The 56,469-nt window shown below is 69.7% G+C and carries 55 protein-coding genes, 1 other RNA gene and 1 pseudogene (1 of these 57 only partly in view); 13 read left to right on the top strand and 44 right to left on the bottom strand.

The window, feature by feature from the left end; translation table 11 throughout:
- The 6 genes from AD72_RS19370 to eno all read right to left on the bottom strand — a co-directional run.
- Positions 1 to 1,517: the 5' portion of a peptide ABC transporter substrate-binding protein gene (locus AD72_RS19370; protein ID WP_031467940.1), read on the bottom strand. 127 nt of this gene lie to the left of the window's left edge; 1,517 of the gene's 1,644 nt are visible here — the first part of the coding sequence; its start codon is at positions 1,515 to 1,517; its stop codon lies off the left edge, out of view.
- Positions 1,518 to 1,999: 482 nt separating this feature from the next.
- Entirely contained in the window at positions 2,000 to 2,941 is a 942-nt protein-coding gene (locus AD72_RS19365) for a Ppx/GppA phosphatase family protein (protein WP_031467939.1), read from the bottom strand.
- A gap of 90 nt (positions 2,942 to 3,031) precedes the next feature.
- Positions 3,032 to 4,321: a lytic transglycosylase domain-containing protein gene (locus AD72_RS19360; protein ID WP_197285017.1), complete on the bottom strand. Its 1,290-nt coding sequence runs from the start codon at positions 4,319 to 4,321 to the stop codon at positions 3,032 to 3,034.
- An 82-nt stretch (positions 4,322 to 4,403) separates the two neighbouring features.
- Complete coding sequence (locus AD72_RS19355) at positions 4,404 to 4,901, bottom strand: DUF501 domain-containing protein (protein WP_031467937.1); 498 nt, start codon at positions 4,899 to 4,901, stop codon at positions 4,404 to 4,406.
- Positions 4,898 to 5,326 carry an FtsB family cell division protein gene (locus AD72_RS19350; protein ID WP_031467936.1) on the bottom strand — a complete coding sequence of 143 codons (429 nt, stop codon included), beginning with the start codon at positions 5,324 to 5,326 and terminating at the stop codon, positions 4,898 to 4,900. Before AD72_RS19350 ends, AD72_RS19355 begins: the two co-directional genes overlap by 4 nt.
- Before the next feature lie 3 nt (positions 5,327 to 5,329).
- Positions 5,330 to 6,616 carry a phosphopyruvate hydratase gene (eno, locus tag AD72_RS19345; RefSeq protein ID WP_031467935.1) on the bottom strand — a complete coding sequence of 429 codons (1,287 nt, stop codon included), beginning with the start codon at positions 6,614 to 6,616 and terminating at the stop codon, positions 5,330 to 5,332.
- Positions 6,617 to 6,935: 319 nt separating this feature from the next.
- Between eno and AD72_RS19340 the strand changes: the two genes are divergently transcribed.
- Positions 6,936 to 7,334 (top strand): tetratricopeptide repeat protein, encoded by a 399-nt coding sequence (locus tag AD72_RS19340; RefSeq protein ID WP_031467934.1) that lies wholly within the window; start codon positions 6,936 to 6,938, stop codon positions 7,332 to 7,334.
- On the opposite strand, the gene AD72_RS19335 is transcribed toward AD72_RS19340, so the two are convergent.
- The 8 genes from AD72_RS19335 to AD72_RS19300 form a co-directional block, all read right to left on the bottom strand.
- On the bottom strand, positions 7,300 to 8,130 hold the full coding sequence (locus AD72_RS19335; RefSeq protein WP_031467933.1) for a lysozyme family protein: 831 nt from the start codon (positions 8,128 to 8,130) through the stop codon (positions 7,300 to 7,302). The two genes, AD72_RS19340 and AD72_RS19335, sit on opposite strands and share 35 nt — an antisense overlap.
- A 55-nt stretch (positions 8,131 to 8,185) precedes the next feature.
- Positions 8,186 to 9,100, bottom strand: coding sequence for a nucleoside triphosphate pyrophosphohydrolase (locus tag AD72_RS19330; protein WP_031467932.1), 915 nt, complete (start codon positions 9,098 to 9,100; stop codon positions 8,186 to 8,188).
- Positions 9,097 to 9,993, bottom strand: a complete 897-nt coding sequence (locus AD72_RS19325) for a hypothetical protein (RefSeq protein WP_031467931.1) — start codon at positions 9,991 to 9,993, stop codon at positions 9,097 to 9,099. Before AD72_RS19325 ends, AD72_RS19330 begins: the two co-directional genes overlap by 4 nt.
- A gap of 13 nt (positions 9,994 to 10,006) precedes the next feature.
- Positions 10,007 to 10,891, bottom strand: coding sequence for an ABC transporter ATP-binding protein (locus AD72_RS19320; protein WP_425480775.1), 885 nt, complete (start codon positions 10,889 to 10,891; stop codon positions 10,007 to 10,009).
- Positions 10,888 to 11,931, bottom strand: coding sequence for an iron chelate uptake ABC transporter family permease subunit (locus AD72_RS19315; protein ID WP_031467929.1), 1,044 nt, complete (start codon positions 11,929 to 11,931; stop codon positions 10,888 to 10,890). The genes AD72_RS19320 and AD72_RS19315 overlap by 4 nt, the downstream gene beginning before the upstream one ends.
- Positions 11,932 to 11,936: 5 nt before the next feature.
- Positions 11,937 to 13,001, bottom strand: coding sequence for a FecCD family ABC transporter permease (locus AD72_RS19310; RefSeq protein ID WP_051898780.1), 1,065 nt, complete (start codon positions 12,999 to 13,001; stop codon positions 11,937 to 11,939).
- A gap of 117 nt (positions 13,002 to 13,118) precedes the next feature.
- A complete protein-coding gene (mfd, locus tag AD72_RS19305; protein ID WP_425480776.1) occupies positions 13,119 to 16,709 on the bottom strand; it encodes a transcription-repair coupling factor in 3,591 nt (1,196 codons plus the stop codon).
- 158 nt (positions 16,710 to 16,867) lie between these two features.
- Positions 16,868 to 17,350: an Lrp/AsnC family transcriptional regulator gene (locus AD72_RS19300; protein WP_031467926.1), complete on the bottom strand. Its 483-nt coding sequence runs from the start codon at positions 17,348 to 17,350 to the stop codon at positions 16,868 to 16,870.
- A gap of 370 nt (positions 17,351 to 17,720) precedes the next feature.
- On the opposite strand from AD72_RS19300, the gene AD72_RS19295 reads away from it, so the two are divergent.
- On the top strand, positions 17,721 to 19,151 hold the full coding sequence (locus AD72_RS19295; protein ID WP_031467925.1) for an NAD(P)/FAD-dependent oxidoreductase: 1,431 nt from the start codon (positions 17,721 to 17,723) through the stop codon (positions 19,149 to 19,151).
- A gap of 25 nt (positions 19,152 to 19,176) precedes the next feature.
- Here the strand turns inward: AD72_RS19295 and AD72_RS19290 are convergent, their stop codons facing one another.
- Positions 19,177 to 19,881, bottom strand: a complete 705-nt coding sequence (locus AD72_RS19290) for a TetR/AcrR family transcriptional regulator (protein ID WP_031467924.1) — start codon at positions 19,879 to 19,881, stop codon at positions 19,177 to 19,179.
- A gap of 186 nt (positions 19,882 to 20,067) precedes the next feature.
- Between AD72_RS19290 and AD72_RS19285 the strand changes: the two genes are divergently transcribed.
- Both AD72_RS19285 and panB read left to right on the top strand, forming a co-directional pair.
- Positions 20,068 to 20,556: a nitroreductase family deazaflavin-dependent oxidoreductase gene (locus AD72_RS19285; protein ID WP_037346463.1), complete on the top strand. Its 489-nt coding sequence runs from the start codon at positions 20,068 to 20,070 to the stop codon at positions 20,554 to 20,556.
- A gap of 156 nt (positions 20,557 to 20,712) precedes the next feature.
- A complete protein-coding gene (panB, locus tag AD72_RS19280; protein WP_031467922.1) occupies positions 20,713 to 21,600 on the top strand; it encodes a 3-methyl-2-oxobutanoate hydroxymethyltransferase in 888 nt (295 codons plus the stop codon).
- Between the two features lie 63 nt (positions 21,601 to 21,663).
- On the opposite strand, the gene AD72_RS19275 is transcribed toward panB, so the two are convergent.
- The 13 genes from AD72_RS19275 to rnpB form a co-directional block, all read right to left on the bottom strand.
- Complete coding sequence (locus AD72_RS19275) at positions 21,664 to 22,179, bottom strand: SGNH/GDSL hydrolase family protein (protein ID WP_197285015.1); 516 nt, start codon at positions 22,177 to 22,179, stop codon at positions 21,664 to 21,666.
- Entirely contained in the window at positions 22,131 to 22,292 is a 162-nt protein-coding gene (locus AD72_RS37205; protein WP_197285014.1) for a hypothetical protein, read from the bottom strand. The genes AD72_RS19275 and AD72_RS37205 overlap by 49 nt, the downstream gene beginning before the upstream one ends.
- 45 nt (positions 22,293 to 22,337) lie before the next feature.
- Complete coding sequence (locus AD72_RS19270) at positions 22,338 to 23,273, bottom strand: glutathione S-transferase family protein (protein WP_031467921.1); 936 nt, start codon at positions 23,271 to 23,273, stop codon at positions 22,338 to 22,340.
- Positions 23,270 to 24,043, bottom strand: a complete 774-nt coding sequence (locus AD72_RS19265) for a helical backbone metal receptor (RefSeq protein WP_031467920.1) — start codon at positions 24,041 to 24,043, stop codon at positions 23,270 to 23,272. Before AD72_RS19265 ends, AD72_RS19270 begins: the two co-directional genes overlap by 4 nt.
- Positions 24,040 to 24,756 (bottom strand): nucleoside/nucleotide kinase family protein, encoded by a 717-nt coding sequence (locus AD72_RS19260; protein ID WP_037346484.1) that lies wholly within the window; start codon positions 24,754 to 24,756, stop codon positions 24,040 to 24,042. The genes AD72_RS19265 and AD72_RS19260 overlap by 4 nt, the downstream gene beginning before the upstream one ends.
- The gene (locus tag AD72_RS19255) at positions 24,753 to 25,250 is read right to left on the bottom strand and encodes a hypothetical protein (RefSeq protein WP_020496457.1); all 498 of its coding nucleotides are present in this window, start codon (positions 25,248 to 25,250) and stop codon (positions 24,753 to 24,755) included. Before AD72_RS19255 ends, AD72_RS19260 begins: the two co-directional genes overlap by 4 nt.
- A 25-nt stretch (positions 25,251 to 25,275) precedes the next feature.
- Positions 25,276 to 26,277, bottom strand: a complete 1,002-nt coding sequence (locus tag AD72_RS19250) for a C40 family peptidase (protein ID WP_031467917.1) — start codon at positions 26,275 to 26,277, stop codon at positions 25,276 to 25,278.
- 7 nt (positions 26,278 to 26,284) lie between these two features.
- The gene (locus tag AD72_RS19245) at positions 26,285 to 26,875 is read right to left on the bottom strand and encodes a hypothetical protein (RefSeq protein ID WP_031467916.1); all 591 of its coding nucleotides are present in this window, start codon (positions 26,873 to 26,875) and stop codon (positions 26,285 to 26,287) included.
- Between the two features lie 9 nt (positions 26,876 to 26,884).
- Positions 26,885 to 28,918 (bottom strand): hypothetical protein, encoded by a 2,034-nt coding sequence (locus AD72_RS19240; protein ID WP_031467915.1) that lies wholly within the window; start codon positions 28,916 to 28,918, stop codon positions 26,885 to 26,887.
- 70 nt (positions 28,919 to 28,988) lie between these two features.
- Complete coding sequence (locus AD72_RS19235; protein WP_031467914.1) at positions 28,989 to 31,802, bottom strand: ATP-binding protein; 2,814 nt, start codon at positions 31,800 to 31,802, stop codon at positions 28,989 to 28,991.
- A complete protein-coding gene (locus AD72_RS19230) occupies positions 31,795 to 32,199 on the bottom strand; it encodes a hypothetical protein (RefSeq protein WP_037346460.1) in 405 nt (134 codons plus the stop codon). Before AD72_RS19230 ends, AD72_RS19235 begins: the two co-directional genes overlap by 8 nt.
- Before the next feature lie 32 nt (positions 32,200 to 32,231).
- Positions 32,232 to 32,507: a hypothetical protein gene (locus AD72_RS19225; RefSeq protein WP_051898783.1), complete on the bottom strand. Its 276-nt coding sequence runs from the start codon at positions 32,505 to 32,507 to the stop codon at positions 32,232 to 32,234.
- A gap of 382 nt (positions 32,508 to 32,889) precedes the next feature.
- An RNA gene (gene rnpB / locus AD72_RS19425) (RNase P RNA component class A) lies at positions 32,890 to 33,263 on the bottom strand.
- 188 nt (positions 33,264 to 33,451) lie between these two features.
- On the opposite strand from rnpB, the gene sfnG reads away from it, so the two are divergent.
- Entirely contained in the window at positions 33,452 to 34,582 is a 1,131-nt protein-coding gene (sfnG, locus tag AD72_RS19220; RefSeq protein ID WP_031467911.1) for a dimethylsulfone monooxygenase SfnG, read from the top strand.
- A complete protein-coding gene (locus tag AD72_RS19215; RefSeq protein ID WP_051898778.1) occupies positions 34,579 to 35,127 on the top strand; it encodes an NAD(P)H-dependent oxidoreductase in 549 nt (182 codons plus the stop codon). The genes sfnG and AD72_RS19215 overlap by 4 nt, the downstream gene beginning before the upstream one ends.
- 9 nt (positions 35,128 to 35,136) lie before the next feature.
- Here AD72_RS19215 and AD72_RS19210 read toward each other — a convergent pair whose 3' ends face one another.
- The 4 genes from AD72_RS19210 to cobC are packed head-to-tail and all read right to left on the bottom strand — an operon-like array spanning position 35,137 to position 38,397.
- On the bottom strand, positions 35,137 to 35,808 hold the full coding sequence (locus AD72_RS19210; protein WP_037346458.1) for a histidine phosphatase family protein: 672 nt from the start codon (positions 35,806 to 35,808) through the stop codon (positions 35,137 to 35,139).
- Positions 35,805 to 36,539: a zinc ribbon domain-containing protein gene (locus AD72_RS19205; RefSeq protein WP_031467908.1), complete on the bottom strand. Its 735-nt coding sequence runs from the start codon at positions 36,537 to 36,539 to the stop codon at positions 35,805 to 35,807. Before AD72_RS19205 ends, AD72_RS19210 begins: the two co-directional genes overlap by 4 nt.
- Entirely contained in the window at positions 36,536 to 37,357 is an 822-nt protein-coding gene (locus tag AD72_RS19200) for a Nif3-like dinuclear metal center hexameric protein (protein ID WP_031467907.1), read from the bottom strand. The genes AD72_RS19205 and AD72_RS19200 overlap by 4 nt, the downstream gene beginning before the upstream one ends.
- Complete coding sequence (cobC, locus tag AD72_RS19195) at positions 37,336 to 38,397, bottom strand: Rv2231c family histidinol phosphate aminotransferase CobC (RefSeq protein WP_031467906.1); 1,062 nt, start codon at positions 38,395 to 38,397, stop codon at positions 37,336 to 37,338. Before cobC ends, AD72_RS19200 begins: the two co-directional genes overlap by 22 nt.
- 80 nt (positions 38,398 to 38,477) lie before the next feature.
- Here cobC and AD72_RS19190 point away from each other — a divergent pair, with 80 nt between their 5' ends.
- A complete protein-coding gene (locus AD72_RS19190) occupies positions 38,478 to 38,867 on the top strand; it encodes a PPOX class F420-dependent oxidoreductase (RefSeq protein ID WP_031467905.1) in 390 nt (129 codons plus the stop codon).
- A gap of 16 nt (positions 38,868 to 38,883) precedes the next feature.
- Here AD72_RS19190 and AD72_RS19185 read toward each other — a convergent pair whose 3' ends face one another.
- Positions 38,884 to 39,795, bottom strand: coding sequence for a LysR family transcriptional regulator (locus AD72_RS19185; RefSeq protein ID WP_031467904.1), 912 nt, complete (start codon positions 39,793 to 39,795; stop codon positions 38,884 to 38,886).
- Positions 39,796 to 39,868: 73 nt separating this feature from the next.
- Here AD72_RS19185 and AD72_RS19180 point away from each other — a divergent pair, with 73 nt between their 5' ends.
- Complete coding sequence (locus AD72_RS19180) at positions 39,869 to 40,057, top strand: hypothetical protein (protein ID WP_031467903.1); 189 nt, start codon at positions 39,869 to 39,871, stop codon at positions 40,055 to 40,057.
- 104 nt (positions 40,058 to 40,161) lie between these two features.
- Complete coding sequence (locus AD72_RS19175; protein WP_031467902.1) at positions 40,162 to 41,010, top strand: SDR family oxidoreductase; 849 nt, start codon at positions 40,162 to 40,164, stop codon at positions 41,008 to 41,010.
- A gap of 15 nt (positions 41,011 to 41,025) precedes the next feature.
- Here AD72_RS19175 and purH read toward each other — a convergent pair whose 3' ends face one another.
- Genes purH through AD72_RS19160 form a run of 3 tightly spaced genes read right to left on the bottom strand, consistent with a single transcriptional unit; the run spans position 41,026 to position 44,592 of the window.
- Complete coding sequence (gene purH, locus AD72_RS19170) at positions 41,026 to 42,549, bottom strand: bifunctional phosphoribosylaminoimidazolecarboxamide formyltransferase/IMP cyclohydrolase (protein WP_031467901.1); 1,524 nt, start codon at positions 42,547 to 42,549, stop codon at positions 41,026 to 41,028.
- Positions 42,546 to 43,181 carry a phosphoribosylglycinamide formyltransferase gene (gene purN, locus AD72_RS19165; RefSeq protein WP_031467900.1) on the bottom strand — a complete coding sequence of 212 codons (636 nt, stop codon included), beginning with the start codon at positions 43,179 to 43,181 and terminating at the stop codon, positions 42,546 to 42,548. The genes purH and purN overlap by 4 nt, the downstream gene beginning before the upstream one ends.
- Positions 43,182 to 43,191: 10 nt before the next feature.
- Entirely contained in the window at positions 43,192 to 44,592 is a 1,401-nt protein-coding gene (locus AD72_RS19160; RefSeq protein WP_031467899.1) for an FAD-dependent oxidoreductase, read from the bottom strand.
- An 89-nt stretch (positions 44,593 to 44,681) separates the two neighbouring features.
- On the opposite strand from AD72_RS19160, the gene AD72_RS19155 reads away from it, so the two are divergent.
- A complete protein-coding gene (locus AD72_RS19155; protein ID WP_031467898.1) occupies positions 44,682 to 45,356 on the top strand; it encodes a TetR/AcrR family transcriptional regulator C-terminal domain-containing protein in 675 nt (224 codons plus the stop codon).
- Positions 45,357 to 45,368: 12 nt separating this feature from the next.
- Positions 45,369 to 46,892 (top strand): tannase/feruloyl esterase family alpha/beta hydrolase, encoded by a 1,524-nt coding sequence (locus AD72_RS19150; protein ID WP_197285013.1) that lies wholly within the window; start codon positions 45,369 to 45,371, stop codon positions 46,890 to 46,892.
- Here the strand turns inward: AD72_RS19150 and AD72_RS19145 are convergent.
- The 7 genes from AD72_RS19145 to AD72_RS19115 form a co-directional block, all read right to left on the bottom strand.
- On the bottom strand, positions 46,883 to 47,794 hold the full coding sequence (locus AD72_RS19145; RefSeq protein WP_031467896.1) for an SDR family oxidoreductase: 912 nt from the start codon (positions 47,792 to 47,794) through the stop codon (positions 46,883 to 46,885). The genes AD72_RS19150 and AD72_RS19145 overlap by 10 nt on opposite strands.
- 3 nt (positions 47,795 to 47,797) lie before the next feature.
- Positions 47,798 to 49,126: a cell division protein PerM gene (locus AD72_RS19140; protein WP_051898777.1), complete on the bottom strand. Its 1,329-nt coding sequence runs from the start codon at positions 49,124 to 49,126 to the stop codon at positions 47,798 to 47,800.
- A gap of 88 nt (positions 49,127 to 49,214) precedes the next feature.
- Complete coding sequence (locus AD72_RS19135; RefSeq protein ID WP_031467894.1) at positions 49,215 to 50,042, bottom strand: DUF5336 domain-containing protein; 828 nt, start codon at positions 50,040 to 50,042, stop codon at positions 49,215 to 49,217.
- Positions 50,043 to 50,231: 189 nt separating this feature from the next.
- Positions 50,232 to 51,119, bottom strand: a complete 888-nt coding sequence (sucD, locus tag AD72_RS19130) for a succinate--CoA ligase subunit alpha (protein ID WP_031467893.1) — start codon at positions 51,117 to 51,119, stop codon at positions 50,232 to 50,234.
- A gap of 2 nt (positions 51,120 to 51,121) precedes the next feature.
- Positions 51,122 to 52,291 carry an ADP-forming succinate--CoA ligase subunit beta gene (sucC, locus tag AD72_RS19125; RefSeq protein ID WP_031467892.1) on the bottom strand — a complete coding sequence of 390 codons (1,170 nt, stop codon included), beginning with the start codon at positions 52,289 to 52,291 and terminating at the stop codon, positions 51,122 to 51,124.
- Positions 52,292 to 52,523: 232 nt separating this feature from the next.
- Positions 52,524 to 52,940, bottom strand: a complete 417-nt coding sequence (gene icmB, locus AD72_RS19120) for a coenzyme B12-dependent isobutyryl CoA mutase small subunit (RefSeq protein ID WP_020496429.1) — start codon at positions 52,938 to 52,940, stop codon at positions 52,524 to 52,526.
- Positions 52,937 to 54,667, bottom strand: coding sequence for a hypothetical protein (locus AD72_RS19115; RefSeq protein ID WP_156365267.1), 1,731 nt, complete (start codon positions 54,665 to 54,667; stop codon positions 52,937 to 52,939). Before AD72_RS19115 ends, icmB begins: the two co-directional genes overlap by 4 nt.
- Positions 54,668 to 55,057: 390 nt before the next feature.
- On the opposite strand from AD72_RS19115, the gene AD72_RS19110 reads away from it, so the two are divergent.
- Complete coding sequence (locus AD72_RS19110) at positions 55,058 to 55,732, top strand: M23 family metallopeptidase (RefSeq protein ID WP_031467890.1); 675 nt, start codon at positions 55,058 to 55,060, stop codon at positions 55,730 to 55,732.
- A gap of 24 nt (positions 55,733 to 55,756) precedes the next feature.
- On the opposite strand, the gene AD72_RS19105 is transcribed toward AD72_RS19110, so the two are convergent.
- Positions 55,757 to 56,281 carry a DinB family protein gene (locus AD72_RS19105; RefSeq protein WP_031467889.1) on the bottom strand — a complete coding sequence of 175 codons (525 nt, stop codon included), beginning with the start codon at positions 56,279 to 56,281 and terminating at the stop codon, positions 55,757 to 55,759.
- A 93-nt stretch (positions 56,282 to 56,374) separates the two neighbouring features.
- On the opposite strand from AD72_RS19105, the pseudogene AD72_RS36670 reads away from it, so the two are divergent.
- Positions 56,375 to 56,469: pseudogene (locus AD72_RS36670) on the top strand (transcriptional regulator); the annotation flags it as partial.

Here is a 56,469-nt window from a genome sequence, read left to right as displayed (position 1 = left end):
GGCATATCCGCGGCGAGCATCTTCTCGGCCTCGGCGTAGTCCTTGTTCGCCTCGTCATCGGTAGCCGCTTCACGCGCCTGCTCGAGCAACTGGTCGAACTTCGGGTTGGAGTAGTCGGTGATGTTCGTGCTACCACCGGTCTTGTACAGCGCGGCGAGCTGGCTGTCCGGGGACGGGAAGTCGAAGTTCCAGCCCGAACGGGTCCATCCGGCGAGCTGCTTGCCCGCTTCCTGCTGGCGCAGCACCTGGAAGGTCGGCACCGGCGAGAACTGGGCCTTGACCCCGGTTCCCTCGAGCGTCTTGTTGATCGAGTTCGCCACCGCCTCGATCCACTCCTTGTGCCCGGCATCGGCGTTGGACAGGATCGGGATCGTGCCCTTGAAGCCGACCTTCTGAATCAGTTCCTTGGCCTTCTGCGGGTTGTACTGGCAGAACTCCCCGCAGGCACCCTTCTGCACGCCGGGAACGCTCGTGGGCAGCCAGCCGTCGATGGGCTCACGCGAACCGTTGAAGATCTGCTTGCTGATCTCCGCACGGTTGATCGCCATCGAGATACCGTGCCGGAAGTCCGGGTTCTTGAACGCCGGCTCCTTCAGGTACTCGGGAATGGCGATGGCCTCGTCGGTCATCAGCGGGCCGTTGAGCACCCGGCCGTCGAGGTCGGTCTTGTACTTGTTCCCGGCCAGCGCGGACGGCGGCACGACCTCCATGAAGTCCAGGTTGCCCGCCTGCAGATCACGGTAGGCCGCGTCCTGGTTCTGGTAGACCTTGAAGTCGATTTCCTTGGGCTGCGGCTTGTCCGGACCACTGAACTGGTCGAACCGCTTCAGCTTGGTCTCCACCGAGGGCTTGTACTCGACGAAGCTGTAGGGCCCGTTGCCGATCGGCTTGTCCTTGGCCCACTTGTTCTTGTCCGGCGCCTTGAAGAAGGAGTCCGGCATCGGGTAGAAGGCCGTGTACCCGAGCTTCTGCTTGAAGGTGATGTTCGGCGAGCTCAGCGTCACCTTGAACTCGTAGTCGTTCACCTTCTGCAGACCCGACATCTTGTCCGCGGTCGGCTTCGCCTTCTCATCCTCCGGGTGAACGTCGCTGTATCCCTTGATGTCGGAGAAGAAGTCCGCGTTGTTCTGCCCGTTCGGGGCATAGGCGCCGTAGTTCCAGGCGTTGATGAAGTTGTCCGCCTTCACCTCGGTCCCGTCCTGGAACTTCCACCCCTTCTTGAACTTGATGTCGAAGACGGTGTTCTTCTCACTCGGCGTGATCGAAGTAGCCATCTCATTCTCGGCCTTACCCGTGTCCGGGTTGTACTTCAACAAACCCGACCACATGGCATCGACGATCTTGCCGCCCTCGGTCTCCTGGGTGTTCGTGGGGATCAGGGGGTTCTGCGGGTCGTTCCCCAGCAGCGAGATCACCCCGTCCCCCGAGGAGCTCCCCCCGCCACCACCGCACCCGGCAAGCACGAGCGCGGACACGACAGGCAGCACGAGGACCGAAACCTTCGACCTCAACCGCATCTCATCTTCCTCCAAAAGGGACTCGCTGGCGTCGGGTCGGCGCACGAGCCGCCTTGTGCCGAGCATGGTTGTACCGGAGAGACCGTAGCTCCAATTGTGACTTTGCGTAACGGTCTCCAGGTTACGAACACGTCACATCATTGCCCGTCCGAGTGCTTGAGCAGCGCATGGCCACAGATTGACTACCGAGCGTACAATTCACCCCGAGTAACGGACAAACCGGTAAGCACTCGGCCCGTTCCCCTGCAACCGGTCGGTATCGCCCGTTCGGCTGCCGCCGAGGGATTCGACCTCTCACTCGATCCAGCCTCCCGACCGATCGGGTCCATCATTACGTCAGCGGAGCGTAACCACCGCCAAGGCAATGTACCGCCCAACTACGGTCGACGCAGTGCCTTCTGCTTAACTCTTCACGGAAGACGGCTTGTTACTCGCCATTTGGTAACCGAATGTGTTGATTACGGTTCGTGCTGCAATAGCGGTCAGGCAATCGACGTGGCAATGCCGTCGAGAATGTCCTTCTCGCTGACGAGCAGCTGCCCGATCCCGGCGCGCTCGGCGAGCTGTTCAGCGAGCACCCGCACCACCACCGCGCCCCCGGTGATCACATCGGCCCGCCCTTCGTGGACCGGTCCGAGCGCGCGGCGCTGTTCGGTGCTCAGCGCGGCCAGGCGCGCCTCGGTGGCCCGGATCTGCTCGGTCGAGAGCACCGATCCGTGGGTGCGCTCCGAGTCGTAGGCGGGCAGCTCCTGGGCGACCGCGGACAGCGTGGTCACGGTGCCCGCCACCCCGATCCAGGTGCGGGCGCGGCCCACCGGGACCACCTCGAAGGCGGACTCCAGCACCTCGGCGGCGACCCGTTCGGCCTCGGCGAGCTCCGTCGCGCTCGGCGGATCGGAGTGCAGGCAGCGCTCGGTGAGCCGGACACAGCCGATGTCCACGCTGCGGGCGGCCTCGACCGCGACGTCTCCCCCGCTCAGGGTGCCGAGGACCAGCTCGGTCGAGCCCCCGCCGACGTCCACGACCAGGAACGGGCCCTCTTCCTCGGAGGCGGCGGCGACCGCTCCGGCGAAGGAGAGCCGGGCCTCCTCGTCCCCGCTGATCACCTCGGCCTCGGTGCCGAGCACCTCGCGGGTCATGGCGAAGAACTCCTCCCGGTTCGCCGCGTCCCGGGTGGCGGAGGTGGCGACCATGCGGATCCGCTCGACCCCGTTCTCGGTAAAGCGGGCCGCGTAGTCCACCAGCGCCGCCCTGGTGCGCTCGATGGCCTCCGCGGCGAGCAGCCCGGTCGCGTCGACGCCCTGCCCGAGCCGGACGATGCGCATCTCACGGTGCACATCCGTGGCCGAGCCGGACCCGTCGAAGTCCGCGATGAGCAGGCGGATGGAGTTCGTACCGCAGTCGATGGCCGCGACGCGCGACATGCAGCCCCCTTCGGTTGTGTTCCGGTACGGCACGCTGTGTGCCGTACCGGAACAGTACCGGAGTCCTGGTCCGGTACCGGGTGGTGCGCGCTAGGGCTGGATCGCGGGCGTGGCCGGGGCCGGTGCCTCCGAAAGCGAGCTACCGGACGGTGCCGAGGGTTGCGGAGTCGGGCTCGGCGTCGGCGTGGGGACCGGGCAACCGGGCGGGATGCTCGGCGGCGGTGTGGTCGTGGTCGGCGGGGTCGACGGCGGCTGTGTCGGCTGGCTCGGCTCCGGTGTCGGCAGCGGCGGGCAGCTCGGCGCAGGACTCGTCGGCGGGGTACTCGGCGGAGTACTCGGTTGGCTGCTGGGCGGCTGACTGCCCGGAGGCGGCGAGCTCGGCGGCTGCGTCGGCTGCGATGCCGGGGGCTGTGCCGCCGGAGGTTGTGGTGCGGGCGGTTGCGGTGCGGGCGGTTGCGGTGCGGGCGGTTGCGGGTTCGGCGCGGGTACCGGAGGCAGCCCGGCGACGCTCGGGGCGATCGCGGTCGGGCGCACCCCGGAGGCGTAGGCGGCCGACCAGATCAGCACGTTGCGCACGTAGTCGTCGGAGTGGTTGTAACCGAACACGGCCGCGGCGCGGGCCTGCGGATCACCGAGGTTGGCCCCGGAGGAGCACAGCAGCTTCCCGGTGGCCACGCTCGCGTCGTAGATATTGTTCGGATCCGCCTTGCCGTCCCCGTTGCCGTCGGCGGCGTACCGCTGCCAGGTGGAAGGGATGAACTGCATCGGGCCGACGGCGCGATCGTGCACCGGATCGCCGTCGAGGCGCCCGCCGTCGGTGTCCGCGATGTCGGCGGTGCCGTTCGTCCCGTCCAGCACCGGACCGAGGATCGGGGCGAGGCCGTTGCCGTGCGTGTCGACCTGGCCGCCCCTGGCGTGCCCGGATTCGATCCGCCCGATCGCCGCGACGAGCGACCAGGGCAGATTGCAGCCCTTCTCGAGCGAGGCGAGCTCGGTGGCGGCGTGTTTGTAGGCCTCGAGCGCGACCCCGGGAATGCCGAGCGGGCCGCTGGGCAGCTGGGCGAGCGGCCCGGCCGCCACGGCAAGCTTGGCCGGGTCACCGGCCTCCTCGAGGACCTTGTCGGAGAGCTTGGCGTTCATCCCGCGGGTGCCGCTGGCCCCTACCCCGCCGAGCCGCCACAGCCCGTCGTCGTTGCCCAGGCTCACCGGTTTCGCCTGCTGTGTCTCGGCGGCCGGTGCCACGTCGAGCTTGCCCGCGAACGCGGCGGCCGGGACCAGCCCCGCGCCGACGACGAGGGCGGCCGCAAGCACGGCCCTGCCGCCTTTCGTGGCCCCGCGCGCCTCCTGGGTTCTGTTGTCCGGCCCTCTCCGGTCAGTCACTGCCTTCTCCCCTCGGTGTAGCTCCCGACCCGGGTACCAGCTTGCTCGACAATGACCGGCGCTGTCAGCTTTTTTGCCGAAGTTATCCGCGTGAATGGTCCATTCGTGCGCATTCCCCCGCTGGCCAGGACTCTTCGATGAGCGCACGGGTCTCATCGCCGATCGGGTTCACCCCCGGCCCCTTGGCCAGGGCGTGCGCCAGATGGACATGCAGGCACTTCACCCGCCCGGGCATGCCGCCCGCGCTCACCTCGGTGCCCAGCGATTCGATGGCATCCCGTTCGGCGAGGTAGTCGCGGTGCGCGCGCTCGTAGCCCTCGGCGAGCCCGGGTTCCTCGGCCAGCCGTTCGGTCATCCGCTTCATCAGGCCGGAGGCCTCGAGCGTGCCGACAAGTGAGCACAGTTTGGGGCAGGTCAGGTAGTAGAGGGTGGGGAACGGGGTGCCGTCGGGCAGCCGCGGTGAGGTCTGCACGACGGCGGGATGCCCGCTCGGACAGCGGAAGGCGACCGCGCGCATTCCCCTCGGCTCACGGCCGAGCTGAGCGGTGACCAGCGCGCGGTCGTCCTCGTCGACGGTCATTTGTTGATCGAGTTCCACAGGTTCGCGTACCAGGATTTTTCGTTCTGCTTGCGCTGCTCGGGCTTGGGCGGGGCGGCCGGGGCCGCGCCGTCCTGGGGCAGCTGCACGAGATAAGGCGTTTCCCCTGGCAGCACATAGCGCAGCCGCTTCCGCGCCTCGGCCTTGGTCTGCTCGGGATCGGCGAGCTGCTGGTTGCGCCGTTCGAGCTTGGCGACCTGAACGCGCAACTGCTCCTGCTGCTCGGTCTGCTCGGCGATCTGGGACCGCTGCGAGAAGTAGGTGCGCAACGGAACCGCCACGCTGAGCGCGAGCGCGCACATCACGATCGCGAGCACCGCGGCCCGCCTGGTGTTGGACAGGCCGAGGCGCCCGAGCAGCCGGGTGCGGCGCAGCGCGGCGAGCCATCTGCGCCAGGGAACCGCCATGGCTCAGCCCTCCGGCTCGAATCGGGGGAAGGCCAGGTCACCGGCATAGCGTGCGGCGTCACCGAGTTCTTCCTCGATGCGCAGCAGCTGGTTGTACTTGGCGACCCGATCGGACCGGGCCGGCGCGCCGGACTTGATCTGGCCGCACCCGGTGGACACGGCGAGGTCCGCGATCGTGGTGTCCTCGGTCTCCCCGGAACGGTGCGACATCATGCACTTGTAGCCGCTGGTCTGGGCGAGGGTGACCGCGTCGAGGGTTTCCGAGAGGGTGCCGATCTGGTTCACCTTGACCAGCAGCGCGTTGGCCACCCCACGGCCGATGCCGTCGTCCAGCCGCTCGAGGTTGGTCACGAACAGGTCGTCCCCGACCAGCTGGACCCGGTCGCCGAGTCTGCTGGTCAGGTGGGCCCAGCCGGCCCAGTCGTCCTCGCCGAGCGGGTCCTCGATGGACACCAGCGGGTACTGCTCGACCAGTTCGGTGTAGTAGGAGCTGAGCTGTTCGGCGCTGCGCTTGGAACCCTCGAAGGTGTAGACGCCGTCGGCGTACAGCTCGGTCGCCGCCACGTCCAGGGCGAGCGCGATGTCCCGGCCGGGGGCGTATCCGGCGTTGCCGATCGCGGTGGTGATCAGGTCCAGCGCCTCGCGGTTGGACTTGAGGTTGGGCGCGAACCCGCCCTCGTCACCGAGACCGGTGGCCAGGCCCTGCTTGTTCAGCACCGATTTGAGCGCGTGATAGACCTCGGCGCCCCAGCGCAGCGCCTCGCGGAAGGAGTCGGCGCCGATCGGGGCGATCATGAACTCCTGGATGTCCACGTCGTTGTCCGCGTGCGCGCCGCCGTTGAGGATGTTCATCATCGGGACCGGGAGCACGTGCGAGTTCGGTCCGCCGAGGTAGCGGAACAGCTCGAGCCCACTGGACTCGGCCGCGGCCTTGGCGACCGCGAGCGAGACACCGAGCACCGCGTTCGCGCCGAGCCGGGACTTGTCCGGGGTGCCGTCCAGGTCCACCAGCTTCTGGTCCACCAGCCGCTGCTCCACGGCCTCGATACCGGTCAGTTCGGGGCCGATGTCGTCGAGCACCCCGGCGACGGCCTGCTCGACGCCCTTGCCGCCGTACCGCTTGGCGTCCTTGTCGCGCAGTTCGACGGCCTCGTGCTCGCCGGTCGAGGCGCCGGAGGGAACCGCGGCCCTGCCCAGGGTGCCGTCGTCGAGCGCGACCTCGACCTCGACGGTCGGATTCCCGCGCGAGTCGAGGATCTCCCGTGCACCTACCTGCTCGATGACAGCCACTGGCCGCTCCTTGCTCGTCCGCTTCGCTTCCTGCGGCTACGACAGTAGCGCCCATTCGGGGGTTCGCGCGTCAGGCACGCGCGGACTGTGACCGAGCTTGCGAGGTCACCGACAACACAGCGACCGGGGCACCGGACCGACGAGCGCCAGCGAGGAGGATCGGTGACCGAGCTTGCGAGGTCACCGAAAATACCGCGACCGGGGCACCGGACCGACGAGCGCCAGCGAGGAGGATCGGTGACCGAGCTTGCGAGCTCACCTGGCGCGCGTGTGGCGATACTCGCCGCGGCACCGGGTCGCGCGGTAGCGTGGGGGTCATATGTTGGCGCAGAATGGCGATGCGGACGAAACCGGAGACGGCGCGTTCGAGGCCTTCCGCCGCGCGGAGAAGCTGCTCGATGCGCGCCGTCCACGCGAGGCGCTCGCGGCACTCGAGCCCGCGCTGCGCAGCCAGCCCGACCTGCCGAGCGTGTTGTTGCTCGCCGGCCGGGCCTACTTCAAGTCCGCGCAGCTGCGGCGCGCGGAGGCGATGTTCAACCGCCTGCTCGAGCAGGATCCCGCGGATCACTACGCACGGTTCATCCTCGGCAGGACACTGCAGCGCCAGGGCAGGCTCATCGAGGCCCGGGCGCAGTTGCGGCTGGCCTATTCGATGCGTTCGCTGCCCGAGTACCAGGATGCGCTCAGCGCGGTCCTTGCCCGGTTGAAGCTGGCCTGACATGGACCTTGACCGCGGCCTTGGCGTAGGCGTCGGCCGCGCTGAACACGTTCTGCCCGTACTCCACCGAGCGGTTGTACTTGAACACCCCGCCCCACCACTGGCTCGGTGAGCCCATCCGCCGCCCGTTCAGGCACAGGTAGCGCCCGGTGGTCGCAGCGGCGTCGTCGATGTTCTGCGGATCGGGCGCCGCGCCGTCCCCGCTGGCGCGCACTCCCCAGCGGGCCCAGGTCTCCGGGAGGAACTGCATGGGCCCGATCGCGTGGTCCCATTGCGGGTCCCCGGTGTATTTGCCCCCGTCATAGGCCGGCTGGCGCTGCAGTCCCGGTGATCCGTCCAGCGCGGGCCCGATGATCGGCTGCGAGGGGGTGCCGTCCGCCTGCAGCACGCTCCCGTCGTGCTGGCCGTGTTTGGATTCCACTCGCCCGATCGCGGCGATCGTCGTCCAGTTGACCGCGCAGCGCGGGGTGCGCCGCTCGGTCAGCGCCGCGGCCTTGACGTAGGCCCGGACCGCGCGCGCCGGGATGTCGGTGGCCTCGGCGACCTGTTCGGACCAGGCGCCGAGGTGGGCGGTGTCCGGCTTCGCGGTCGCGGGGATCTTGCTACGCGGCTGCACATCCTGGAACGGCACGTAGAAGGCCGGTTTGACCGGTTCGCGCTCGCTGTTCATGCTGCCGAGCACCGAGGCGAGCACCACCGTCACCGCGAGCACCACGACGACCAGCAGCGACCAGAAGAGCCACTGCCGTCTGCGGCGCTGGGGTACCCGGGGCGGCGGGGGATAATAGGAGGTCATCGCAGCCAAGCGTACGGACGATGACCGGGCGGCCGTGTTTGGTCACGGTAAGGAGCTACTTCCAATACTGGCGCCAGGCGTCCGCGTCCAGGCTGACCCGGTCCTGTCCGGCGGCGGTCTCCGCGCGGCGCACCCGGTCGGCGAACCGTTTCGCGTACTCGCGCAGTTCCCCCTCGGGATCCCTGCCCTCGGCGGCGATCCGGGCCACCGCGGCGAACAGTTCGGCGACGTCCCCGCTGGCCTCGTCCTCGGCGCACAGTTCGGTGGGGAACCCGGCACGGGTGACCCTGCTGACCAGTTTCCCGGCCAGCGCGGTGGCCGGCTGGCCGAGGGCGACCCCGTCCACCGCGGACTCGCGCTGCTTCTCCGCCTGCTTGAGGACTTCCCAGCGCTTCTCCTGGGCATGGGCGTCGGCGACGTGTTCGAGATCCGAGCCGAACACGTGCGGATGCCTGCCGACCAGTTTGCGCACCAGCCCGTCGGCCACATCCTCGATGGTGAACGGATCGGTCCCGTGTTCCGCGGCGACCCGGGCGTGGAACAGTACCTGCAGCAGCACATCGCCGAGTTCCTCGCGCAGTTCCGCGCGGTCCTCGTTCTCGATGGCCTCGAGCAGTTCGTAGGTTTCCTCGACGAGGTAGCGGCGCAGGCTTTCGTGGGTCTGTTCGGCGTCCCAGGGGCAACCGCCGGGCGAGCGCAGCCGGTCCATCACCGCGACCGCGCGATGCAGCGCCTCGCCGGGGACGGGTCCGAACACCGGGGCGCCCGCCGCGCACATGGCCTGCGCCGCGGCACTGCTCCCGTCCGGGCACAACAGCACGACACCGCGTTCCCTGGCCCGCGCGAGCAGATCCGGCGGGGCCTGGTCCACGGTGTGCACCTCGGCCGCGGCACGCAGTACCGGGAGCGCCTCGACGGGCAGTCCGTGCTCACCGAGGACCACCGCGCTCGATTCGTGCAGTTCGGTCATGCGCCCGGTCCGGCACTGACCGGGAACGCGAGCACCCGTTTCTCCGCCCCGCTGGGCACCACGGAGAGCGTGTAGTCGTCCCAGGCGCCGTAGCGCGGGTTGATCCGCACCCCGATCCGTTGCGCATCGGGCACCAGCAGCGCCCTGCCGAGCCCGGCGAGCGCGTCCAGGCTGAGCCGGTCCTGTCCCTGGCTCGGCCGGCCCTGGTCCCGGGAGAGCACCCGCACCACGTACCAGCGCGCGTCCTGACCACCCGCGGGGAAGGCGAGCACGCTGCCGGGGGTTCCGCTGAACACGGTGGTCGGCACGCCTTCCGCGGGCCGCAGCGTCTGGTTCAGCTCGGCGTCCGGGCTCGCGGCGCGCATGAGGTCCCCGCCCTTGCCAGGCTGGCGCGCGATGTTCGCGGCGAGTTCGCGGGCCTGGGCGGGATCGAGCCCGCCGACGATATCCGCGCGCACGGTCAGCCGGTCTGCCTGTTTGCGGGCCAGGTCCATCATCAGCGAGAGGTCGGCCTGGTATCCGGCGAATCCGGCCCGGTCGAGCACCTGGGTCTCCAGGAACTTGTCCAGTCCGGGGACGCTCATCTGCCGGTTCACGAAACCCTGATCCACGGTCAGATGCTCGCGCGCGGCGACATCGCGCACGATCCGGTGCTGCACCCGGATGGTGAGCAGATTGCGCGCGGCCTGGTCCATGGTGCGCTGGCGCTGCACCTGTTTCGCCGCCGGTTTGGAGTCGATGAGCTGGGTGATCTCGTGCTGGAACCCGGCGAGCGGGACGGAGTCCTTGCCGATGATCGCCGCCGAATCGACCTCGGCGGGGCCGGTGCCGCATCCGGCGAGCAGCACACCGGCGAGAACGAGCGCTCCGGCCGACTTCATGATGCGCGTCACGCCGCTCAGTTTGTCACACGGTGCTCGCCTGACGCTGCCGAACCTTGGGGATGATCAGCGGCGTGTCCGACTCCGGATCGTCGATCACCCGGCACGGCAGATCGAACACCTGCTCCACGAGTTCCACCGTGATCACCTCGGACGGTTTGCCCTGCGCCACGATCGCGCCGTCCTTCATCGCGATCAGGTTCGTCGCGTACCGGCAGGCGTGGTTGATGTCGTGCAGCACCGCGACCAGGGTCCGGCCGTGCTCGTGCAGGTCCGCGCACAGGTCGAGCACCTCGACCGCGTGCGCGATGTCCAGGAAGGTGGTCGGTTCGTCGAGCAGCAGGATCGGGGTCTGCTGGGCGAGCGCCATCGCGATCCACACCCGCTGGCGCTGCCCGCCGGAGAGCTCGTCGATGCCCCGTTCGGCGAGGTCCTGGGCCCCGGTGGAGCGCAGTGCCTCGGTCACGACCTCCTCATCGGTCCTCGACCACTGGCGGAGCAGCTTCTGGTGCGGGTACCGCCCGCGGGCCACGAGATCGGCCACGGTGATCCCGTCCGGGGCGATCGGGCTCTGCGGCAACAGGCCGAGCTCCCGCGCCAGCTGCTTGGCGGGCAGCGAGGTGATCGCCTTCCCGTCCAGGAAGGCATTGCCGCGCGCGGGGCGCATCATCCGGGAGAGGCCGCGCAGCAGGGTCGACTTGCCGCACGCGTTCGGGCCGATGATCACGGTGAACTCACCGTCCGGGATCGCCACGTCGACCCCGTCCAGCACGGGGCGCTTGTCGTAGTGCAGCGCCAGATCACTCGCCTGCAAGCGTGCGGACTCCGTGGCTCGGCTCCTCACTCGCTCCGCTCCTCCCTCGCCGGTGGCTCGGTCGATGCTCACTCGATCGTCACCTTCGCGGGTCATGACCGACCAGCCTTCCATTCCCGGGCGAGCAGCCACGCCAGGTAGAGCCCACCGACGGCCGCGGTGAGCACGCCGACCGGCAGCTCGGTGTCGCCGAATACGCGCTGGGCGACGAAATCGCTCAGCAGAAGCAAGAACGCGCCCATGATCGCGCCCGCGGTGATCCCGGCCCCCGTGCTGCGGGTCAGCCGGCGCGCGATCTGCGGGGCGGTGAGCGCGATGAACATGATCGGACCGCAGGCCGCGGTGGACATCCCGGTGAGGAACACCCCGAGCACGATCAGGATGACCCGGGTGGTCTCCACCCGGACACCGAGCGCGCTCGCCGCCTCGTCCCCCATCTCGAGCACGTTCAGCCTGCGCCCGTACACCGCGAGGATGGGCAGCAGCACGACGAGCGCGATCCACAGTGGAGTCGCCTGCTCCCAGCCGCGGCCGTTGAGTGTCCCGGTCAGCCACACCTGCGCCTGGGTGGCCTCGGCGAGATTGGCCCGGGACAACAGATAGTGCACCACCGAGGTGAGCATCGCGCTGATCCCGATGCCGCACAGGATCAGCCGGTATCCCTGCACCCCGCGCTGGAAAGCGAGCAGGTACACCACGATCGCCGCGAGTGCCCCGCCGAGGATGGCGGCGAGCGAGGTGGCGAACGCGGAGGCGCCGAAGAAGGTGATCGCGGCGACCGCGGCGGCCGAGGCCCCCCAGTTGAACCCGATGATGTCGGGGCTGCCGAGCGGATTACGGGTCAGGCTCTGGAAAACCGCCCCGGAGGCACCGAGCGCGAGCCCGACCCCCATCGCGACGAGCAGCCGCGGCATCCGCAGATCGAGCACGATGAAATCGGTGGCCCGATCGCCCTGGCCCACCAGCGAGGCGAACAGCTCACCGAGCGAGACCGGATAGTCCCCTGTGGACAGTGAGAGCACCAGTACGACGATCGCGGCCAGCGCGGTGAGCGCGCAGACCAGTACCGCGCGCGGGGTGTAGCGCAACCGGATCCGGTCGCCGATGCCCAGTGTTCGCGGTCGTACCGAGGTCATGGTCGTCACAGCTTCGCCAACCTCTTCCTCCGCACCAACATGATGAACACCGGGGCGCCGAGGAACGCGGTCACCAGGCCGACCTCGAGCTCACCGGGGCTGACCACCACCCTGCCGAGAATGTCCGCGCCGAGCAGCAGCACCGGGGAGAGCACCATCGAATAGGGCAACAGCCAGCGCTGATCCGGCCCGGTGATGGCGCGCGCCACGTGCGGCATGGCGAGCCCGACGAAGGAGATCGGCCCGGCGGCCGCGGTCGCCGCACCGCAGAGCAGGGTGATCGCCACCGCGCCGAGCGCCCTGGTGCGGCCGAGATGGGCACCGAGGCTGCGCGCGGTGTCCTCGCCGAGCGCGATCGCGTTGAGCGGGCGGGCCAGCAGCAGCGCGAGCACGATGCCGACCAGCAGGAACGGGCCGACCTGGTAGAGCACCCCGGCGTCGCGCCCGGCGAGCGAACCGACCTGCCAGAACCGGAACTGGTCGAAGACCTGGGGATAGAGCAGCTGCATCGCCGAGATGTACGCGGTGAGCGCGGCGCTGATCGCGGTCCCGGCCAGGGCGAGCCGCACCGGGGTCGCCCCGCTGGGCCCGCGCGAACCGAGCAGGTACACCGCGACCGAGACGACCGCGGCGCCGAAGAAGGCGAACCACACATAGCCGGTGACCCCGCCGATGCCGAGGAATCCGATCGCGGTGACCACGGCGGCCGAGGCGCCCTGGTTCACGCCGAGAATGCCCGGTTCGGCGATCGGGTTACGGGTCAGCGCCTGCATCAGCGCACCAGCGAGCCCGAGCGCGGCACCGACCCCGATCCCGATCACGGTGCGCGGCAACCGGAGTTCGCGCACCACGATCTGGTCGTCGAGGCCGTGGAAATCGAACAGGGCCGACCACACCGTGGACAGCGGGATCCCTTTCGCCCCAACGGCTACCGAGGCCGCGGCGAGGAGCACGAGCGCGATGACCGCCAGCAGCAGCCCGATCGCCTTGATGCCCGCATGCCGCTGCTTCGGCTGTTCCGGGACGCCCCGTCCGCCGCTTTCGCGCACGCGAGGCAGCGTCGTGGTCATCTGCGTACAACCTCCGTCTCCGCGCGGCCGGATACGGCCGCCAACAACAGAGGTTAGCCTAACTTCAGGTCTGCGTTGAGTCCTCGTTCCCCTGCAACACCATACGTAACACGGCGACTACGCGCCAACACTGGCCGGTGCGGCCTCACCGGCGAGCGAGCTCAGGAACCCGGCGGCCCAGTCGAGCAGCGCCACATCGCGCAGTGCCGGGGCGCCCATCCGGCCGCCCGCCCCGCCCTCGGTCGGCCGCGGCACCGAGACGGTCCTGGTGACCGCCTTGTAGTTGGCCTTCGGGGCGATCCGCTTGAGCCGGACCTGTTGGGAGTCGGGAAGTTCCAGCGGGGCGAACCGGACCGAGCTGCCCTGCAGTGTCACCTCGGTCACCTTGTGCGCCCGGCACAGCTGCCGGAACCGGGCCACCGCGAACAGGTGCTCGACCGGGCGCGGGAGTTCCCCGTACCGGTCGGTGAGCTCGGCACGGATCTCGTCCAGGCCCGCCTTGTCCGGTGCCGCGGCGAGTTTGCGGTAGGCCTCGAGACGCAGCCGTTCGCCGGGCACGTAGTCGTGCGGGATGTGCGCGTCGACCGGGAGATCCACCCGTACCTCGGGCAGTTCCTCCTCACCTTCGGCCTCGCCCGCGCCCGCGTGTTTGCGGAACGCCTCGACCGCCTCGCCGACCAGGCGCACATAGAGATCGAAACCGACTCCCGCGATATGCCCGGACTGCTCCGCGCCGAGGATGTTGCCCGCACCCCGGATCTCCAGGTCCTTCATCGCGACCGCCATACCCGCGCCGAGTTCGGTGTTCTGCGCGATGGTCGCCAGCCGGTCGTGCGCGGTCTCGGTGAGCGGGGATTCGCCCGGATAAAGGAAATACGCGTACCCGCGCTCGCGCCCGCGCCCGACGCGGCCGCGCAACTGGTGCATCTGGGAGAGCCCGAGCATGTCCCCGCGTTCCACGATGAGCGTGTTCGCGTTCGAGATGTCCAGCCCGGATTCCACGATCGTGGTGCACACCAGCACATTGTGCTCGTTGCGCCAGAACCCGTCGATGATCTTCTCGAGCTTGTCCTCGTTCATCTGCCCGTGCGCGGTGACCACGTTCGCCTCGGGCACGAGCTCGCGGATGCGCCGCGCCGCCTTGTCGATCGAGGAGACCCGGTTGTGGATGTAGAAGACCTGGCCGTCGCGCAGGAGTTCCCTGCGGATGGCCGCGCCGACCTGTTTGTCGTCATAGGCTCCGACATAGGTCAGGATCGGGTGCCGTTCCTCGGGCGGGGTCAGGATCGTGGACATCTCCCGGATCCCGGCAAGGGACATCTCCAGGGTGCGCGGGATCGGGGTGGCGGACATGGTGAGCACATCCACGTGGGTGCGCAGCGCCTTGATGTGTTCCTTGTGCTCGACCCCGAAACGCTGTTCCTCGTCCACGATGATCAGGCCGAGGTCCTTGTACCGGATCCCGGACTGCAGCAGGCGGTGGGTGCCGATCACGATGTCCACCGAGCCGTCCGAGAGGCCCTCGAGAACCTCGTTCGCCTCCTGCGGATCGGTGAACCGGGAAAGCCCCTTCACGGTCACCGGGAAGGAATGCATCCGCTCCAGGTAGGTGTTCAGGTGCTGGTGCGCGAGCAGGGTGGTCGGCACCAGCACGGCGACCTGTTTGCCGTCCTGCACCGCCTTGAACGCGGCGCGCACCGAGATCTCCGTCTTGCCGTAGCCGACATCCCCGCACACCACGCGATCCATCGGGACCGCCTTGCGCATATCGCCTTTCACCTCGTCGATCGCGGCGAGCTGATCCGGGGTCTCGGTGAAGGCGAAGGCGTCCTCGAGTTCGTGCTGCCACGGGGAATCCGGGCCGAAGGCGTAGCCGGGTGCGGCCTGGCGCGCCGCGTAGAGCTGCACGAGCTCGGCGGCGATCTCCTTGACCGCCTTGCGCGCCTTGGCTTTCGTGTTCTTCCAGTCCGAACCGCCGAGCTTGTTCAGCGTGGGCAGTTCCCCGCCGACATAGCGGGAGATCTCGTCGAGCTGATCGGTCGGCACGAACAACCGGTCCCCGGGATGCCCGCGCTTGCTCGGGGCGTACTCCACGACGAGGTATTCCCGAGTCGCCCCGGCCACGGTCCGCTGGGACATCTCCACGAACTTGCCGATGCCGTGCTGATCGTGTACCACGTAGTCGCCCGGTTTGAGCGCCAGCGGGTCCACAGCGTTGCGGCGTTTGGTGGGTAGCCGCGCCGCCTGCTGTCCGGGAGCCGCGCCCCGTGTTCCGGTCAGATCGGATTCGGTGAGCACCACATAACCGGTGCGCGGCAAGGAGAATCCGTCCTGCGCGCTGGCCTTGACCACGGTGACGAGCCCGGCGGCCGGGGCCTCGGTGAGCCCGTCGACCGCGTTGGTGGCCGGGATCTCCTGCTCGGCGAGCTGTTCGGTGGCCCGTTCCGCGGTACCCGCACCCGGCACCACGAACACCGCGGCACCACCACTGGCCGCGTGCGCGCGCAGATCGGTGAACGCCGCCCGCAGATCCCCGCGGTATTCCGGGGCCGGCGTGATGTCCAGGCTGTGCACATCCTCGGCATCACTGGTCAGCTGGGAAAGCGTCCACCACGGGCGATCGGTGGCCACCGCGTGCCGCTCGATCACCCCGAGTTCGCGATAGGCCGAGGCACCGATGTCGATGGGCGCGCGGCCGCTGCCCGCCGCGGCCATCCAGGAGGCCTCGAGGAATTCGTTGCCGGTGCGGACCAGATCCGCCGCCCTCGTCCGGATCTTCTCCGGATCGCACAGCAGCACATGGGTACCCTCGGCGAGCACATCGGTGAGCAGTTCGAGTTCCCCGTCGCAGAGCACCGGGATCAGCGATTCCATGCCCTCGCACGGAATTCCGCCGGACAGTTTGGTGAGCATCTCGGCGAGTTCGGCGTCCGCGGCGTGCTCGGCGGCGAGTTCCCCGGCCCGTTCCCGGACGGCCTCGGTCAGCAGCAGTTCCCGGCAGGGCGGCGCGATGAGCCGTTCGAGGGTGACCTCGTCACCGGCCAGCGACCGCTGATCGGCCACGCTGAACTGACGGATCTCGGTGACCTCATCGCCGAAGAACTCGACCCGCAGCGGGTGCGCCATGGTCGGCGGGAACAGGTCGAGGATTCCCCCGCGCACCGCGAACTCGCCGCGCTTCTCCACCATGTCCACCCGCTCGTAGGCGAGATCGGCCAGCCGCGCGACGGTCTCCTCGAAATCGGACTCCTCGCCGACCACGAAGGACAGCGGCCGGAGCTCGCCGAGACCGGGCGCCATCGGCTGAATGAGGCTGCGCACCGTCGCGGTGACCACGGAGAGCGGGCCGTTGCCGTCCTCTTCCGGGTGGCGCAGCCTGCGGAACACCGCCAGCCGCCGCCCGACCGTGTCCGCACGCGGGGAAAGCTTCTCGTGCGGCAGGGTCTCCCAGGACGGGAGCGCGGCGACCCGTTCGGCGCCGAGCAGTTCACCGGCCAGGTTGGCCAGCTCCTCGGCCTCCCGGTCGGTCGCGGTGACCGCGAGCACCGGGCGGGCCGCCGCCCCGGTCCGTTCGTCGCCCGCGAGCGCTCCGGTGACCAGCGCGCGGGCCGCGGCCGGTCCCTGCAGTGCCACCGTGCTGGTTCCGGCGAGCGTGACCAGTTCGGCCAGGGCCGGGTCCGCGAGTGCCGCGGCCAGCAGTCCGTGCAGTGGCGGAAGTGTGCGTGCTTCGGACACGGGCGGTCCCTTCACTTGGCTGGAGACATCACGCGGACAGACCCGTCCCCTGGTCATCGGCGCGGGACGGGCCTGGGTTCCAGTCTAGAACCCGCGTCGAACGGATAGCCGCGCCCGCGCGGTGCCCCGCCTCAGCGCTTGCTTGGCTGGCCGCCCCAGGCGTAGGTCTGCTTGGTCAGGTCCAGGTACATGAACGTCTCGGTGCTGGTGACCCCGGGCATGGTGCGGATCTGGGTGTTCAGCACGGCGAGCAGGTGCTCGTCGTCCCGGCACACCAGCTCGCAGAGGATGTCGAAGGAACCGGCGGTCTGCACGACGTAGTGCGCGTCCTCGAGCTCGGCGATGCGCGCGGCGACCTCCCGCGCGTCCCCCTCGACCCGGATCGCGATCATGGCCTGGCGTTGCAGGTTCACCGTCTTCGGGTCGGTGACCGCGACGATCTGCATCGCGTCCTCGCGCAGCAGCCGCTGCACCCGCTGGCGCACCGCGCCCTCGGAGAGCTCCACCGCCTTCGCCAGCGCGGTGAACGACGCGCGGCCGTCGGTCTGCAGCATCGAGATCAGCGTCAGGTCGATCTCGTCGAGATTGCGCTGTACCTGCTGGTGCCCTGTCAACCGCCACCCTCCTCCACCGGTCACGAAAATCGTAGCGAACCACCCTGGAGAATACCGATTCCCTTGCCATGCTTCTCCAGAAGCGGGTAATGTCGGCCGCGAGCATATCCGCTCGGAGGTGGAACCATGGCAGGTGGTACCTGTCGACCGATCGCCGGAACCGGCTGCGGCGTGCGCTGGTACGCCCGCTGCGTCGGCGGACGCCAAGACGGCGGATAATCCGGATCTCCTCGAGAATTCTTCGTTCCGCGTTCAGCGCGGTCCCTTCCGTTGATCGCGGCGCGGTTTCGCGCGCCCGCGTTTCCTGACGGACCCCGTACTACTCGCCGGACTTTTCCGGACACCATCGATTCGAGGAAATCCTTCACTCATGGCTACTAAGCTGGCTGCGCGGCGATATCCCGCGCCTGCGCACGCCGTTGGCTCGCTCGCCGACGCGATTCCCCGGCCGTTCTGGCTCGAGGCGAACACCGAACCGGTACCCCGTCCGAGCCTCACCGAGACCACCGAGGCCGATCTGCTCGTGATCGGCGGCGGTTACACCGGACTCTGGACCGCCTTGCAGGCCAAGGAAACCGATCCCGGCCTGGATGTGGTCCTGCTCGAGGCGAACACCTGTGGCTGGGCGGCTTCCGGGCGCAACGGCGGATTCTGCTCCTCCAGCCTCACCCACGGAATCGGCAACGGCATCGAGCGCTGGGGCGAGGAAGCCGCGACGCTCGAGCGCCTCGGCAGGGAAAACCTGGACGGTATCGAGGAATCCGTGCGCCGCTACGGGATCGACTGCGACTTCGCGCGCACCGGTGAACTGACCTTCGCCACGAAACCCTGGCAGGTCGGGGAATTGCGCACCATGACAGCACAAGCCCGGAAACTGGGACACGACGCGGTGTATCTGGACGCCGCGCAGGCACGCGCCGAGGTGCACTCCCCCACCTATCTCGGCGGTTCCTGGCTGCGGAATTCCGTGGCGATGCTCGATCCGGCGCGCCTCGCACTCGGGTTGCGCACCGCCTGTCTGCGCGCCGGGGTCCGCATCCACGAGAACTCTCCCGTCGAGCGGCTCGACCCGGGAGCCCGGGATGTCGTGGCACACACCGGATACGGGCGGGTACGCGCGCGCAAGGTCATGCTGGCCTCGGGCGCGTTCACCCCGCTATTGCGCAGGCTGCGCAATTTCATCGTGCCGGTCTACGACTACGCGCTGGTCACCGAACCGCTCAGCGAGGCGGCACTCGATTCGATCGGCTGGCGCAACCGCCAGGGACTCGGTGATGCAGCGAACCAGTTCCACTACTACCGGCTCACCGCGGACAACCGCATCCTGTGGGGCGGCTACGACGTCGTGTACCACTATCGCAGCGCGGTCCGCCAGGAACTGCTCCGCAGGCCGGCCACCTTCGCCAAACTGGCCGGGCACTTCTTCGCGACGTTCCCGCAGCTGGAGGGAACCCGGTTCACCCACCAATGGGGCGGGGTGATCGACACCTGCAGCCGGTTCGCCCCGTTCGTCGGCACCTGCAGCCAGGGACGCATCGGATACGCGCTCGGGTTCACCGGGCTCGGGGTCGGGGCGAGCCGCTTCTTCGCGGCCGCGGCGCTGGATCTGTTGCACGGCAGGGAAACCGAACGGACCAGGCTGCGGATGATCCAGAGCAGGCCGGTGCCCTTCCCGCCGGAACCGTTGCGCTGGACGGGAATCGCGCTCACCATGTGGTCGCTCGACCGGGCCGACCGGTCCGGGAAACGCAACCTCTGGCTGCGCTGCCTCGACCGCCTCGGCCTCGGGTTCGCCTCCTGAGCCCCGGCACGGGAACGGACGCCGTTCAGACGACGAACCCGAGGAAATCCGCCATCCGTTCCACGGAGTAGTCGAAGAACTCGTCGGCCGGATCGGCGCTGCCCACGAGGGCGCCGAACAGTTCGAAGCTCACCATGCCGAACAACTGCGACCAGGCGACCATCGTGCGGGCCAGCACCGCCACCGGCACCTCCGGGGCATTGGCGGCCACGATCGGGGCGAGTTGCTCGTGCAACTCGCCCCGGGGCGCGGTCGCCTCCGGGGGTTCGACGATCCACCCCGCATACCGTGCGTCCCGCACCACTGCCAGCAGCGCGAGCGGGGTACGCGCGGCGGGTTCCACCGTGTCCTGCGGTGCCTGATACCCGGGCACCGGCGTGCCGTGGATCAGCGCGTACTCGTGCGGATGCCGCTTCGCCCAGGTGCGTACGGCCGCGCAGGCGGCCCGCCAGGCGATGCGCGGCTCCCGCACCGGGGGCGACTGCTTCGCGGCCTTCTCCACCGCCGCACCGAGCGCGTTGAACGCGTCCACGAGCAGCCCGGTCAGCAGGGCGTCCCGGTTCGGGAAATACCGGTAGATGGCCGAGGCCGCGATCCCCAGCTCGCGCGCGACCGAGCGGAGGGAGAGCCCGCCTGCCCCCGAGCTCGCCAGCTGACGCCGGGCCTCGTCCTTGATCTGGCCGGTCAATTCCGCCCGTGCCCGCGCGCGGGCCGTCTGTACCGCGGTCATAGCGAACCAGTCTGCCACAGCGGAACAGCTTACGCAGAACACTGCTCGCATCGGAGAACAGTGTTCACGGAACGGCATGGCGCCCGCACCCGTCCACCCGCCTCTCGCGGGACCGTTGACAACACCGTTCACCTTCGAGTTCACTGTTCCAAAACGAGAACACTGTTCACAGAACGGAACACTGATATGAAACAAGAACAGCGTTACCTTCCGCCTTCGCCGCTCGCCCGGGCCGGAACGAGCGCGCTCGCGGCGCTGGCACGCGGCGGGATCAACGTGCTCGGAGCCCGGGAGCTGACCGTGCCCGGACGTACCACCGGCGAGCCACGGCGCGCGGTCGTGAACGTGCTGCGCCACGAGGGCGCCGACTACCTCGTGGCCCCGCGCGGACAGGTGCAGTGGGTCCGCAATCTGCGTGCCGCGGGCGGCGGTCGGTTGCGGCTCGGCCGGACCGTCCGAGAGTTCACCGCGACCGAGCTCACCGACGAGCGGCTGACCGAGAACACCCTGCTCGCCGAGAACACCGAGAAGCCCGCCGTGCTGCGTGCTTATGTGCGCCGGTGGAAATTCGAGATCGGCGTGTTCTTCACCGACATCGGCCCCGAGGACTCCCTGGATCGCTGGGCCGGGGTCGCCGCGCGCTATCCGGTCTTCCGGCTCACCTTCGAAAGCTGATCCACCGCGCGAACGACCGGCGGGTGATCGACAGGTGATCCACGCTGTGAGGCTCATCGCAGCGCGGCGGCAGGGGGACGGCAGCGTGTCACGCTGAGAGAGTCCATGTCACCCGGGGACCGGCAATGCTGGCTTCGAGGAAAGGGGCCATCAGAAATGAATCAGGAAGAAACCGCGCCGTATGGCTCGGGTACCGGCCAGGGATCGAACACCGACCAGGGACCGGGTTCCGAACAGGGCAAGCGGCGCAAGAAGGTACGCGTACACCACCTCGCCCAGTGGAAGCAGCAGGGCGAGCCGTGGCCGATGCTCACGGCCTACGACGTCTACACGGCCGCGCTGTTCGACGAGGCGGGCATTCCGGTGTTGCTCGTCGGGGATTCCGCGGCGAACAATGTGTTCGGCTACGACACAACGCTTCCGGTCACCGTGGACGAGCTGCTCCCGCTCGTGCGCGCGGTCACCGGGGCGGTCAGCTCCTCGCTCGTCGTGGCGGATCTGCCGTTCGGTTCCTATGAGGTCTCCCCGGAACAGGCGCTGACGAGCGCGATCCGGCTGATGAAGGAGGGCAGGGCGCACGCGGTGAAGCTCGAGGGCGGGCGCCGCTTCGCCCCGCACATCGAGGCGATCACCGCGGCCGGTATCCCGGTCATGGCCCATCTCGGGTTCACCCCGCAGTCCGAGCACAACCTCGGCGGCTACCGGGTGCAGGCCCGCGGTGATGCGGCCGATGCACTGCTCGACGACGCGCGGGCGGTGCAGGAGGCCGGGGCCTTCGCCACGGTGCTCGAGATGGTCACCGCGGTGGCGGCCAAGCGGGTGACCGCAGATCTGGAAATCCCGACCGTCGGCATCGGCGCGGGCCCGGACTGCGACGCGCAGGTGCTGGTGTGGCAGGACATGATGGGCCTGCGCCGCGGCAAGGCGCCCCGGTTCGTGAAGCGCTACGCCGATCTCGCCGGGGTGTTCAGCGAAGCGGCGACGGCCTTCGCCGAGGACGTGCGCCAGCACCGGTTCCCTGCGCCGGAGCATTCCTTCCTCTGATCGGACTCCCCGCGTACCGGAGCGCCACGTGGCCTCCGGTACGCGGGGGCACCACCCCGGCGCTCACGGACGTTCGGTGAGCTCGCCGAGCCCGAGCGCCCGCAACGCCGTGTTGGCCATCTCGCGGTGCCCGACCGCGTTGGGGTGGGAATGGTCGTCCATCCACGGAATCGGCGCGGCACCCTCGAAGTGCTCCCTCCAGTACGCCTCGTGGTCGACCAGAAACGAGGACTGTTCCCCGGCCACGGCACGAACCTGCTCGGCATAGGCCGCAAGACTGGTGCGCCGGTTGACCGGGGCGTCCGAGGTCGTCAGCACCGGGGTGTGCAGCACGACCAGCGCACCCAGATCCGCCGAACGCCGGACGAGATCGGTGAGCCTGCGGCGGAAATCGGCAAGACCGTCCGCTCCGGCCAACGCATCGTTGGTGCCGAGGGAAATGCTCACGACACCCGGGGCGAACCGCCCGATCAGGTGCTCGAACGAAGCGGAGACATCGGATACCCGCCAGCCGGACACCCCGGAGTTGATCACGATGTCCCGCAGGCGATCCAGTTCCCACCGGATGCGTTCGTGCACAGCTCGACCCAGGATCGGGCGCCGTGGGTGTGGTAGACGCCCTGGGTGATGCTGTCCCCGGTGAACACCCAGGTCGTGTCCGCGGCAAGGGCGGTGTGCTCGAAACTCGGCATATCCCGGCCAACCGATCACGAAGGGGATCAATTCCCGCGCCCCGCTCAGCCGCGCCCGTGCGGAAAGTTCCAGCCCTGGGTGTCCGGGCCGAGCGGCACGATCCCGGTCGGGTTGATCTGCCCGTGCGTGCCGTAATAGTGGCGCTTGATGTGATCGAAGTTCACCGTCTCACCGAATCCGGGAGTCTGGAAGAGATCCCGGGCATAGGCCCAGAGGGTCGGCATCTCGGTGAGCTTGTGCCGGTTGCACTTGAAATGCCCGTGATAGGCGGCGTCGAACCGCACCAGCGTGGTGAACAGCCGGACGTCGGCCTCGGTGATCCGCTCCCCGAGCAGGAACCTGGTGTGGCACAACCGTTCCGAGACCTTGTCCAGTGCGGCGAACAGGTCGCCGAACGCGGCGGCGTACTGCTCCTGGGAGGTGGCGAAACCGCAGCGGTAGACGCCGTTGTTGATATCGCGGTAGATCGGCTCGGCGACCGCGTCGATCTCCGCGCGCAGCGGTTCGGGGTAGAGCTCCGGCGCGCCCGGGGCGTGGAATTCGGTCCACTCTGTTGAGAAGTCGAGGGTGATCTGCGGGAAGTCGTTGGTGACCACCCGCCCCGTCGTGGTGTCCACCAGGCACGGCACGGTGACCCGGCCGGTGTAGTCCGGATCGGTGGCCAGATAGGCCTCGGACAGGTACTCGATGCCCAGCACCGGATCGCGCCCGTCCTGGTCGAGGGTGAACCGCCAGCCGCGCTCGTCCCGGATCGGGTCGACGACGGCGAGCGGGATGGCTTCCTGCAGGCCGAGCAGTTCACGCACGATGACCGCCCGGTGCGCCCATGGACAGGCGAGGCTGACCACGAGGCGGTAACGGCCGGGCTCGGGGACGAATCCGTCCGTGCCCGCACGCGTGATCCGCTTGGTGAACCGGTTCGCCTGGCGCACGAACGCCCCGGTTCCCGAGGTTTCCTTGCCGAACTGCGCGGCGTTCATAGCGGTGAGGATAGCTGCTCGCGCAAGAGTTCGTGCGCTTCGAGCAGCGAGGGACCGCACCAGGTGAGATGGCGCCCGGACACCAGGACACAGGGCAGCCCGGGAAAGCACTCCGGCCCGTCCTCCGCGGTGAAGGCGTACGGCTCGTCCGGGAGCACCACCAGTTCGGCACCCGAGGCCCGCAGTTCCTCGAGCCCCGGCCGCGGATAGCGTTGTTCGGCACGGGCGTAGACATTCGCGATTCCCAGGCGCAGCAACACATCCCCGGCGAAGGTGGCACTGCCGAGCACCACCCAGGGGCGCCGCCACACCGGGATCACCGCCCTGGCCCGGACCGGGTCACCGTGTTCCCACACCTGCTCGGCGCGCTCCAGCCAGTCCGGCACGGGTGCCGCGAAGGCCTCGGTGAACATCCGGCGCAGCGAGGCGAGCGCGGCCGGGACGGTTCCGGCGGCCTCGGTCACCCAGACCGGGATCCCGTTGTCCCGCAGGGCGCGCACCTCCTGCGGGCGGTTCTCCTCGGCGTTCGCGAGCACCAGATCGGGTTCGAGTTCCAGTACCCGGTCCAGCACCGGGTACTTCGAACCGCCGACCCGGGGTACCGCCAGTCCCTCCGGGTGGGTGCAGTAATCGGTCGCCCCGGCGAGCAGGCCGGGCAGGCTCACCTCGACCGCCTCGGTGAGCGAGGGAACGAGTGAGACCACGCGGGCCGGGCTGCCCGGCAACAGCACCGCGGCGCCGAGGTCGTCGATCCGGGCTCGCCTGCTCATCGCCACCGCACCGGGTTCGCGAAATCGGTGTTGTCGATGACGAAATCGGCGCGTTCGGCGGGCCGGATCTCGGCGAGGTAGATCTCCTCGGCGGGCAGGTACCGGTCCCGGTGCAGCCGGGTTGCCTCCTCGAGGCCCTCAAGCCCGGTGTCCCTGGCGATACCGCGCTGGATCGCGATCTCCGCACCGACCTCGAGCCAGATGCGGTGATCCCAGAACTCGTCGTACTCGGGACGGAAAGCGAACACCCCGTCCACCACGAGCACGGCGTCCTCCGGCGCCCGCACCACGACCGAGCTGTGGTCCGTGCCGGTATGCGGATCGCGGGCACAGAGCACCACCGCACCGCTGCCGCCCGGACCGGCCGGAGTGAGCAGGAGTTCCCGGGCCGCGGTGAAATCCCACGCGTTGCGGTAGAAGCCCGGCCCGCTCGTGCGGTCGTAGCCCAGCCGGAACGCCTCCGGCCACGGGTTCTTGAAGTCGTCGAGGCTGGCCCGCAGGGTCGGCCTGCCGAGCAGGCGCACCGCGGAAGCGAGTTCGTGCCCGAAACTGGTCTTGCCCGCCGCGGTGCGCCCGTCGATCACCACCCGCAGCCTGCCGGGCGAACTCGCCACGATCCGCCCGGCCAGCTCGGCGACCAGCCGGGACCGCCGCACCGAGGCCGGTGCGGGCTCCGGCTGGCTCCAGGTGGAGACCGACTCGAACGAGCTCACTGCCGCGGGCCGCGCCATCCCCTGTTGTCCTGTCCGCGCGGCTGCGGCGGCATCGGCGGCTCGCTCGGCCGGGGAACCCGGTTCTGGTTCGGGATCGGATCGAGGCAGGACACGAGAACCGTGGTGTTCTCCGGGTCCTGGATCCGCCTGCCGCCGCGGTCGCGGTAGACGAGTTCCCCGTCCGGATCGAGTTCGACGATCATGCCGACCTCGGCGAGCTGTTCCTCGTCGAGGTCGACCAGCCGCTCGGTACGGGAGGGCACGACCTTGTACACGGGCCACTGCAGATGCCCGAACGCGGAGTGGAAATCGGCGAGCAGCGCGGTCATCTGCTGTTGCCAGGGCAACGGCATCGACTCGGCAAGCGTTCGGGGGATGACCGCGTAACCCGCCTTGTCCACACCGGGCAGGTCACGGGCGTCGAGGTAATCGGCGAACGGTTTGCTCGACGCGGGCGGCCCATCGTGGCGCGGGAGTTGGTTGGGACCGAACAATGCTGCTCCTTCCAGCGGGTGCTGCTCATGCTCCGGGACGGACGGCTTGGGGGACGAGTTCGGAGGAGTTCCAGTTGACGTCGCGGGTACGCACGGTCAACCCGACATCCGGGGCCTCGACGATCTTGTTGTTGCCGAGGTAGAGCGCAACGTGGTGGATCGTCGCGGGGTTGGTTTTATCGTATGCCCAGAACAGCAGGTCGCCCGGCTTCGCATCGCGTACCGGGAGCATGGCACCGGCCTTGTACTGCTCACGCGAGGTGCGCGGCAGCCGGACCCCCGCATCCTTGAACGCTTCCATCATCAGCGAGGAGCAGTCGAAGGAATCGGTTCCGGTGGCGCCCCACACGTACGGTTTGCCCTGCTGGCCGAGCGCGAACTGGATGGCCCGTCCGGCGAGCGCGGTCGGCGGCGGGAGCTTGTCCCCGAAGGACTGCCCGCAACCGGTCGGATCGGCGACCTGGCCGACGTTCTTGACCAGCGCGGCACCCATGGCCTCCCAGCGGTTGTACCGATCCGGGAAGGCGGAACGTTCCACGTCCTGAGCGGAGGCACCGGGACGCTGGTTCTTCCAGTTCGGCAACCCGGTGAGCACGTTGTAGAACTTGTTGATCGCGTAGGCGGGATCGGTGACCTGTTCCGGGGTGCCCCAGCCCATCGAGGGCCGCATCTGGAACAGTCCCTGCGAGTCCCGGTCCCCGTACCCGAGGCTGCGCAGCCCGGACTCGGTCATCCCCGCCTGGATCGCCACCTGCCAGGCCAGCGGCGGAAGCTTGCGCTGCTTGCCGATGCTGATCATCATCGCCACGTTGCCCCGCTGCTCGGGGTTGAGCTGGGCGGCCTGCGCGGACCCGTCGCCCTTGCCGTTGAACGGGCCGAGCGAGGCATCGCAGGCGGACATGCTGTATTCCGTCGAGGCCGCGCCCGCCCCGCTGGCCCCGGTGACGACCTGGCCCACGGTGCCGGTCGCGACCACGACCGCCGTGAGGGCGGCGACGAGCACGAACGCGATCAAGAGGATTCGCACCGGCCGCTCACCCCTTGTCGTAGTCGGCGACCAGCCAGCCCTGCGGGGCCTTGATCACGGTGATGCGCAGTTCCCCGCCATCGGTCGGCACGGTCACGTTCACCGAGGCCGCGTAGGACTGTGCGGCCTTACCGGGACCGGTGACCTTGCTCGCGGGCACGTTTGCCGGATCGATGGACTGCATCTGGGACAGGTACTCGGGCGTGGTGAACGGCTTGAGCCCGGCGAGCCACTGCTGGCTGGTGACCCCCTGCGGATGGTTCACCCAGGCCTTGGCCCACTGCTCGGCGACCGCGATCGCGTGCGGATCGGGCGGGGCCGATGCGGGCGGCGAGGTCTCGGTGATCCGGTCCGGCAGCGCGGACACATCCATGCTCGGCTGGCTGACCTGAACACTCGGCGCGGCGACCGGTCCCTGCTGCTGCTCCGGTTTCCGGCCCGTGTCGTTGCCGCCCGCGCGGGCGATGCTGATGCCGATCGCGACCGCGACGACGGCCACGATGAGCACGGCGCCGACAAGGTGGGCCGGGGAACGAAGCGGCCAGCCCCACACCTTGCGATAGACCGCGGCGCGCCCGCGGTTGGTCCTGATCGGCACCGCTACTCCTTACTGCCTTCCATTGCCGCGGGCCGAGTGCCCGTCGCCGGTCTCGAATCCGCGCGAGGGCCGGTAGAGCACGTAGACCTGCTTGCCACCGACGAGCTCGGGATCGGCCGCGCGCGGTTGGGTCGCCGGAGCCGTCACCGGCTGGCCGCTCGGGGTCACCACCGAGGAGGGCACGACGAGCGATTCGTCGTTGTCCCACGCGGAATCCACCGTGGGGAAGCTGTCGGTCACCCGGCTCGCGCCAGCCGGGAGCAGCGCCGTGCTCGGCCCGCGATAGGCCGGATAGGCCGCCGTGGCACCGGTTGCGCCGATCCCCCTGCGGGCCTGCGCACCGAGCGCGTCGGCGCGTTCGGCCGCCTTGTCGGTGTCCAGCCGGGTCGCGGTCGCGGTCATCATGCCCGCCGCGGCACCGGCGGCCGCACCGGTCGCGGTGCCCGTCGCCCCGCCGTGCACGCCCTCGGGACGTCCGCGCCTGCCCCGCATTCCCCTGCCGAGCAACGGAATGTCCGGGGTCCCCTCGCCGGCACCGGAGACGTTGTCCCAGAACGCCTCCTGCGGGCTCGCCGAATGCTCCCCGCCCCTTCTGCGGAACCGGTTGAACAGCCCGCGCCCGAACGGGGTCGCCAGGCCGTTCCCGCCGACCGCGAGCTCCACCATCTGGCGCATCCGGCGCACCGGTTTCCCGATGAGCAGGAAGATCCCGGTGATCAGGGTGGCCAGCAGCATCTGCGCGATCAGCGAGAGCTTGTTCGAGGCGTCGAAGATCTGCTGCAGCAGCAGCGCGTGCGCCCCGGCCATCGCGGAGAAGGCCAGCACCAGCAGCAGCACCGCACCGGCGGCACGGGCCACCTTGCGCAACAGGTCCGGCATCACCATCGCGACCAGTCCGATCAGCGGTGAGGCGAGGATGAGGATCCGGATCAGCACCTGGGCGAGCAGTACCGCCGCCTTCGCGAACAACTGGAACAGGGCGTAGGCGAAGCCCTGGAACATCGCCAGGAAGCCCGAACCGGTGCGGGACCCGTCGGTGCCCATGAAGAAGCCCTTGTCGGTGCCCAGCTTGTCCGGAAGCGCCTTGTAGTCATTGGCCTTCGCCTCGACCTTGGCCTGGTCGTTGGCCGAGCTCACATCGGTCTTGGTCCAGGCCTGGTCGTCGAGCAGCTGCGGGCCGTAGCGCTTCGCGTTGTCCGAGTTGGGATCGCCGAACTCGCCGCGCAGCCAGTTCGTGTACACCACGTTGTCGTAGAGCGAGTTCGGCAGCTGGTCGCGCTGGTCCTTCGAGGCCTCCCCGCTGATGAACCCGCCCTGGATCTGCGAGGTGGTCTTGATCAGCGTGGCATCGATCGTCTGGTACACCCCGGTCACGGTGAACACCGAGGCGGCGAGCCACATCCCGGCGAGCGCCCACATCCCGCGCCGCCCGATATTGGCCAGGTCGCCGTTCCAGATGTAGCGGAACAGCATCACCGCGAGGATCAGCGCGGCGACCCCGAACCACTGCACGTAGACGTTGTTGAAGAACGTCTTCGCCCCGTTCTCCACGGCGTTGTCCAGCGGGGCGAGCATCGAGTCCTGCGAGAGCATCGCGTAGTGCAGCGAGTTCGTCGCACCGACCACGTTCTTGCCGATGTCGAAGAGCTGGTTGCCCGCCCAGGTGTCGATGGTCGCGGTCGGGTCGGGAATGCACGGGGTCGCCGGGGCCTGGTACACGTTCCACCGGGTGCCCGCGTACCCGTACTTGCCGTAGTTGCCCTTGATCGGGTCACCGTGATCGAGCGCGGGCGGATCGATCGCGCCGACCATGCCCGCGCCGGGGCGCTCGGGGTTCGGGGCCTCGCCACACCCCGCCGCACTCGCGCTCGGGGTGAGCAGCACCAGCTGCACCGCCACGATCCCGACGACGGCGAGCAGATTGCGTTTTCTTCCGGTTCGGCGCCCGGGGCGCGGTGCCGGTCCGGCCTCGCGCCGGTGCCGGTAGAACCGCCATGCGCCGTATGCGCAGGCGACAAGCAGCACGATCAGCGCCGGACTCATCGCTTTCGCTCCCTGGGGGAGCTCGGTGCTTCGCCCAGGCGCTGGGTCGACGATTCGCTCGCGAGCTCGCTCATCGCTGCTCCCCACCGCCACTTCGCTGCCAGGGTGCCGAGGAACTCGCGGTTCTGTGCCCGTTGGCGGGATAGGCCTCGTCGTACTGGTACTCGTCCTCGAGCCCGACATCGAGTTCGGCGGCGAGCTCGGCGTCCAGATTGCGTGGCTCGGGACCGGGCAGCTGCTCGGTGACGCTGGCTTCCGGCGGCACCTCGACGACCTGCGCCGGTTCCTTGGTGCCCGGCGTGGTGTCCATGGTGCCGCGCAGGTGCTCCAGGTGTTCACCGGAGAAGTCGATCCGGATCCGCTCCACTCCGCCCGCACCGTCGGCGAAGATGAACTGGCGCGGCGCGTAGTCCCGCTCGACCTGGCGGTTCTGCCCGCCGGGGCGGCGCCCGAGCGAGGCGACGACCTGTTCGTAGCCCGCGCCGACCGGGACCTTCAGCAGCCGCAGCGCGTCGGACTGGGCGCTCTCGTCGTCGAGGCGCCCCACGAACACCGAGTCCAGCAGCGAGACGAAGCCCTGCATCTTCAGGAAGTCGTCGGGGACCTGACTGGACAGCAGCACACGCACGTTCCACTTACGGGAGTCACGGGCGAACCGGTTCATCAGCACTCGCCCGGTCGGGACCTCGGAGAGGAAGAACGCCTCGTCGATCCACACCCCCTTGCGCAGATCCTTGGGCTGGTCGTAGATGGAGCGCTGGGTGAGCCAGGCGGCGAGGTTGAGCAGCTCGACCGAGAGCGCCTCCGCGTCGGTCCAGTGCTCGCGGCCGGTGCCGTCCTTGGGCAGGGTCATCCCGGCCATGGTCAGCACGGTGAGCCGGTCGTCGCGGCTCTCCGAGTACGGATCGGCGTCCCGGTCCGGGATGAGCAGCGACATCCGCTCGCGCATCTCGTCGAGGAAGTCCGCGACCACGACCGCGTGCTCGTGGTGCTCGGACGCGTCCCGGCGCAGCGCGTCGAAGACCTCCTGCGGTGAGGCGTCCGCGCGGCCGCCGACCGTGCGCACCGCGCGCAGCAGCACGATCCTGGTCTGCGGCTGCCGGGCGAGCTCATAGGGCAGCAGTCCGGAGAGCACGTCCAGCACGAGCCGTCGCCTGGTCGCCGCGGTCAGCGCCTTCTCCCGCCGCCACGCGCGTTCCGGGTCCTCCTCGTCCATGAAGTGCTCGAGCTGTGGCTCGGCGACCACCCGGTACGGGTTGAGGATCCCAGGATCGGCGTTGAGCAGGTTGATCGGCCGTGCGTAGGGACGCAGCTCGGGCAGCTCGCACAATTTGGACAGCGGCCCCGAGGGATCCAGCAGCGTCCAGTGCGCCCCGGCGCGCAGCGTCTTGTACACGATCCCGCCGCCGAGGAAGGACTTCCCGCCACCGAGGCCGGCGACCATGGCGGTCAGCCCGGAACCGTCCCTGATCTCCTGGGCCATCCACGGGTCCCAGGCCACCGGGCGCCGGGTCGCGGTGCAGGTCTCGCCGAGCAGGATGCCCCGCCGGTCCCCCACCTCCGCGGTCGCGGTGGGCACCGAGGAGGCCAGCCATACCACCGAACCGCGGCGCAGGTAGGCGGAGTTCGCCAGCGGCTCGCCCGGGATGAACTCGCGGGCCAGCGCGTACTGCGCCTCGGGGTGCTCGATGGCCACCTTCGGCTTGTAGAGCTCGAGCAGCTGCTGGGCCAGCCGCAGCGATTCGCGCTCGTTCTGCCCGGAGACCGCGAGCCGCCACCAGGAGCGCACCCGGGTGGCCAGAGCGGTGAATCCGGAGGTCATCTCGTCGTCGATCTCGAGCACCCGGGAGGCCTGGCGGGCCAGCGACTGCGGCGGCTCGAGCTCGTGCTCGTCGGTGTAGTGCCGGACCTGGGAGCGCACCTTGTTCATCTGGCGCTGCAGTTCCCCGGAGACGTCCTCGGGTTTGCGCACGTAGATACGGGCGGACCACTCCACGGGCGCCGCGAGCCGGTCGGAGCGCTGCACCCAGGGATCGTCGATCTCCGGGATCTGCAGACCGTGCATGAGCCCGACGGTCAGCACGGTGACGTGCCTGCTCACCCCGGCGTTGGAACCGGTGCGCCCGCGCACGGTGACCGTCGGCGAGTAGGGCTCGGTGTGGAAATCGGCCACATCGGTGAAGCTGGCCAGATCCTCGGGTTCCCAGGAACCGGTGGGCACCGCGGGCAGGCTGCGCGGCGCGGGCAGGCCGAGCGAGCAGGAGCGGTGCATCAGCCAGGACATCTCGTCCGCGGTGACCGGGGAACCCTCCAGGCCCGCGGAGCCGATCACCTGGTCCAGGTGCTCGACCTCCGAGTCCAGTGCCATGAGCTCGGCGTCGATCGCCGTGGGGAACACCTTGCGCAGCACCGGGGCGGCGCGCTCCACCGCGCGGTCCATCATGTTGCGGGTCTGCACCTGGACACCCAGGTAGACCTCTTTCTCCGCCATGGAGCGGCCGAGCAGCTGGCGCTGTTCCCCGACAAGGTAGTCGTCGAAGCTGAGCGCCCCGCTGGTGTCCGGGAGCCGGTTGATCGCGTTGTGCACGTGCGCCTCGGCCCACATCCGGATCGGGTAGGGCCGGGTGGTGACCCGCAGGTGCATCCAGCGGCCCTGCAGCTCCGAGTACTGGCCCGCGATGGCCGCGATGAGGTCCTGGCGCTGCGAGTCCGAGCGGAACGACCAGCGCTGCGGGGCGAGCCGGTACCAGGCGTACACGTCCTGGCCGTTGCGCACCAGATGCCCGTCGATGGACCTGGTCGCGATGGATGGCGTGTACGAGGGAATAGCCCGCTCGCCGGGTAGCCGGGTTTCCCCGCGCTTGCGTCGCGACCGGTTAGCCACCGTGCACGCCTTCCTTTCGCTGGGTTCGTTTCGGGCGCGGCCGCGCCTCGCTGACCCGGATCCGGGCGGCGCTGGCCGCGCCACCGGTCGCGCGGGTGCGTTCACGGGGAGAGCTGAGCTCGCGGCCGGCCATCGCCAGCACCGCGGACAGCGGGCGTTCGTGGGTGATCCGGCCGCAGATCAGCCGGGTGAGCACCACGGTGACGATCATGCCCCAGGCGAGCGGGAAGAACCCGATGCCGATGCCGATCTCTTTCTCGACGACGAGCACGAGCAGAAACACCAGCAGCCCGACACCCCAGGCTACGTAGCGGGCACGCCACGGGAAGGTGACCTTGGGCGGGCCGAGCCAGACGGCATCGACCCGATAGACCTCGTCATCGGTACGAACTTGCACGTTGAGCGCTACCTATGTCCAGTGGATCGGGGTCAGGTGGTGAACAGGCCGGCAAGCCATTTGCTGACGTTGACCCCGGCTCCGGTGAGCGCGAGGCCGATGATGCCGAGCGCGACGAAGACCCCGGCGAGCCGCTTCATCACACCGGCGTTGTCACCTCGCCCGCCACCCATCCACAGCAGCAGCAGCGCGACCGCGAGCAGCAGCAGCGGGATCATGTTGTTCACGATCCAGTTCTGGATGCCCCCGGTGCCGAGCTCACCTGCCGCAAGAACCGAGCTCAGCTGGTCATGGACTCTGGCGATCATCGTGCGCTCCTGGTCATCGTTCGGCGGTTTGCCCGTGTACTGCGTCCCGTACTGCCACTGCCACACACGAGTACACCGTGTCGCAACCTTGCGTAGCAAGGGGGTCGCCCCGAGTCGGTGAACGACCTCCTGGCCCTGTCGCTTCGGTGCGCGCGCATGGTCAGCCTTCTCTATCATCGGCAGAAACCGGGTGAGAGTGAAATGCTCGTCACCCGATCATCGCAATCGAATCTTGACCACTGAGAGTCATGCGCCGATCCGCGCAGGCGAGCGCGGCGCCGCGGACTCCCGGTCGGCCCTGGTCCGTGCGGAGCGCACGATATCGCACGGAGATCCGGGACACACGGGGGCTCGGTCCGGCGGGACCGGGGATGGTCTTGGGCGAATGAGCCGGCCTGTAAGCCGGATCCTGTACCCGCTCGCGCGGGTGGCGGCCATCCATCTCGACCTGCCGTCACCGACAGGCTCCAGCGGCCTACCCGCAGGCATGGACGGGCCATCCGCCTGCGTCTGGCCTTGCTCCGGGTGGGGTTTACCGAGCCATCCCGGTCACCCGGGATGCTGGTGGTCTCTTACACCGCCGTTTCACCCTTACCTCCGCGGCCACCGGAACCGGCGGCGCGAAGGCGGTCTGTTTTCTGTGGCACTGTCCCGCGGGTCGCCCCGGGTTGCCGTTAGCAACCACCCTGCCCTGTGGAGTCCGGACTTTCCTCGACACCGGTGAACACCGCGCGCCGCGGCCGCCCGGCCGACTCATTCGCAGACCGAGTGTAGCGTCCCACCGGATGGACACGGATGACCGAGGTGCCTTCCGGCTGTTCTACTGCGCATCATGATTCCCCTTACCCGGCGTCGATACGTCGATTTCCTCCGTATTGCCGGTGGCGTCTGCCGCTGAACCGAATATCTCGGTGAGGGAATCAATTCGGGAACGGAGGAAAACAATGACAGCTGCGCCCAATCCACACCTCGACACCCCGCTCGAATTCGCCTACTGGGTGCCCAATGTGAGCGGCGGCCTCGTCACGAGCACCATCGAACAGCGCACCGACTGGGGCTTCGACTACAACACCGAACTCGCCAGGCTCGCCGAGCATTCCGGGTTCTCCTACGCGCTCTCCCAGGTCCGCTATGCCTCCTCCTACGGCGCGGCCCAGCAGCACGATCCGGCCGCGTTCAGCCTCGGACTGCTGCTCGCGACGGAGAAACTCAAGCTCATCGTGGCCGCGCACCCTGGACTGTGGCATCCGGGGATCCTGGCCAAGTTCGGTATCACCGCCGACCAGCTCTCCGGCGGCCGCTTCGCGGTGAACATCGTCTCCGGCTGGTTCGCCGGCGAATTTACCGGACTCGGCGAGCCGTGGCTCGAACACGACGAGCGCTACCGCAGGACCGAGGAATTCATCCGGATACTCCGCGGATTGTGGACCGGACCCAATTTCACCTTTCGTGGTGATTTCTACCGTATCAACGATTTCAGCCTGCGCCCGCAACCGGCCGAGGTTCCCGGAAGGGCGCATCCCGAGATATTCCAGGGTGGTAATTCAACGGCCGCGCGGAAACTCGCCGGACGGGTCTCCGACTGGTATTTGTCGAACGGAAAAGATTTCGAGGGCTTCACCGAACAGGTCGCCGAGGTCCGCGGGTACGCCGAGCAGAACGGGCACGCGGTGCGCTTCGGGCTCAACGGGTTCGCGATCGTGCGGGACACCGAACAGGAGGCTCGCGCGCTGCTGCGGGAGATCATCGACAAGGCCGATACCGGCGCGGTGGAAGGTTTCCGCGAATCGGTCCGCCAGGCAGGACAGGCGACCGGGGACGGCAAGGGGATGTGGGCCGACTCGGACTTCGAGGACCTGGTGCAGTACAACGACGGTTTCCGCACCCGGCTCATCGGCACCCCGGAACAGGTCGCCGACCGGATCATCGAGTACAAGCGGCGCGGGGCGAACCTGATCCTGCTCGGTTTCCTGCACTACCTCGAGGATCTGGAACATTTCGGGAGGACGGTGATCCCCATCGTGCGGGAGAAGGAGCGCGAACTGGCCGCCGAACCGATCGGAGCCCTGCGATGAGGCTGACCCTGCTCGCCGGCGCACCCGCGCCCGCGTCCGCGCCCGCCGTCCTGTTCGACCGGCTCGCCCTCGTGCTCGGCGAACTCGGCCACACGGTGACCGTGGTGTCCGCACGGGAGCTGCCCACCGTCGCCCTGCTCGGCGGGCAGACCGGGGCACCCGAACTCGCCGCCGCGATCCGAGCGGTGACCAGGGCCGACGCGCTCGTGGTCGCCGCGCACATCCACCGCGCGGGCTACAGCGGGCTGGTGCAGTCCGTCCTGGAACTGCTGCCGCGCAACGCACTCGCGGGCAAACCGGTGCTGCCGGTGGCCACCGGTGGCGTACAGGGCCGGGTGGTGGCGCTGGAGTACGCGCTGCGTCCGCTGCTCGCCGCGCGCGGGGCGGGGCGACTGCTCGAGGGCACCTTCGTCGAGGAGACCGGGGTGCTCACCGTGGACGGCAGGGTCCGCGAGAGCGCCGAGGCGGCGGTGCGCGGCGCGGCGGGCAGGCTGACCGCGGAGCTGGCCGCCCGGGCGAACCGGGGCCGCGATCTCAGCGCGTGAGCCACTCGGTCAACGCAGGTGCGTGGTGTCGTTGACCAGGGTGACCGAGGCATTGCCGTCCGGGTAGAAGTCCACCCGGGAGATGCCCGCGAGGTCGAGGTGGCAGCGGTAGAGCACCGATGGCCCGGCGTCGAGCCCGATGCGCAGCAGCGTCTTGATCGGGGTCACGTGGCTGACGAGTACCACGGTCTGGCCGCCGTGGCGCTCGACGAGGTTCCCGAGGCTGGCCAATACCCGCTCGTGCACCTGCTCGAAGCTCTCCCCGCCGGGCGTGGGCACGCTGGGATCGCGCAACCAGGCGCGGTGTTCGTCCGGGTACCGCCGGGCGGCCTCGCCGAAGGTCAACCCCTCCCATTCGCCGAAGTCGAGCTCCACCAGTCCCTGGTCGATCTCCAGCGGGGCCCCGGTGGCCGCGCTGACGGCGCGGGCGGTCTGGCTCGCGCGCCCGAGCGGGGAACTGACCACCGCGGCGATGCCCTCGAGTTCACCGAGCCTGCGCGCGGCGGCCTCGGCCTGGCGCAGCCCGGTCTCGGTGAGGTCCGGATCGCCGCGCCCGGAGTAGCAGCGGCGCACCGAGTGCTCGGTCTGCCCGTGCCGCAGCAGCACGAGCCGCAGGGGGTCCCCCATGGCCCCGGACCAGTGCGCCGCGGTCCCCGTACTCGCCGAGGCGGGGGTGCTCACAGCCCGGATTCCTTGGTCCGCACCAGGATCGCGCCGCATTCCTCGCAGCGGCACACCTGGTCGGCGGCGGCATCGCGCAGTTCGGCGAGCGCGCTCCGGTCCAGTTCGAGCCGGCAGGCACCGCAGCGTTTGGCGCGCAGCATGGCCGCCCCGGTCCCCCGCTGCGCGCGCACCTTCTCGTACAGCGTGACCAGTTCCGCGGGCAGTTCCCCGAGCAGCTGCTCGCGGTCCTCGGTGCGGCGCGCGTGTTTGGTGTCCAGTTCCTCGAGCGCGGTGTCCCTGCGCTCGTTCGCCTTGCTGATCTCGTCCTCGGTGACGGTCAGCTGGGCCTGGCTGTGCTTGACGTCGGCCTCGACGGCCTCACGGCGTTCCATGAGCTCGAGCAGATCGTCCTCGAGCGCGGACTGCCGGCGGTGCAGCGTCTCCAGCTCGTGTTCCAGATCCGTCTGCTGTTTGCCGGGAAGCCCGGAGTCGAGCAGTTTGCGGTCCCGTTCCTCGCGGGCGCGCACGCTGTCGATGTCCTTCTCCTGCCGGGCCGCGTCCGCGTCCAGATCGGAAAGCGCGGTCTCGGCCTTGATCACGGCATCCCGGCGCTCGCGCAGGGTCGTCTCCAGTTCGCTGAGCGCCTCGAGCTCGGGCAGGTTCCGCCGGCGGTGCTCGATACGGCCGAGTTCGGCATCGGTCTCGGCCAGATCAAGCAGCCGGGCCTGCACCGCTGGGTCAACCTTCACCGTGTCGCCTCCTGTATGCCGTGTGCCGTCCATGGGTCCGTCCGCAGTCCGGACACCAGGGTCTCGACCGTACCCGCCGCGGCCTCGCGGATGACGTCGGCCGCCTGTGCGCACCACGGCCACTCGCTGGCCCAGTGCGCCACGTCGACGAGTGCGGGCGCCCCGGGGACCGCGAGGTGTTCGGCGGCCGGGTGATGGCGCAGGTCCGCGGTCACATAGGCGTCCACCCCGAGTTTGCTCGCCAGCCCGAGATAGGAATCCCCCGCGCCACCGGAGACCGCGACCGTGCGGATGGGCCGTTCCGGGTCCCCCGCTCCGCGCACGCCCCAGGCGGTGGCGGGCAGCGCGGCGCCGACCCGCCGCACGAAGGTGGCGAACGGTTCCGGTTCGGCGAGCGTGCCGATCCGCCCGATTCCGGTGCGGCCGTTCTCGTGCGCGGCGAGCGGGCCGGTCACCCGCAGCCCGAGCGCGTCGGCGAGCGCGTCCGAGACACCGGGATCGGCCGCGTCGGCGTTGGTGTGCGCGCAGTAGAGCGCGACACCCGCGCGGATCAGCCGGTGCACCAGCGCGCCCTTGGGATCGTCCGCGGGCACCCCGTGCACACCGCGCAGCAGCAGCGGATGGTGCGCCACGAGCAGACCGGCCCCGCGTTCGATCGCCTCCTCCACGGTCTCGGTGACCGGATCCACGCAGACGAGGGCGCGCTCGATCTCGGCACCCGGATCACCGCACACCAGCCCGACCGCGTCCCAGGATTCGGCGAGTCCGGGCGGATAAGCCCGTTCGAGCGCGCTGATCACCTCGGCGAGTACCGGCACAGTTCCTCCTCCATGGCCTCGAGAAGCCGGGACGCGAGGGCCCGCTCGCGCACGGCGATACGCAGATGATCCGGGCCCAGCCCCGGGAAGGTGTCGCAGCGGCGCACCGCGATCCCCTTGTCCCGCAAGAAAAGCCGCATCCGTTCCCCGTCCGGGACGCGCAGCAGCAGGAAGGGCGCGACACCGGGCCCGCAGACGTGCACCCCGAGTTCGGTCAGCCGGGCGGTGAGCCATTCCCGTTCCGCGGCGATCTCCCGTGCCTCCAGCGCGGCCGCGCGGACCGCCCGTTCGCTCGCGCATTCGGCGATGGCGGCCAGGCCCAGCGTTCCGACCGGCCACTGTGGACGGTGCGCGTGCAGCCGGGCGAGCAGTTCCGGTTCGCCGAGCAGATATCCGGCCCGCAGCCCGGCAATGGCGAAGGTCTTGGTGAGGCTGCGCACTACGAGCACTCCGGGAATGCCTTGCGCGGCAAGCGATCCCGGTTCCCCCTCGACGGCATCCGCGAACGCCTCGTCCACCACGAGCAGCCGTCCGGGCCGGGCGAGCTCGGCCACCTCGTGGTGCAGCCGCCCGGTCGGATTGGTCGGGTTGCCCAGAATCACCAGGTCGGCCTCGTCCGGGATCAGTTCGGGGCGCAGCGCGAAACCCTCGGATTCCTCGAGCAGGACCCGGTGCACCGGAATGTCCGCGGCACGCAGGGCGGCCTCGGGTTCGGTGAACGAGGGGTGCACGACCACGGCGTGCCGCGGGCGCAGCCGGGGCAACAGCGCGAAGGCCTCCGCCGCCCCGGACAGCGGCAGCACCTCATCCGGTTCCCTGCCGTGCCGCGCGGCCACCGCGGCCCGGGCCGCTTCCTCGTACCGCGCGGAGGGATAGCGCGCGAGACCGGGCAGTTCCGCGGCGAGCCGGTCAAGCAGCCAGCGCGGTGGTTCGGTGGCGCGCACATTGACCGCGAAATCGAGCAGTCCGGGTTCGGCGTCCACATCCCCGTGATGCCGCAGCGGGTCGGCTGGCTGGGGTTCCCGGATATCGCGCGTCATAGGAACCTCAGTCTAGGTAATCCCGCACCACCTACTGAGACGGCGGCTGGCTGTGGGCGGAACGGGCTACCGTCGGCCCCATGACGGCGACATTCGACGAGCCCACCCGAGCCCTGCTCGATGGCCTGATCTTCCCGAGCGTGGCCACGCTCGGACCCGATGGCGCACCCCGGTCCTCGGTGGTGTGGGCGCGCCGGGAGGGTGACACGATCGTGTTCGTCACCCGCCGCGATGCGCGCAAGGGCCGCGATCTGGCCCGTGACCCGCGGATCAGCCTCGCGGTCACCGACGCCGGGAATCCGTACCGGGCCGTGGAGATCCGCGGGACGGCGGAACTGACCGAGCACGGCGCCGGTCGGCTGATCGGCGAGCTGGCGCACCGTTACCTCGGCGCGGACAGCCCGGACGACGGCTCGGTACGGGTCATCGTGCGCATCATCCCGGAGAAGGTGGTCAAGTTCGGCTTCTAGACGGGGCACCACATACTCACGGTTCCGCGACCGCGGTCGGGGCGAGCTCCTCCAGCATTTCCACGGCGGCGGCGACCCCGGGGTGCCCGCGCGCTCCCCTTCGGGTGGCGGTGAGCAGTTTGCGGCTGGGGTTGCCCGCGCACGGCACGCGCACCACGGGCAGATGCGGCGGAATGTGCACCATGCGCGGCACGAGCGCCACCCCGAGACCGTTCGCGACCAGCGCTCCGGTGGCGAACCACTCCACGGCCTCGTGCGCGATCGTCGGGGTGAATCCGGCCGCCGTGCACGCCGCGAGTGTCTGGGCCCGGCACGGCACGACCTCGGGCGGCACGATCCAGTCCTCGTCGGCCAGCTCGATCAGGTCGATCCGGTCCCGCCCGGCGACCGCGTGGTCGGCGCGCACCACCAGGTCGAACGGGTCGTCGAGCAGGGGGCGCTGATCGAATCGCGGATCCCCCAGCGTGGGATTGTCCGGGGTCATCTCCACCACCCCGAGTTCGACAACGCCCTCGAAGAGCAGATTGAAGGTCTCGTGCACCGGATCCTCGCGCAGCCGCACCTGCAGCCGCGGGTGCCGTTCGCGCAGCCGCGCGCAGGCGGGCGCGAGCAGGCTGGACAGCGCGGTGGGGAAAGCGGAGAGCCGCAGCAGTCCGGCCGCCTCCTGCCATTCGGAGTGCAGCTCGATCTCCGCCTGTTCCCACCGTTCGTGGATCGCGTCGGCGTGCGCGAGCAGGCTCAGCGCGCTCGGAGTGAGCCGGACCTTGCGCCCCGCGGGCTCCAGCAGGGTCACCCCGAGTTCCCTGCCGAGCTGGCGGATCTGCTGCGAGGCGGCCGAAGGGGTGAAGTGCAAGGCGTGCGCGGCAGCGGTCACCGAGCCGTAGTGGTCGACCGCGCGCAGCACGTGCAACCTGCGCAAATCGATCATGTAGCCGATGCTTCACGGTACTGACAAAAAAGTCAACCTGGACGTTCACGGTCGGCGGGCACAGTCTGAGTACATGAGTACCGTCCTCACCGTCTTCGCGATCGAAACGCTGCTCGGCATCGCACTCGCCGTACTCGCGGTCCGCTGGGCACGAGCATGGGCGGACAAACCGACGCGCGCACAGCGCAGGCTGGCGCGCGCGGCCCGGATCCGCCCGGGAGTCGACCTGGTCGAACCCTGCATGATGGGCGACCGCCGGTAGCGGGGCCGGGCGTCCGTGCGCATCCGCCGGTATCCATCCGGTGCCTCGCTGTCCGGCAAGTGCCGTCTTCACACGAGAGGCCGGGGCGAGCAGGATCGACAGTCATGATCCTGGTTACCGGAGCGACCGGAAAAGTCGGAGCGGAAGCGGTCCGGATGCTCGCCGCGCGGCAGCACCCCACGCGTGCGCTGGTCCGCGATCCGTCCCGTGCGAGCTATGGGGACGCGGCGGAGGTCGACATCGCCGTGGGCGACTTCGACCGGCCCGAGACGCTCGACGCGGCGATGCGCGGCGTCGACACCGTCCTGCTCGTCACCCCGTCCCGGCCCGATCAGGAGATCGCGATCATCGACAGCGCCGTCGGCAACGGGGTGGCGCACATCGTGAAGATCACCAATCACAAGGCCACGGCCGACTCCCCGGTCGAGCGCCGCCGCGACCACGCGCGGATCGAGGCACACCTGGCCTCGACCGGGCTCGCGTATACGCTGCTCGCTCCGAACCTGTTCATGCAGAACCTGTTCGCTGTCGCACCGACGATCAGGCAGACCGGCGGATTCACGATGTCGGCGGGCGAGGGCCGGTTCGCGATGGTCGACGCCCGCGATGTCGGTGCCACCGCAGCGGCGTGCGCCGCCGCGCCGGACAAGCACGCGGGCCGGACCTATCTGCTCACCGGTCCCGAACTGATCGGCTACACCGAGGTCGCCGCGGAATTGACCCGCGCGCTCGGCCGGGAGATCGAGTACCGCCGTATCTCCCCCGCGCAGCACCGCGAGGCGATGATCGAGGCGGGCGTTCCCGAAGCCGTCGCGAGCTCCAACGCTCAGGTGTTCGGCCTGATCGCCGACGGCGATGCGGCGTGGCGCAGCGAGGACATCGCCGCCATCACCGGTACCCCGCCACGCAGCCTGCGCGCCTTCCTCGCCGAGAACCTCGCCGCCTTCCGCTGAGCGGTTTCCCGGTGCTCAGTGGAAGAAGTGCCGGGTTCCGGTGAAGTACATCGTGATCCCCGCCTTGCGCGCAGCCTCGATGACCGCTTCATCGCGTACCGAGCCGCCCGGCTGCACCACCGCGCGCACCCCGGCCTCGGTGAGCACCTCGAGCCCGTCCGGGAAGGGGAAGAACGCGTCCGAGGCGGCAACCGAGCCGCCGACCCGCTCCCCCGCGCGCTGCACCGCGAGCCGCGCGGAATCGACCCGGTTGACCTGGCCCATGCCGACGCCGACGGTGGCGCGGTCGGCGGCGAGCAGGATGGCATTCGACTTCACCGCGCGCACCCCGCGCCAGGCGAACTCGAGATCGGCGAGGGTGGCCGCGTCCACGGGCTCCCCGCAGGCGAGCGTCCAGTCCTTCGCCGTGTCCCCCTCCGCGTCGATCGCGTCGGCCGACTGCACGAGCAGCCCGCCGGAGATGCGCCGCTGCTCGGCGGCCAGCGGACTGCGGGTGGCCCGCAGGATGCGGATGTTCTTCTTGCGGGACAACACATCCACCGCGCCGTCGGCGTAGGAGGGCGCGACGATGACCTCGGTGAAGATCTCGGCGACCTGTTCGGCCAGGGCCACGCTCACCTCGCCGTTGACCGCGATCACCCCGCCGAAGGCCGAGGTCGGATCGCAGGCGTGCGCCTTGCGGTGCGCCTCGGCGAGGTCCTCGGCCACGGCGATACCGCACGGGTTGGCGTGCTTGATGATCGCCACGCAGGGGTCCGTGTGGTCGAACGCGGCGCGCCAGGCGGCATCGGCGTCCACGTAGTTGTTGTAGGACATTTCCTTGCCGTGCAACTGTTCCGCGCCGGCAAGACCGGTACCGCTGCCGTCGGTGTAGAGCGCGGCCGACTGGTGCGGGTTCTCCCCGTACCGCAGTTCGGCGCTGCGCTGCCAGGTCGCGCCGGTCCAGGAGTCGTCTTCGAGGACCTGGCCGAACCAGTTCGCGACCGCCACGTCATAGGAGGCGGTGTGCCGGTACGCTTCCGCGGCAAGCCCCCGGCGCTCCTCGAAGGAGAACCCGCCCGCGCGCACCCGGTCGAGCACCCAGTCGTAGCGCTGCGGGTCGACGACCACGGCGACATTGCGGTGGTTCTTCGCGGCGGCGCGCACCATGGCCGGACCGCCGATGTCGATCTGCTCCACGCAGTCCTGCTCGCCCGCCCCGGAGGCCACGGTCTCGGCGAACGGGTAGAGGTTCACCACGAGCAGTTCGAAGGCGGCGATGTCCAGGCGCTCGAGCTGTTCGCGGTGGGTTGCCTCGGTGGTGTCGGCGAGCAGGCCGGCGTGCACCCGCGGATGCAGCGTCTTGACCCGGCCGTCGAAGCTCTCCGGGAAGCCGGTCAGCTCCTCGACCTTGGTGACCGGAACGCCCGCGTCGGCGATGGTGCGCGCGGTGCCCCCGGTCGAGACGATCTCCACCCCGGCGGCGTGCAGTCCGGTCGCCAGCTCGAGCAGTCCACGCTTGTCGGAGACCCCGATCAGCGCGCGCCGTACTTCGGTCACGGGAATTCCACCCTTCGTCCCTTGATCGTGCAGCCTTCGTGCACGAGTCGTGTCACGGTCGCCACGAGCAGTCGCCGTTCGACGGCCTTGATCCGTTCGTGCAAGGTCTGTTCGTCATCGCCGGGTGCGATCGCGACGGGTTCCTGCGCGAGGATCGGACCGGTATCGGTTCCGCCGTCGACGAGGTGCACCGTCGAGCCCGTCACCCGCACACCGTAGTCGAGCGCCTCGCGCACCGCGTGCGCACCGGGGAAGGCGGGAAGCAGCGCCGGATGCGTGTTGATCACCCGTGGCGCGAACCGGGCGAGGAACACCGGCCCGAGGATCTTCATGAACCCGGCCGAGACGATCAGATCGGGTTCGTGGGCGGCCACCGCATCGGCGAGCGCGGTGTCCCATCCTTCCCGGCCGTCATGATCGCGGAGCCGGGTCACGAACGTGGGCACCTCCGCCCGCCGCGCCCGCTCCAGGCCCTCGATCCCGGGCCGGTCCGCACCGACCGCGACCACGCGCACCGGAAGGGAGGAGTCGTCGAGCAGCGCCTGCAGCAGGGTTCCCGAACCGGAGACGAGCACGACGACCCGAGCGGTCGGCGGCAGCGCGAGGGTGCCGTCGGCCAACTGGGTCTGCACGTACCTAACCCTATGTGGTGACCGGGACCGAGCCGAACCGGGTGGCCAGCGCGGCCTCGAGCCCCGCGCGCTCGCCCGCCCAGTGCACGTATCCGTCCGGGCGCACCAGCACCGTCTCGGCCTCCAGTCCGGGCACTTCCGCCGCGGTGAGCGTGACCCATTCCCCGGAGCGCATCCGCTCGAAGGCGCGCCCGCCGTCGGCGAGGTCGTAGTCGATCAGCCGCCGCCCGGCCAGTTCGTGCCCGCAGTCGCTCGGGTACCGGATGTCCAGTCCGGAGACCATCCCGGCCAGGTACCGGTTCACCTCGGGGAAGGCCATCAGGGTCGTGAAGGTCTCGCGCAGCGCCGTGCCGTCCGGATCCCGAGCGAGCCCGATGAGGATGCCCTGCGCCCTGGTGTTCTGCAGTACCCGCGCGCCGACCGGGTGCCGCTCGGCGTGGTAGCTGTCCAGCAGGGTTTCCGGGGCTTCCCCGCGCAGCACCGCGGCGAGCTTCCAGCCGAGATTGACCGCGTCCTGCATGCCGAGGTTGAGCCCCTGGCCGCCGGCGGGCAGGTGGATGTGGGCCGCATCGCCCGCGTAGAACACCCGGCCCTCGCGGTAGTTCCGCACCTGGCGGTTGGCGTCGGTGAACCGCGAGCCGATGAGCAGTTCACCGAGGGTCACCTGATCGCCGTGGACCACGGCGAGCCCTTCCCGGATCTCCTCCTCGGTGACCGGATCGTCCTTGGCGGCCCGCTGCTGGCGTTCGCCGGTGAGCATGATGCGGTACTTGCCGCCGCCGATCGGGAACAACGGCGCCCAGCGTTCGACATCCCCGGTGAAATCACGGATCGAGGTGAACTCGCTCGCCAGCCACTCGGCCCCGCTGGCCAGGGTGATGTCCGCGACAAGGGCTCGCATCCTGGCAGCACGCCCGTCGAACGGGGTGCCGAGCAGTTTGCGCACCGTGCTGCGCCCGCCGTCCGCGGCGACCAGCCAGCGCGCGGTCACCTCCGCACCATCGGCGAGCCGCGCGGTCACTCCGTTCTCGTCCTGCTCCAGCCCGACCAGCTCGCGCTCGCGCCACACCACATCGGCGACGGCCTGTTCGAGCGCTGTCTCGGTATCGGTCTGGGCGATACGAACCTGATGATCGTGCCGGGTCCGCCAGCCTTCGTAGCGCAGCGGTTCGGGCAGCGCGGCGAAATGCCCGTCCGGGATGCTGCCGACGGACCTGGTCAGCAACGAGTCGAGCAGCCCGCGCATGTCCAGCACCTCGGCGGTACGCGGCTGCAGGTTCAGCGCCTTGGACTGGCTACTGCGCTCGGCGTCCCGTTCGAGCACGGCCACCGAGACCCCGGCCAGCCGCAGTTCATAAGCGAGCATCAAACCGGTCGGTCCCGCGCCGATGATCGCGACATCCACCTGCATTACCCCTCCAACATGCCGAACTTAACGTTGTTAAATACACCTTAACGCCGTTAAAGTGGGATCGTCAACCACGATCGGAGTCGGAAGTCATGTCCAGTTCGGCGGCAAAGCTCACCCGCGAGCAGATCGTGCGCACGGCACTGCGCCTGCTCGACGAGGTCGGGCTCGAAGGCCTCACCCTGCGCCGCATCGCGACCGAACTCGGCGTGCAGGCGCCCGCCCTGTACTGGCACGTGAAGAACAAGGAGCAGCTGCTCGACGAGCTCGCGAGCGCGGTCCTCGACGATGCGGCCGAGCAGGTGGATTTCGACTCCCCGCACCGGGACTGGCGCACCGAACTATGGGAGGCCGCGCGGTTCCTGCGCGGCCTGATGCTCGCGCACCGGGACGGGGCCAAGCTGGTCTCCGGCACCTTCTACACCGGAAAGACCTTCATGAGCACGCCGGACAAACGGATCCTGCCGATCCTGCGGGCCGCCGGATTCGGCACCGAGGACGCCACGGACCTGATCATGGCGATGTACCACTACACGATCGGCTTCGTCATCGAGGAGCAGGAGGTTTTCCCCACGCCAGGGCACCGGGATCCGCGCTATGCCATGGAAAAGCTCCTCGCCCGCGCCAAGCGCGATCCCGCGTCGGTCGAACGGCAATTCTCCGGGGACTCGCTGGAGCACCAGTTCCACTCCGGGATCCGGTTCCTGCTCGACGGCGCCGCGGCGCGTATCGCCGAGAATCCGCTACCGCCGGAGGCCAAGGCATGATCGGATAGCGCGGTGCGTGTCCTGTTCCTGTGCCTGCTGCTGTGCGCGGGCTCCCTCGCCGCCGCCGGGCCCGCGGCCGGTTCCCCGCGGATGGCCTGCCCGCAGCTCGCGGGCACCGGATTCCCGCAGGCGCGGGTGAGCTCGGCGAAGACCGAGGGTTCGTACTGCGTGCTGCACGGTGTGCTGGAACCGGGTACCCACTTCGAGATCCGGCTGCCCACGCACGGCTGGCGTGGCCGGTATCTGCAGCGCGGTTGCGGCGGGCTGTGCGGGCAGATCCCGCTCGGCCCGGCGGACTCGGCGGAGTGTGCGGCACCGGCGAATTCCGGCTTCGCGGTGGCGGCCGACGACCAGGGGCACCGTTCGGCGGACCCGTCCGACGGCCGCTGGGGCGCGCACGATCCCGGGCTGCGCCGGGTTTTCGGGCTGACCTCGGAGCACAGCACGGCACGGCTGGCCAAGGCGGTGATCGCGCGCTTCTACGGCCGCGCGCCCACGTACTCCTACTACGACGGTTGCTCCGGTGGCGGGCGCGAGGCGATGATGCTCGCCCAGCGTTATCCCGATGACTTCGACGGGATCGTGGCCGGTGCCCCGGCGAACAACTGGGCCCCGTTGCTCGGGCTCTACCAGCCCTGGCTGGCCAGGGTGAACACCGATGCGAACGGGCGGGACATCCTGGGCGCGGAGAAACTGCCCGCACTGCACCGGGCGGTGCTCGAAGCCTGCGGGAACGGCAACGGCAACGGCGGGCTCGGCGTGATCACCGATCCGCGGCACTGCGGCTTCGATCCGGCGAGCCTGGCCTGCGCGCGGGGCACCGACTCCCCCGGCTGCCTCACCCCGGCCCAGGTGCACACGGTGCGCGAGCTCTACCGGGGACCGCGGGACGCGGCCGGGCGGAACCTGTTCAACGGCGGCGAACCCTACGGTTCCGAGCTCGCCTGGCGCGAATGGCTCATCGGTGGCGCGCACAGCACCGCGGCCCGGCTCGGCCTCAACTACCTGAAATACCTTGCCTACCGACAGAATCCGCCCGCCGGTTTCGATCTCGCGGATGTGCGGTTCACCGACGCGGAGTTCACCGCGCTCAACCGGCTCGGCGACCGGATCTACAACGCGAACGACCCGGATCTGTCCCGGTTCCGCGCCCACGGCGGCAGACTGCTGCTCTACCACGGCTGGGCGGATCAGGCGATCTCCCCGTGGTCGAGCATCGACTACTACGCCGCACTCGAACGCTCCGCGGGCGGATTCGCCGCCAGCAAAGAGTTTTCCCGGTTCTATCTCATCCCGGGAGCACACCACTGCCTCACCGGAGCGGGCACCAAAGTGGACGCGGACTTCCTCACCCCGGTCGTGGACTGGGTGGAACACGCCAAGGCCCCGGAGGCGATCCGCACCCCGATCGTGCGCGACTCGGACGGAACGCAGCTGGTGGACCAGACGATCCGCCCGCATGACGCGCTCGCCCCCGCCTATCCGGACAAGGCGAGCCTGAACACCGGTTACGACTACGTGGGCAGCTATCGATAACCGGTGACGTCGGCAGGTTTGCCCGCGTCCTGCACCTCGGTGACATAGCGCCAGCAGTCCGGGCTGCTGCCGTCCAGATCGGTGAACCCGTAGACCCCGGCGAGCCCGCCACTGGACAGGGAGTGCCCGTTCCACCTTGCGCGATCGGGGTCGGCGGCGAGCGCGGCAACGGCCCTGCCGACGAACGCCGGGGTTTCCGAGATCGCGAAGTGCGGGGACCGGTTCGTGGCCTCGGTCCAGTTCTCCTCGGTGACCCCGTAGGCGTCGAGCATCGCCTCCGAGCGCAGCCAGCCCGGCGTGACCGAGACCGCGCTCGCCCCGTGCGCGGGAAGTTCGCGGGAGAGCGCGACGGCCATCCGGATGTTCGCGGTCTTGGTCAGGTCGTAGAAGAAGGACACCCGGTAGTTGGCCGCGTTGTACTCGGCGGTGCCATCGGTGACCTCGACGACCAGTCCCCCGGGTTCCCTGATCAGCAGCGGAATGGCGCAGTGGCTGGTGATCGCGTGGGTGTCCACGGCGAGCCGCAGCAGGTGCAGCCCGTCCTCGAGCGAGCACTCCCACAGCGGCCGGTCCCACTCCATCCGGGTCAGCCCGAAGATGTCGTTCACCAGGATGTGCAGGGCGCCCTGTTCGCGTTCGATCCGGGCCACGAGCGCGCGGACCTGGCCGGGTTCGAGGTGATCCACCCGGACCGGGATCCCGGTCCCGCCCGCCTCGTCCACGAGCGCCGCGGTCTGCTCGATCGTCTCCGGCCGGTTCATCTCCGAGACGCTGCCCGCTCCGGTGCGCCCGGTGACGTACACGGTCGCGCCCGCGGCACCGAGCTGCACCGCGATACCCCGGCCCGCCCCGCGCGTTCCCCCTGCGACGAGGGCGACCCTGCCCTCGAGCGGACCTGCCATGGGCTACTCCCGCCCGGAGTCCGGTTCCTCCTCCACTGGCTCGGCGGGTTCCGCGGCCTCGGCGGAGTCCTCGAGGTCGTCGAACTCACCGAGGAGATCCGGCTCCTGCTCGTCCTCGGCATCCGGCACGGACTCGGGCAGCAGGCTCGGGCCCGCGAACCAGGTCACGGTACCACCGACCAGCCCTATCCAGCCGAAAACGGCGAGCGCGAGCCCACCGGCGGGTACCACGACCGGATCGACCGCGCCCGCGCCGAGCGCGCCGCCCGCGAGTGCCGCGAGGACGAGCACGAAGACCGCGGCGACGAGTGCGGCGATGGCGATGATGCGCAGCCGCTGTATCGGGGACTCGTCGAGCGTGCGGGCCAGCCAGCCGATCGCGGCACCCGCCATCAGGGGGAGCGCGAAAAAGACCAGCCACCAGACGGAAAAGTGGTCGGGCAGTGCGGCGAGCAGCGGCATCGGGGGAACCGCGCCACCGTGGAATCCGACCGGGCTCGCGGAGTACGTGCCGAGCGAGAATCCGGGCCCCGCGGCGAAGGACAGTCCCGCGATCGCCGCGTTGGGCAGATATCCGAGGCACAGCAGCAACATGCCGAAGCCGCTTCCGGCGCCGGGCGCGGCGAGCTCGAACAGGCTCGCCCCGGTGCCCGCGCACACCAGGGAGGCGAGCGCGAAGGTCACCGCGCCCATGGCGATCAGCCCGAACACCGCGATGATGCCCAGCCGCACCCCGTGGGTGCCCAGCGGGCCGAGCCGGTCCCGGATCAGGTCCAGGATCCCGCTGTCCCGCAGCACCCCGAGCAGCGCGGCGAGTCCACCGAGCACGGCGCAGGCGAAGAAAGCGGTCACCGGGGAGGCGCCGCCGACGCATCCGGCGATCACCGCGCCGGCGATCGCGTTCGAGCCAGCCAGCACCGCGCACACCACGCCACCGTGCGCGGGGTCGCGGGTTTCCCTGCGGCGCACCGTGGTCCGGGCCGCGCGGGCGAGGAACCAGCCGAACAGCAGGGTCAGGGCGAGCGGGAGGACACCGAGTTCGGCGCCGGAGATGGTGAGCGGGACATGGTTCGCGCCGAGCCAGAGCAACAGCGCGGAGCCGAAGCTCAACCCGGCCGAGAACGGGGCGTTCGGCGCGGACGCGAGCACCACCGCGGCGATCGCGGCGCACACCGCGTACCCGGCGAGCAGCGCACCGAGGTAGGCGAGCCCCGCGGAACGGATCAGCACCGGAATCGAGGGACGCGGTGCGCGCAACAGTTCATCGGGTTCGTTCGCCGTGCGGCGTGCCCGCGCTACTCCGGTTTCTCGCTCGATGGTCGCCCGTGACATGGGTCAACTATGCCCGCGGGCCATCGGCCGTCCCGCCGTGCCACGCCGGGCACGGCGGCGCCGCATCGGGTGAACCTGTGACCGAGGATCAACCGTTCGTGTTCGGCGGGCTGAACTGTTTGGTACCGCTGTCCCCGGCGACCGGGGGGAAGGCGCCCGATTCGAACAGGTTCGGATCGAAGTTCCCGACCCCCTGCTGCTGGGGCTGCGCGGTCGCCTGCGGCTGCTGGGTGGCCTGCGGCTGCTGGTACGCGGCGTTCGGCTGGGTCGTGCCCTGCCACGGCTGGGCCTGCTGCGCGGCGGGCGCGACCGGCTGGGCGGGCCGGGCCGGTCCCGGCGGCGGCATCGTGACCAGGCCGTACTCGAAGAGCACCGCGCCGACCCCGGCGAAGAGCTGAAGCACCACCAGGATGAACGAGATCACGCCGATCGCGTCCCCGCCGAAACCGGTGTTCACCGCGGCACTGATGGCGAGCAGGCCACCGACCGCGGCCGCGGCACCGGCGAACGGCAGCACCTTCGGGGCCTTGTCCTCACCGGGGAGCAGCACGAGCAGGCCGAGCACCGCGGCGCCGAGGGTGAACGTGAGGCTGATCGGCGCACCACCGAACAGCGAGAGGATCCAGGCGAGCAGCCCGGTCGCGGCCGTGGCCAGCGCGAGCCAGGTGGACATCTGCAGCGAGGCGAACGGGCTCGGCGCCGCGGGCTTGCGGTAGTCGGCGGGCTGCGGCGGCACCCGCGGCGGCTGCTGCGACTGTTGCTGCTGAGACTGCTGTTGCTGTTGTGCCTGCTGTTGCCATGGCGGTACCTGGCCGGACTGTCCCGGGGGAAAACCGGGCTGCTGCTGGAACGGGCCGGAAGCCGACTGGTTCTGCGGGTACTGGCCCTGGCCCTGCTCGGCCGGGTTGAAGGTCATGGTCTCTGCTCCGGTTTTCGGCTCGATCGCCTGTCGTTTACGGGTCACACGGTAGCTGGCCCGGCGGCGCTCGTGTTCGGGCGCGCCACGATCGCCCGAACGGCCACGGGTCCATACGACACAACGGCCGGGCACCGCTGTGGGTGCCCGGCCGCCGCGGAAAGTTCTGGGAATTCCCAGACGCGTTCTTTACTTGCCCTGCATGATCTCGCGCATGAGCAGCGCGGTCTCGGACGGCGTCTTGCCGACCTTGACCCCGGCCGCCTCCAGTGCTTCCTTCTTGGCCTGGGCAGTACCGGAGGAACCGGACACGATCGCGCCCGCGTGCCCCATGGTCTTGCCCTCCGGGGCCGTGAACCCGGCGACGTAACCGACGACCGGCTTGCTCACGTTGGCCTTGATGTACTCACCGGCGCGCTCCTCGGCGTCCCCGCCGATCTCGCCGATCATCACGATGGCCTCGGTCTCCGGGTCGTTCTGGAAGGCCTCGAGCGCGTCGATGTGCGTGGTCCCGATGACCGGATCCCCGCCGATGCCGATCGCGGTGGAGAAGCCGATGTCCCGCAGCTCGTACATCATCTGGTAGGTCAGCGTGCCGGACTTGGAGACCAGCCCGATCTTGCCGCCGCCGGTGATGTCCGAGGGGATGATGCCCGCATTGGACTTGCCGGGGGTGATGATGCCGGGGCAGTTCGGGCCGATGATCCGGGTCTTGTTGCCCTTGGCGACCGCGTGCGCCCAGAAGTAGGCGGAGTCGTGCACCGGGACGCCCTCGGTGATCACCACGGCGAGCGGGATCTCGGCGTCGATCGCCTCGATGACCGCGTCCTTGGTGAACTTCGCGGGCACGAACAGCACCGAGACGTTCGCCCCGGTCTCCTTCATGGCCTCTTCCACGGTGCCGAACACCGGGAGGTCCTTGCCCTCGATGGTGACGCTGGTGCCCGCCTTGCGCGCGTTCACCCCGCCGACCACGTTCGAGCCCGAGCGCAGCATCTTGGTGGCGTGCTTGGTGCCCTCCGAGCCGGTCAGGCCCTGGACGATGATCTTGGAGTCTTCGTTGAGGAAAATAGACATGTTCACGCACCTGCCGCGGCGAGCTCGGCGGCCTTGTCGGCCGCGTTGTCCATGGTGTCGACGACGGTGACGAGCGGGTGGTTGGCCTCGGCGAGGATGCGCCGGCCCTCCTCCACGTTGTTCCCGTCGAGCCGGACGACGAGCGGCTTGGTCGCCTCGTCGCCGAGGATCTTCAGCGCTTCGACGATGCCGTTGGCGACCGCGTCGCAGGCGGTGATGCCGCCGAACACGTTCACGAACACCGAGCGCACATCCTGGTCACCGAGGATGACGTCCAGACCGGCCGCCATGACCTCGGCCGAGGCGCCGCCGCCGATGTCGAGGAAGTTCGCCGGCTTGACCCCGGAGTGCTTCTCCCCCGCGTACGCGACGACGTCCAGGGTGGACATGACCAGCCCCGCGCCGTTGCCGATGATCCCGACCTGGCCCTCGAGCTTGACGTAGTTGAGGTCCTTCGCCTTGGCCTTGGCCTCCAGCGGGTCCTCGGCCTGCTTGTCCACGAGCTCGCCGTGCGCCTCGTGCCGGAATCCGGCGTTCTCGTCCAGGGTGACCTTGCCGTCCAGGGCGATCACCTTGTCCTGCGGGTCCCGCACCAGCGGGTTCACCTCGACCAGGCTCGCGTCCTCCGCGGTGAAGGTGTCCCACAGCTTGACGACGACCTCGGCGGCCTCGTCCAGCACGGCCTCCGGGAACTTGCCCTGCTTGAGGATCTCGGTCGCCTTGGCCTTGTCCACGCCCTCGATCGGGTCGATGGCCACCTTGGCGAGCGCCTCCGGGCGCTCGACGGCGAGCTGCTCGATCTCCACGCCGCCCTCGGCCGAGGCCATCGCCAGGAAGGTGCGGTTCGACCTGTCGAGCAAGAACGAGAAGTAGTACTCCTCGGAGATGTCCGAGGCCGCGGTCACCAGCACCCGGTGCACGGTGTGGCCCTTGATGTCCATACCGAGGATGGCCTTGGCCTTCTCCTCGGCCTCCGCCGGGTTCTCGGCGAGCTTGACGCCGCCCGCCTTGCCCCGGCCACCGGTTTTGACCTGCGCCTTCACCACGACCTGGCCGCCGATACGCTCGGCGGCCGCGCGCGCCTCGGCCGGCGTGGTCGCTACCTCGCCCGGAAGGACCGGGACCTGATGCGCGGCGAAGAGGTCCTTCGCCTGGTACTCATAAAGATCCACTGATGAGTCTCCTGCTCTGAGTCGTCTGCTCGAAGCTCAGGGTTCACTGATCGTCAGGTCCCACGCTTGGGCATGGATTCCGGCGATCTGCTGACAGACGGCTTCGACCCTAGTCACTGGGAGCTCATCGGCGCACATCAGGGCTGGTGAACTCGATCACGGGAAGGGTTAAGAGCCGGTGAGGATTCTCTCAGCGAGGCGTCCGGCGGCCTCGCTGAGCGTGCCGAGGCGCTCAGGCCTGCGCGCCCGCCTCCGCACCGCGCACGTTCTCCCGCACCCAGTCCACGATCTCCGCGGTGGGCGCGCCCGGGGTGAACACCTTCGCCACACCGAGCTCGGCGAGCTGCGGCAGATCGTCGTCCGGGATGATCCCGCCGCCGAACACCACCACGTCCTCGGCGCCCTGTTCCTTGAGCAGTTCCACGACCTTGGCGAACTGGGTCATGTGTGCCCCGGAGAGCACCGAGAGCCCGACCGCGTCCGCGTCCTCCTGCAGTGCGGTGGCCACGACCTGCTCCGGGGTCTGGTGCAGCCCGGTGTAGACGACCTCCATACCGGCGTCCCGCAGTGCACGGGCGACCACCTTGGCACCCCTGTCATGGCCGTCGAGGCCGGGTTTGGCGACGACGACGCGAATCCGACCAGTCATGCCGGGGAGCTTACCCGTCCGCGCACCGGCGCGGCGACCGTGCTCAGCAGCGCACCGACGGCGAACAGCAGCACCGCGAGCAGACAGGCCCAGAAACCGAAGCCGATCGCCGGGGCGTTCACGATGCCCTCGCCCATCGGGTATTCGAGCGCCCGCACCACGAACACCAGCGCGGAACCGGTCAGCAGCGCCGCGGCCCGCTGCGGCCTGCCGTACCCGGCGAGGATCACCGCGACCAGCACCGCGAGCAGGGCGAGCACCATGCCCCACGAGCTGATCCGGAAGTCGGTGACCAGACCGGCCGGCAGATAGTCACGCCCGGTGAGCACCGGGAACGCGAAGCCGAGCAGGCCCGCGAGGAAGCCGAGGATCCCGGTGCCGAGTACGAGCGGGTTGACCGAACGCCTGCTCATGTCCACGTCGTCGCGCTCGATCCCGCCGACGAAGGCCGCCGCGATGACCGCGACCACGATCGCGAGCAGTGCGATCACCAGCAGCCACACCCAGCCGGTGACCCCGATACCGAGGTCGACGACGCTGGTCGCGGTGGAGATGCCGTCCGCGGCGGCGGCGAGGGCCAGCGGCAGCGCGGCGGCGGCCACCTCGAAGGCGGGCCGGGCCCAGGCCGCGCAGGCCGGGATGAGCAGGGCCAGCGAGGCGAGCGCTACCACGATGGCCGCGGGCAGCAGGATGGTGTGCGCGGTGGTGTCCAGTTCGGCGAACATCGGCGGCAGGTCGAGTACCGGGACCGCGGTGGCCAGCGCGGCGCACACCGCGGCGAGCAGCCCGCTGATTCCCGCCGTGACCAGCAGCCTGCGCTGGCCGGGCAGCTCGGCACCGCGCTGTTCCTTCGGTTCCGTCCGCGAAGCGCGGAGTCCGCGGATCCCGATCGAGAGCAGCGCCAGCACGCACACCAGATACACGAACTGGTACCCGCCGGGGCTCAGCCCGTCCACCGCGAAACCGGCCACGAACTGGGGCACGGCGAACTGCGCGAACCCGAGCGCGGCGCCGAAGGTCATTCCCGCGCCGAACAGCCGCGAGCGCGCGAACGCGCCGAGTACCGGGGCCAGCGTCACCCCGAGCACCAGCACCACGATCCCGGCCGCCTCCAGGGCCGAGCGGTCCAGCAGCGTGTTCGCCGGGATACGCGGATCGGTCGAGGAGAACGGGGCGGCGAGCAGGTACCCGCCGAGAATGACCAGGCCGAGGATCACCGCCTGCACGGTGATCCGTTGCGGTGAATCCGAGCCATCCGGTTCCCGGTCGTTCTCCTGCCCGGCGAGCGGGATCAGCATCAGCCCGGCGATGATCGCGAGCACCGAGCCGCCGAGCAGCAGCCAGCTACCGGCCGTGGGGTGCAGGATGACCAGGCTTTCCTCGCGCAGCAGTTCCGGGCGCAGCGTCGCGTTCGGCGCGGCGAGCAGTTGCGCCCCGGTGATCAGCTGGCCGAAGGCGAGCATCCCGGCCCCGGTCAGCAGGCCCGCCGCGACGGCCGGTTTGCCCGCGGCGAGGAACCCGAGGGCGGTGAGCGCGGGCAGCGCGAACAGCACCACGAGCAGCACGGACGAGGAGAATCCCGGCGGGGCCGCGGGCGTGGTGAGCCCACTGCCGAGCCCGACGGCCGCGAGGACCACCCCGGCGACGGAGAGCACGAGCGCGAACACCACTCGCGCGGGCACGGCGCGCGGCGGGGCGCTCATCGGGTATTTCACGGAACGGGACACCGTGCAAGACGGTAGCAACCCCGGCCGCCGCCCGCGTCCGCTGCCGGTTGCCGACACGCTCGGCGGTGGGGGGTGTTGGCGAGCACGGCGGGTTTCCGCTACTGTGCCCTCCGTCCGTTGTCACGGCTTGATCACTTGTACCGCTGCGGGAATGGGTCACCTCCCCGAACAGGACCCACCGAGTTCCCCGACTCGGCTCCCGAGGCACAACGCGGTCGCGATCAGGCTCCCCGAACACGGAGGAACGTGTTGGCCAGGCACAGTAGCTCTGGTGGACGCGGTGCTGCCTTCCCCGAGGCCGCGCCGCTCGGATTGGCGGCGCCGCTTGGCACAGAAGAGGCGCTCACTCCCGCGCCACGCCGATCCAGGAACACCACAAAGGGACGGATCATGATCGCCGCCGTCGCCGCGGGCGCGTTCGCCGCCGCGGGCGCCGGCCAGGCGTGGCAGTCCGGATCCGAGGACGCCCAGGCCGGTAAGGCGAGCATGAACCTCTCGCCCCGCGCACTGCACCAGCCCCTCGCCGAGGGCGCGAACGCGATGGGCGGCGGTGAACCCAACTCCCCGGACCTGCTGCTCACCGCGCAGGACAGCAGCGCATCCGCCGCGGCCGCGCAGATCCGGGACAATCAGCGCGCCATCTCCGCGGTCGAGGCCGAGCACGCCGAGGCGAACCGGCCGAAGTACGTCAAGCCCGCCGACGGCCGGTTCACCTCCGGTTTCGAGGCGCGCTGGGGTACCTTCCACTACGGCATCGATCTCGCCGCCGCCCCGCATTCGCCGATCTACGCCGCCGCGGACGGCGAGATCATCGAAGCCGGCCCGGCGAGCGGTTTCGGCCTCTGGGTCCGCGAGCGGCTCGACGACGGCACGATCCTCGTCTACGGGCACATGTACGACTTCTCGGTGCACCCCGGTCAGCGGGTCAAGGCCGGGGAACAGATCGCCCGGGTCGGTATGCGCGGCGAGTCCACCGGATACCACTGCCACTTCGAGGTGTGGAACCCGAGCGGGAAGAAGATCGACCCGCAGCCCTGGCTCGCCGAGCACGGCGTGCACGTCTGAGAACTGCGCGCACGCCGGAGCCCTTCAGCCCATCGTTTTCTGCCCGTCGATGGTCTCCCGGATGATGTCCGCGTGCCCCGAGTGCTGCGCGGTCTCGGCCAGGATGTGCAGCAGCGTGGTGCGTGCCGACTGCTCACCGGGCTCGTTCCAGGGCGCCTTGGGTAGCTGGTGGGCGACCTCCAGGTTCGGCAGCGCGCGCACGACCTCCTCGGTGCGCGCCGCGACCCGTTCGTACTCGGCGAGGATCCCGTCCAGGGTCTCGCCGTCGAGCAACCGGAACCCGTTCATGTGCTCCTGCATCTGCGGTGAGTCGAAGCCCTGGAAGTCGTCCTCCGGCGAGGCGCCCTTCTGCATGAACTGCGTCCACTTGTCCTCCACCACCGTGACGTGCTTGATCAGCCCGCCGACACAGCACTCGCTGGCGGTGGGGGTGAGCTTGGCCTGCTCGTCGGTCAGTTCGCGTGCGGTGTAGTGCAGAAAGCCCCGCTGCTTGGCCAGTTCGGCGAGCAACGCGGTTTTCTCGGCCTCCTGGTGTTCGATCGTGGTCATCTCGGTCCTGCCTCTCTCGTCGGTTCGGTTGGTTCCGACGCTAGAAGGCACAGCGGCCAGTTTCTGACCGCTTTGCCGACTAATCTGGAAAACATGGCGAACACCAGCTCACGGACGCTCCGGCTGCTGTCCCTGCTGCAGACGCACCGCTTCTGGCCGGGCACCGAACTCGCCGCCCGGCTCGGGGT

This window comes from Sciscionella sediminilitoris, from assembly GCF_000737195.2.
Taxonomy (GTDB): domain Bacteria; phylum Actinomycetota; class Actinomycetes; order Mycobacteriales; family Pseudonocardiaceae; genus Sciscionella; species Sciscionella sediminilitoris.
This window is presented reverse-complemented; position numbering and strand designations above follow the sequence as displayed.

Bases quoted from the DNA above. Each gene is read 5' to 3' on its own strand.
- AD72_RS19110 (WP_031467890.1), top strand. From the start codon at position 55,058: ATGATCGCCGCCGTCGCCGCGGGCGCGTTCGCCGCCGCGGGCGCCGGC.
- AD72_RS19340 (WP_031467934.1), top strand. From the start codon at position 6,936: ATGTTGGCGCAGAATGGCGATGCGGACGAAACCGGAGACGGCGCGTTC.
- AD72_RS19225 (WP_051898783.1), bottom strand. From the start codon at position 32,507: ATGATCGCCAGAGTCCATGACCAGCTGAGCTCGGTTCTTGCGGCAGGT.
- AD72_RS19285 (WP_037346463.1), top strand. From the start codon at position 20,068: ATGAAACAAGAACAGCGTTACCTTCCGCCTTCGCCGCTCGCCCGGGCC.
- AD72_RS19365 (WP_031467939.1), bottom strand. From the start codon at position 2,941: ATGTCGCGCGTCGCGGCCATCGACTGCGGTACGAACTCCATCCGCCTG.
- AD72_RS19295 (WP_031467925.1), top strand. From the start codon at position 17,721: ATGGCTACTAAGCTGGCTGCGCGGCGATATCCCGCGCCTGCGCACGCC.
- AD72_RS19320 (WP_425480775.1), bottom strand. From the start codon at position 10,891: ATGACCCGCGAAGGTGACGATCGAGTGAGCATCGACCGAGCCACCGGC.
- cobC (WP_031467906.1), bottom strand. From the start codon at position 38,397: ATGACGCGCGATATCCGGGAACCCCAGCCAGCCGACCCGCTGCGGCAT.
- AD72_RS19355 (WP_031467937.1), bottom strand. From the start codon at position 4,901: ATGACCGTCGACGAGGACGACCGCGCGCTGGTCACCGCTCAGCTCGGC.
- AD72_RS19105 (WP_031467889.1), bottom strand. From the start codon at position 56,281: ATGACCACGATCGAACACCAGGAGGCCGAGAAAACCGCGTTGCTCGCC.
- AD72_RS19145 (WP_031467896.1), bottom strand. From the start codon at position 47,794: ATGGCAGGTCCGCTCGAGGGCAGGGTCGCCCTCGTCGCAGGGGGAACG.
- AD72_RS19140 (WP_051898777.1), bottom strand. From the start codon at position 49,126: ATGTCACGGGCGACCATCGAGCGAGAAACCGGAGTAGCGCGGGCACGC.
- AD72_RS19315 (WP_031467929.1), bottom strand. From the start codon at position 11,931: ATGACCTCGGTACGACCGCGAACACTGGGCATCGGCGACCGGATCCGG.
- AD72_RS19160 (WP_031467899.1), bottom strand. From the start codon at position 44,592: ATGCAGGTGGATGTCGCGATCATCGGCGCGGGACCGACCGGTTTGATG.
- AD72_RS19135 (WP_031467894.1), bottom strand. From the start codon at position 50,042: ATGACCTTCAACCCGGCCGAGCAGGGCCAGGGCCAGTACCCGCAGAAC.
- AD72_RS19265 (WP_031467920.1), bottom strand. From the start codon at position 24,043: ATGAGCAGGCGAGCCCGGATCGACGACCTCGGCGCCGCGGTGCTGTTG.
- sucD (WP_031467893.1), bottom strand. From the start codon at position 51,119: ATGTCTATTTTCCTCAACGAAGACTCCAAGATCATCGTCCAGGGCCTG.
- AD72_RS37205 (WP_197285014.1), bottom strand. From the start codon at position 22,292: ATGCCGAGTTTCGAGCACACCGCCCTTGCCGCGGACACGACCTGGGTG.
- panB (WP_031467922.1), top strand. From the start codon at position 20,713: ATGAATCAGGAAGAAACCGCGCCGTATGGCTCGGGTACCGGCCAGGGA.
- AD72_RS19180 (WP_031467903.1), top strand. From the start codon at position 39,869: ATGAGTACCGTCCTCACCGTCTTCGCGATCGAAACGCTGCTCGGCATC.
- AD72_RS19190 (WP_031467905.1), top strand. From the start codon at position 38,478: ATGACGGCGACATTCGACGAGCCCACCCGAGCCCTGCTCGATGGCCTG.
- AD72_RS19330 (WP_031467932.1), bottom strand. From the start codon at position 9,100: ATGACCGAACTGCACGAATCGAGCGCGGTGGTCCTCGGTGAGCACGGA.
- AD72_RS19240 (WP_031467915.1), bottom strand. From the start codon at position 28,918: ATGAGTCCGGCGCTGATCGTGCTGCTTGTCGCCTGCGCATACGGCGCA.
- icmB (WP_020496429.1), bottom strand. From the start codon at position 52,940: ATGACTGGTCGGATTCGCGTCGTCGTCGCCAAACCCGGCCTCGACGGC.
- AD72_RS19185 (WP_031467904.1), bottom strand. From the start codon at position 39,795: ATGATCGATTTGCGCAGGTTGCACGTGCTGCGCGCGGTCGACCACTAC.
- AD72_RS19290 (WP_031467924.1), bottom strand. From the start codon at position 19,881: ATGACCGCGGTACAGACGGCCCGCGCGCGGGCACGGGCGGAATTGACC.
- AD72_RS19335 (WP_031467933.1), bottom strand. From the start codon at position 8,130: ATGACCTCCTATTATCCCCCGCCGCCCCGGGTACCCCAGCGCCGCAGA.
- AD72_RS19310 (WP_051898780.1), bottom strand. From the start codon at position 13,001: ATGACCACGACGCTGCCTCGCGTGCGCGAAAGCGGCGGACGGGGCGTC.
- AD72_RS19350 (WP_031467936.1), bottom strand. From the start codon at position 5,326: ATGGCGGTTCCCTGGCGCAGATGGCTCGCCGCGCTGCGCCGCACCCGG.
- AD72_RS19270 (WP_031467921.1), bottom strand. From the start codon at position 23,273: ATGAACGCCGCGCAGTTCGGCAAGGAAACCTCGGGAACCGGGGCGTTC.
- AD72_RS19155 (WP_031467898.1), top strand. From the start codon at position 44,682: ATGTCCAGTTCGGCGGCAAAGCTCACCCGCGAGCAGATCGTGCGCACG.
- AD72_RS19215 (WP_051898778.1), top strand. From the start codon at position 34,579: ATGAGGCTGACCCTGCTCGCCGGCGCACCCGCGCCCGCGTCCGCGCCC.
- AD72_RS19175 (WP_031467902.1), top strand. From the start codon at position 40,162: ATGATCCTGGTTACCGGAGCGACCGGAAAAGTCGGAGCGGAAGCGGTC.
- sfnG (WP_031467911.1), top strand. From the start codon at position 33,452: ATGACAGCTGCGCCCAATCCACACCTCGACACCCCGCTCGAATTCGCC.